Annotated in this window: 54 protein-coding genes and 1 pseudogene (2 of these 55 running past the window's edge); 27 read left to right on the forward strand and 28 right to left on the reverse strand. The window is 54.4% G+C overall.

From position 1 onward, the window contains the following. Together LKE53_09635 and LKE53_09640 are read left to right on the forward strand one after the other, a co-directional pair. On the forward strand, positions 1-261 hold the 3' portion of the coding sequence (locus LKE53_09635) for an effector binding domain-containing protein (protein ID MCH3973000.1). Its footprint begins 246 nt before the window's first position; only the last 261 of its 507 coding nucleotides appear in the window; its start codon lies off the left edge, out of view; its stop codon occupies positions 259-261. A gap of 133 nt (positions 262-394) precedes the next feature. Beyond that, entirely contained in the window at positions 395-1,105 is a 711-nt protein-coding gene (locus tag LKE53_09640) for an alpha/beta hydrolase (protein ID MCH3973001.1), read from the forward strand. 67 nt (positions 1,106-1,172) lie between these two features. Here LKE53_09640 and LKE53_09645 read toward each other — a convergent pair whose 3' ends face one another. The 4 genes from LKE53_09645 to LKE53_09660 are packed head-to-tail and all read right to left on the reverse strand — an operon-like array spanning position 1,173 to position 3,737. After that, positions 1,173-1,469, reverse strand: a complete 297-nt coding sequence (locus LKE53_09645) for a hypothetical protein (GenBank protein ID MCH3973002.1) — start codon at positions 1,467-1,469, stop codon at positions 1,173-1,175. 5 nt (positions 1,470-1,474) lie between these two features. Then, complete coding sequence (locus LKE53_09650; GenBank protein ID MCH3973003.1) at positions 1,475-2,239, reverse strand: ABC transporter permease; 765 nt, start codon at positions 2,237-2,239, stop codon at positions 1,475-1,477. An 11-nt stretch (positions 2,240-2,250) separates the two neighbouring features. After that, entirely contained in the window at positions 2,251-2,976 is a 726-nt protein-coding gene (locus LKE53_09655; GenBank protein ID MCH3973004.1) for an ABC transporter permease, read from the reverse strand. Continuing rightward, positions 2,973-3,737 (reverse strand): ABC transporter ATP-binding protein, encoded by a 765-nt coding sequence (locus LKE53_09660; protein MCH3973005.1) that lies wholly within the window; start codon positions 3,735-3,737, stop codon positions 2,973-2,975. Before LKE53_09660 ends, LKE53_09655 begins: the two co-directional genes overlap by 4 nt. Positions 3,738-3,878: 141 nt before the next feature. Here LKE53_09660 and LKE53_09665 point away from each other — a divergent pair, with 141 nt between their 5' ends. Together LKE53_09665 and LKE53_09670 are read left to right on the forward strand one after the other, a co-directional pair. Beyond that, a complete protein-coding gene (locus LKE53_09665; protein MCH3973006.1) occupies positions 3,879-4,580 on the forward strand; it encodes a response regulator transcription factor in 702 nt (233 codons plus the stop codon). Positions 4,581-4,584: 4 nt separating this feature from the next. Then, positions 4,585-5,949: a HAMP domain-containing histidine kinase gene (locus LKE53_09670; protein MCH3973007.1), complete on the forward strand. Its 1,365-nt coding sequence runs from the start codon at positions 4,585-4,587 to the stop codon at positions 5,947-5,949. A gap of 130 nt (positions 5,950-6,079) precedes the next feature. Here the strand turns inward: LKE53_09670 and LKE53_09675 are convergent, their stop codons facing one another. From LKE53_09675 to hemW, 12 genes and pseudogenes are all read right to left on the reverse strand, one after another. Then, a complete protein-coding gene (locus LKE53_09675) occupies positions 6,080-7,060 on the reverse strand; it encodes a WYL domain-containing protein (protein MCH3973008.1) in 981 nt (326 codons plus the stop codon). Positions 7,061-7,125: 65 nt separating this feature from the next. Beyond that, a pseudogene (locus LKE53_09680) lies at positions 7,126-7,392 on the reverse strand (DUF3387 domain-containing protein). Then, complete coding sequence (locus tag LKE53_09685) at positions 7,385-7,945, reverse strand: hypothetical protein (GenBank protein MCH3973009.1); 561 nt, start codon at positions 7,943-7,945, stop codon at positions 7,385-7,387. Before LKE53_09685 ends, LKE53_09680 begins: the two are co-directional and overlap by 8 nt. Before the next feature lie 193 nt (positions 7,946-8,138). Further along, the gene (locus tag LKE53_09690; protein MCH3973010.1) at positions 8,139-9,035 is read right to left on the reverse strand and encodes a ParB/RepB/Spo0J family partition protein; all 897 of its coding nucleotides are present in this window, start codon (positions 9,033-9,035) and stop codon (positions 8,139-8,141) included. Between the two features lie 7 nt (positions 9,036-9,042). Then, entirely contained in the window at positions 9,043-9,870 is an 828-nt protein-coding gene (locus LKE53_09695) for an AAA family ATPase (GenBank protein ID MCH3973011.1), read from the reverse strand. 375 nt (positions 9,871-10,245) lie between these two features. Then, positions 10,246-11,751, reverse strand: a complete 1,506-nt coding sequence (gene lysS, locus LKE53_09700; GenBank protein MCH3973012.1) for a lysine--tRNA ligase — start codon at positions 11,749-11,751, stop codon at positions 10,246-10,248. A gap of 320 nt (positions 11,752-12,071) precedes the next feature. Next, entirely contained in the window at positions 12,072-12,557 is a 486-nt protein-coding gene (greA, locus tag LKE53_09705) for a transcription elongation factor GreA (GenBank protein MCH3973013.1), read from the reverse strand. Positions 12,558-12,707: 150 nt separating this feature from the next. Then, complete coding sequence (dnaJ, locus tag LKE53_09710) at positions 12,708-13,868, reverse strand: molecular chaperone DnaJ (protein ID MCH3973014.1); 1,161 nt, start codon at positions 13,866-13,868, stop codon at positions 12,708-12,710. Positions 13,869-14,010: 142 nt separating this feature from the next. Further along, positions 14,011-15,882 (reverse strand): molecular chaperone DnaK, encoded by a 1,872-nt coding sequence (dnaK, locus tag LKE53_09715; GenBank protein MCH3973015.1) that lies wholly within the window; start codon positions 15,880-15,882, stop codon positions 14,011-14,013. Positions 15,883-15,978: 96 nt separating this feature from the next. Continuing rightward, entirely contained in the window at positions 15,979-16,653 is a 675-nt protein-coding gene (gene grpE, locus LKE53_09720; protein MCH3973016.1) for a nucleotide exchange factor GrpE, read from the reverse strand. Between the two features lie 57 nt (positions 16,654-16,710). Beyond that, a complete protein-coding gene (gene hrcA, locus LKE53_09725) occupies positions 16,711-17,736 on the reverse strand; it encodes a heat-inducible transcriptional repressor HrcA (protein MCH3973017.1) in 1,026 nt (341 codons plus the stop codon). 306 nt (positions 17,737-18,042) lie between these two features. Continuing rightward, positions 18,043-19,161 carry a radical SAM family heme chaperone HemW gene (hemW, locus tag LKE53_09730; GenBank protein ID MCH3973018.1) on the reverse strand — a complete coding sequence of 373 codons (1,119 nt, stop codon included), beginning with the start codon at positions 19,159-19,161 and terminating at the stop codon, positions 18,043-18,045. A gap of 136 nt (positions 19,162-19,297) precedes the next feature. Between hemW and lepA the strand changes: the two genes are divergently transcribed. After that, a complete protein-coding gene (gene lepA / locus LKE53_09735) occupies positions 19,298-21,106 on the forward strand; it encodes a translation elongation factor 4 (GenBank protein MCH3973019.1) in 1,809 nt (602 codons plus the stop codon). Positions 21,107-21,396: 290 nt separating this feature from the next. Here the strand turns inward: lepA and LKE53_09740 are convergent, their stop codons facing one another. Next, on the reverse strand, positions 21,397-22,092 hold the full coding sequence (locus tag LKE53_09740) for a hypothetical protein (GenBank protein ID MCH3973020.1): 696 nt from the start codon (positions 22,090-22,092) through the stop codon (positions 21,397-21,399). Next, a complete protein-coding gene (locus LKE53_09745; protein MCH3973021.1) occupies positions 22,089-22,370 on the reverse strand; it encodes a hypothetical protein in 282 nt (93 codons plus the stop codon). The genes LKE53_09740 and LKE53_09745 overlap by 4 nt, the downstream gene beginning before the upstream one ends. 93 nt (positions 22,371-22,463) lie before the next feature. On the opposite strand from LKE53_09745, the gene LKE53_09750 reads away from it, so the two are divergent. Then, positions 22,464-23,531: a stage II sporulation protein P gene (locus LKE53_09750; protein ID MCH3973022.1), complete on the forward strand. Its 1,068-nt coding sequence runs from the start codon at positions 22,464-22,466 to the stop codon at positions 23,529-23,531. 5 nt (positions 23,532-23,536) lie between these two features. Here the strand turns inward: LKE53_09750 and gpr are convergent, their stop codons facing one another. Then, positions 23,537-24,334, reverse strand: a complete 798-nt coding sequence (gpr, locus tag LKE53_09755) for a GPR endopeptidase (GenBank protein ID MCH3973023.1) — start codon at positions 24,332-24,334, stop codon at positions 23,537-23,539. A 164-nt stretch (positions 24,335-24,498) separates the two neighbouring features. Here gpr and rpsT point away from each other — a divergent pair, with 164 nt between their 5' ends. Both rpsT and LKE53_09765 read left to right on the forward strand, forming a co-directional pair. Then, positions 24,499-24,759 carry a 30S ribosomal protein S20 gene (rpsT, locus tag LKE53_09760; protein MCH3973024.1) on the forward strand — a complete coding sequence of 87 codons (261 nt, stop codon included), beginning with the start codon at positions 24,499-24,501 and terminating at the stop codon, positions 24,757-24,759. Between the two features lie 147 nt (positions 24,760-24,906). Beyond that, positions 24,907-25,059, forward strand: coding sequence for a hypothetical protein (locus tag LKE53_09765; protein ID MCH3973025.1), 153 nt, complete (start codon positions 24,907-24,909; stop codon positions 25,057-25,059). 60 nt (positions 25,060-25,119) lie between these two features. Here LKE53_09765 and spoVAE read toward each other — a convergent pair whose 3' ends face one another. Beyond that, positions 25,120-25,476: a stage V sporulation protein AE gene (gene spoVAE, locus LKE53_09770; GenBank protein MCH3973026.1), complete on the reverse strand. Its 357-nt coding sequence runs from the start codon at positions 25,474-25,476 to the stop codon at positions 25,120-25,122. A 181-nt stretch (positions 25,477-25,657) separates the two neighbouring features. Here spoVAE and LKE53_09775 point away from each other — a divergent pair, with 181 nt between their 5' ends. After that, complete coding sequence (locus LKE53_09775; GenBank protein ID MCH3973027.1) at positions 25,658-27,001, forward strand: MATE family efflux transporter; 1,344 nt, start codon at positions 25,658-25,660, stop codon at positions 26,999-27,001. A gap of 339 nt (positions 27,002-27,340) precedes the next feature. Here LKE53_09775 and argH read toward each other — a convergent pair whose 3' ends face one another. Beyond that, on the reverse strand, positions 27,341-28,723 hold the full coding sequence (gene argH / locus LKE53_09780) for an argininosuccinate lyase (protein ID MCH3973028.1): 1,383 nt from the start codon (positions 28,721-28,723) through the stop codon (positions 27,341-27,343). 205 nt (positions 28,724-28,928) lie between these two features. Here argH and LKE53_09785 point away from each other — a divergent pair, with 205 nt between their 5' ends. Beyond that, positions 28,929-30,929 (forward strand): fructose-specific PTS transporter subunit EIIC, encoded by a 2,001-nt coding sequence (locus tag LKE53_09785; GenBank protein MCH3973029.1) that lies wholly within the window; start codon positions 28,929-28,931, stop codon positions 30,927-30,929. Positions 30,930-31,256: 327 nt separating this feature from the next. On the opposite strand, the gene LKE53_09790 is transcribed toward LKE53_09785, so the two are convergent. The 4 genes from LKE53_09790 to LKE53_09805 are packed head-to-tail and all read right to left on the reverse strand — an operon-like array spanning position 31,257 to position 36,207. Continuing rightward, a complete protein-coding gene (locus LKE53_09790) occupies positions 31,257-32,780 on the reverse strand; it encodes a DUF4340 domain-containing protein (protein MCH3973030.1) in 1,524 nt (507 codons plus the stop codon). After that, positions 32,780-34,399: a GldG family protein gene (locus tag LKE53_09795; protein ID MCH3973031.1), complete on the reverse strand. Its 1,620-nt coding sequence runs from the start codon at positions 34,397-34,399 to the stop codon at positions 32,780-32,782. The genes LKE53_09790 and LKE53_09795 overlap by 1 nt, the downstream gene beginning before the upstream one ends. A 17-nt stretch (positions 34,400-34,416) precedes the next feature. After that, positions 34,417-35,121, reverse strand: a complete 705-nt coding sequence (locus LKE53_09800; GenBank protein MCH3973032.1) for an ABC transporter permease — start codon at positions 35,119-35,121, stop codon at positions 34,417-34,419. After that, the gene (locus tag LKE53_09805; protein ID MCH3973033.1) at positions 35,122-36,207 is read right to left on the reverse strand and encodes an ABC transporter ATP-binding protein; all 1,086 of its coding nucleotides are present in this window, start codon (positions 36,205-36,207) and stop codon (positions 35,122-35,124) included. A gap of 404 nt (positions 36,208-36,611) precedes the next feature. Between LKE53_09805 and LKE53_09810 the strand changes: the two genes are divergently transcribed. The 5 genes from LKE53_09810 (at position 36,612) to LKE53_09830 (ending at position 42,726) form a co-directional block, all read left to right on the forward strand. After that, entirely contained in the window at positions 36,612-37,889 is a 1,278-nt protein-coding gene (locus LKE53_09810) for a DUF1015 domain-containing protein (protein MCH3973034.1), read from the forward strand. 152 nt (positions 37,890-38,041) lie between these two features. After that, positions 38,042-39,706, forward strand: a complete 1,665-nt coding sequence (gene ilvB, locus LKE53_09815) for a biosynthetic-type acetolactate synthase large subunit (GenBank protein ID MCH3973035.1) — start codon at positions 38,042-38,044, stop codon at positions 39,704-39,706. 13 nt (positions 39,707-39,719) lie between these two features. Next, on the forward strand, positions 39,720-40,199 hold the full coding sequence (gene ilvN, locus LKE53_09820; protein ID MCH3973036.1) for an acetolactate synthase small subunit: 480 nt from the start codon (positions 39,720-39,722) through the stop codon (positions 40,197-40,199). A gap of 184 nt (positions 40,200-40,383) precedes the next feature. Continuing rightward, a complete protein-coding gene (gene ilvC / locus LKE53_09825; protein MCH3973037.1) occupies positions 40,384-41,397 on the forward strand; it encodes a ketol-acid reductoisomerase in 1,014 nt (337 codons plus the stop codon). A gap of 147 nt (positions 41,398-41,544) precedes the next feature. Beyond that, positions 41,545-42,726, forward strand: coding sequence for a DUF975 family protein (locus LKE53_09830; GenBank protein ID MCH3973038.1), 1,182 nt, complete (start codon positions 41,545-41,547; stop codon positions 42,724-42,726). 415 nt (positions 42,727-43,141) lie between these two features. Here the strand turns inward: LKE53_09830 and LKE53_09835 are convergent, their stop codons facing one another. Beyond that, positions 43,142-44,461 (reverse strand): oligosaccharide flippase family protein, encoded by a 1,320-nt coding sequence (locus LKE53_09835; protein MCH3973039.1) that lies wholly within the window; start codon positions 44,459-44,461, stop codon positions 43,142-43,144. Between the two features lie 92 nt (positions 44,462-44,553). Beyond that, the gene (locus LKE53_09840) at positions 44,554-45,072 is read right to left on the reverse strand and encodes a TIGR04002 family protein (protein MCH3973040.1); all 519 of its coding nucleotides are present in this window, start codon (positions 45,070-45,072) and stop codon (positions 44,554-44,556) included. Between the two features lie 251 nt (positions 45,073-45,323). Between LKE53_09840 and LKE53_09845 the strand changes: the two genes are divergently transcribed. The 4 genes from LKE53_09845 to LKE53_09860 are packed head-to-tail and all read left to right on the forward strand — an operon-like array spanning position 45,324 to position 50,564. After that, positions 45,324-46,874, forward strand: a complete 1,551-nt coding sequence (locus LKE53_09845) for an O-antigen polysaccharide polymerase Wzy family protein (protein ID MCH3973041.1) — start codon at positions 45,324-45,326, stop codon at positions 46,872-46,874. Next, on the forward strand, positions 46,871-48,103 hold the full coding sequence (locus LKE53_09850) for a glycosyltransferase (protein MCH3973042.1): 1,233 nt from the start codon (positions 46,871-46,873) through the stop codon (positions 48,101-48,103). The genes LKE53_09845 and LKE53_09850 overlap by 4 nt, the downstream gene beginning before the upstream one ends. Further along, the gene (locus LKE53_09855; GenBank protein ID MCH3973043.1) at positions 48,100-49,290 is read left to right on the forward strand and encodes a hypothetical protein; all 1,191 of its coding nucleotides are present in this window, start codon (positions 48,100-48,102) and stop codon (positions 49,288-49,290) included. The genes LKE53_09850 and LKE53_09855 overlap by 4 nt, the downstream gene beginning before the upstream one ends. A gap of 14 nt (positions 49,291-49,304) precedes the next feature. After that, complete coding sequence (locus LKE53_09860; protein ID MCH3973044.1) at positions 49,305-50,564, forward strand: CpsD/CapB family tyrosine-protein kinase; 1,260 nt, start codon at positions 49,305-49,307, stop codon at positions 50,562-50,564. Between the two features lie 161 nt (positions 50,565-50,725). On the opposite strand, the gene LKE53_09865 is transcribed toward LKE53_09860, so the two are convergent. Continuing rightward, positions 50,726-51,118, reverse strand: coding sequence for a thioesterase family protein (locus LKE53_09865; protein MCH3973045.1), 393 nt, complete (start codon positions 51,116-51,118; stop codon positions 50,726-50,728). A 92-nt stretch (positions 51,119-51,210) separates the two neighbouring features. Here LKE53_09865 and LKE53_09870 point away from each other — a divergent pair, with 92 nt between their 5' ends. The 8 genes from LKE53_09870 to ureC all read left to right on the forward strand — a co-directional run. Beyond that, positions 51,211-51,720 (forward strand): GNAT family N-acetyltransferase, encoded by a 510-nt coding sequence (locus LKE53_09870; protein ID MCH3973046.1) that lies wholly within the window; start codon positions 51,211-51,213, stop codon positions 51,718-51,720. Between the two features lie 9 nt (positions 51,721-51,729). After that, on the forward strand, positions 51,730-52,449 hold the full coding sequence (locus LKE53_09875; protein ID MCH3973047.1) for an HAD family hydrolase: 720 nt from the start codon (positions 51,730-51,732) through the stop codon (positions 52,447-52,449). A gap of 38 nt (positions 52,450-52,487) precedes the next feature. Next, positions 52,488-53,225, forward strand: coding sequence for an NINE protein (locus tag LKE53_09880; GenBank protein MCH3973048.1), 738 nt, complete (start codon positions 52,488-52,490; stop codon positions 53,223-53,225). Positions 53,226-53,415: 190 nt separating this feature from the next. Next, entirely contained in the window at positions 53,416-54,510 is a 1,095-nt protein-coding gene (gene ychF / locus LKE53_09885; GenBank protein ID MCH3973049.1) for a redox-regulated ATPase YchF, read from the forward strand. Between the two features lie 95 nt (positions 54,511-54,605). After that, the gene (locus LKE53_09890) at positions 54,606-55,148 is read left to right on the forward strand and encodes a rubrerythrin family protein (GenBank protein MCH3973050.1); all 543 of its coding nucleotides are present in this window, start codon (positions 54,606-54,608) and stop codon (positions 55,146-55,148) included. Between the two features lie 316 nt (positions 55,149-55,464). Continuing rightward, complete coding sequence (gene ureA / locus LKE53_09895; GenBank protein ID MCH3973051.1) at positions 55,465-55,767, forward strand: urease subunit gamma; 303 nt, start codon at positions 55,465-55,467, stop codon at positions 55,765-55,767. A 13-nt stretch (positions 55,768-55,780) separates the two neighbouring features. Beyond that, complete coding sequence (locus tag LKE53_09900) at positions 55,781-56,155, forward strand: urease subunit beta (GenBank protein ID MCH3973052.1); 375 nt, start codon at positions 55,781-55,783, stop codon at positions 56,153-56,155. Continuing rightward, a protein-coding gene (ureC, locus tag LKE53_09905; GenBank protein ID MCH3973053.1) for an urease subunit alpha crosses the window boundary here: on the forward strand, positions 56,152-57,671 show its 5' portion. It continues 187 nt past the right edge of the window; 1,520 of the gene's 1,707 nt are visible here — the first part of the coding sequence; the start codon lies at positions 56,152-56,154; its stop codon lies off the right edge, out of view. Before LKE53_09900 ends, ureC begins: the two co-directional genes overlap by 4 nt.

Genomic DNA, 57,671 nt, shown 5'->3' on the forward strand with positions numbered 1-57,671 from the left:
GCTTTATCTACTACGTATGAGGATATGGAGTCCTTTGAGGTCCCGGCAGCTAAATGGGCTGTTTTTTCAAATGTTTCCAACAATGACAATTTAGCTGAGGCATTAATAAAAGCAGAAATGTATTGCCATATGGAATGGCTAAAAAAATCCGGATATATTCATGCAATGGCACCAGAAATGGAGATATATCCACTTAATGATGGAACACTTGTTGAATATTGGCTTCCAATTGTAGATGCTCAGAGCTCCCGCCAATCCTGATTGAAGTAAGATTTAGATTGAATTATACAGATGAAAAGATGTACATTCTATGTATACAGCTGGAAATTATAAGGAAAACAGGGAGTATATGTAGTGTTCTCTGACTTACATTAATTACACGCGGAGGTGTTACATGAAAACAGGATTTTATCAGATCGGCTCTATTCCGGCGGTTCTCTATGGAGAGCCGAGTGAACAAGGCTATTTGTTTCTTCATGGTCAGGGCGGCAACAAGGAAGAAGCCGCCGCTTTTTCGGAGATCGCCGTTCCTGCCGGATATCAGGTTTTAGGTATCGACTTACCGCAGCACGGCGCGCGCAAGGCGGAGGCAGGCGGCTTTGACCCGTGGACGGTGGTGCCGGAGCTGCAAGCGGTTCTGGCCGAGTGGAAACCGCACTGGAGTAAGATCTCTCTGCGTGCAAACAGCATCGGAGCCTATTTTTCCATGCTTGCCTTTCAGCATGAGCCTATCGGCAAAGCACTTTTTGTATCGCCCATTGTTAATATGGAACGGCTGATTCTCGACATGATGGGTTGGGCTGGCGTCACCGAAGAAGAACTCCATGCGCAGGGAGAAATCCCGACAAACTTCGGTCAGACACTTTCCTGGCCGTATCTTTGCTGGGTGCGGCAGCACCCCATTACCGGATGGAAAACGCCGACCTCCATTCTTTACGCAGGGCACGATAGCCTGACCTCGCGCCAAACCGTCACGGCCTTTTCCGAGAAGCACAATGCGAACCTCACGGTCTATGAAGAAGGCGAGCATTGGTTCCATACGCCTGCCCAGTGTGACCGCCTTCGGGAATGGGAGCGGCAAAGCCTTTCATCATTTCTGAAATGATGAGTTCTGTAAATGCCAAGTGGCGGCTCTGAAAAAAACAGAGTCGCCGCTTTTGGTATGTACCCGGTCAATGCAGCATGTTCAGCAGCAATGCCATTGCGAGAATTCCCGCAATCAGCAGTACCCAGAAAGCACTGATTACCGTGGATATAACATTTGCCTCGCTCCGGCTTTCACTGCTTTTTACGCAGACAATCGAGAGAATCAACCCAAGTAAGACACAGACCATATTTTCGCCGCTCCAAACTGTGCGCACGCTGTCTGAAAGCGTCATCTTGAGCAGAACAGGAATGAATGTCGCAAGAGGCAAAATGCTGAATACCAGCGCGGTGAAGCTCAAAGCTTTGTATTTTTTGCTTTCCATAATGATTACCTCATTTCTTTCTTTCCGAATTGTGTGACTGCCACCGTGATGGCCAGCGCAAAGGCCAGAACGGCGCAGGGTAAAAACGGTATCATCTCAAATGTGATCTCCGATGCCGCAGACGAGAACTGATGCAGCGAGCAGGACACCAGATAGCCGCTGTAACAATAGGGGTATAGAATCCATGCCGGTGTGTTCGCAACCAGGATGCCGCCAATGACAAGCAGCAGGTTTAAGCCAACGGAAAACAGCGTTTTTTCAAACAGCACAGTAATAGCCCACATGGTCGCAAGGCATGGCAGCATGGTCAAAAAGAGGCCGCCGCACCATTTGAGCAGGTAAAGAAACGGCAGGGTTTCAGTAACGCCCATTGTGTTGGTGGCAACAAGTCCGGCCACGATAAACACCACAAGGAATACCACCATTTCCATCAGAAGATAAATCATCAGAACGCAAAACTTCGCTAGGGATAATTCCCTGCGACTTACCGGCAATGCCAGCATTTTCAGAATGCCGTTGTTCTGCGTCTCACGCCCTGCAATCATCACGCAGACGACGATCATGGAAAGCGGCAGCAGATAATAAGCATAGAGCAATTCACTTTGAATGAACATGGCAGGCCATGCACCTTTGTATTCTGCCGTGAAATAGGTGCTCAGATTTGCAATGCCGGAGACGACGACCAGTATGGGAGCAATAAAAATCAGGGGAACAATTTTGGAACGCTTCACTTTTGTGAACTCGATCCCAAGCAACTGGACAAATGACATACAATCCCTCCTTATTCATAACGCAGGCTTTTCGCCATCCAGAGTCCGCCCAGCAGGAAGATGACGGTTTCTGCGATGGCAGCAATCGAAATCACCTGATTCGGGGCCACGCTCATGGCAACGGCCGGACGCAGCATCAAAACGACGGGGTGGATCAGCAAAAGATTTGTAGGGTAGTTTACAAGAGACATACCGCTCAAGAAACCCGCCACACCGATACCAAGCGGAATCCACATATTTTCACAGCGTGAGGAAACGAGCAGCATGAACGATACCGTTGGCATAGAGGTCAAGAAGGAATATCCGGCAAATCGCACCAACATATCCGGCTGAAAGGTACCCTGCGGCAGATTTGCGATTCCGATGAATGCCAGCGTAAGGTTTTCAATCAAAACTGCGGCGAAAAGCAGCACGGTCAATATCAAAAACTTGCACAGATACATTTCCACCACGCTGACCGGCAGCATATACATCTTCTTGACCGCATTTCCTTTGAATTCCATGTTGTAGATCATGCAGGACGCAACCACGATACCGAGCAAATTCAGAAGCACGAGCATCCCGTAGAGCTGCGTCAGCAGCACATCCATGGGAGCCATCGGCAGGCTGAGCAGAGAATCCCTGCGGACAATGAAGTTTAGAAAAGCGTATGCGGCGCCCAAAACGCCAACAGCAAGCATCACCGGAATAATGCCTGTTCGCTTTTCTTTTTGCAGCTCAATCGCAAGCGCCCTCATAACTGTCCCCTCTGCTTTCTGGCCGCATTATCCTTGTCAACCATAGAGAGAAACATATCCTCCAGATTCTCGGCGGCAAAGCCGGATTGCAGCGCGTTTTGCCGGAGAGAGTCCATGCTCCCTTCAAAAAGCAACCGTCCGTTATTCAGGATGCCGATGTCGTCTGCCATCAGTTCGATTTCTGAAAGCAGATGGGACGAGATCAGAACGGTACAGTCGTAGAGCTTCGGGAGTGATTTCACCAAATTGCGGATTTCATGAATGCCGGACGGGTCAAGGCCGTTGGTCGGTTCGTCAAGAATCAAGATGGGAGGTCTGCCGAGCAAAGCACCTGCAAGCCCCAGACGCTGTTTCATACCCAGTGAATATTTCTTTGCCAGCCGGTCGCCAAATTCGTCCAGTCCAACCATTTCCAAGGTTTCGTCTACGGCACTTTTCGGCAAGTCCAGAATCCGCCGTATCACGTCCAGGTTTTCACGTCCTGTCAGGTTTGCATAGAACGAAGGGGCTTCAATAAAGGAGCCAATTTCCTTCAGAATCGCAACCCGATCTTGCGGAAAGTGCTTCCCATCGATGGTAAAGGCTCCCGACGTGGGTGCGGTCAAGCCGAGCAGCATTTTCATAGTTGTGGATTTTCCCGCACCGTTGGGACCGAGAAACCCATAAATGCTTCCCTTGCGAATATGAAGGGAAACATTGTTGACAGACGTGAAGTTCTTATACTTCTTTGTCAGAGCCTCAGTAGTAATGATGTGATCCATAATGACATCTCCTTTCGATGTCTCTATGGTACACGCCCAAGCTGACAGGCAGATTCCCGCGTCCTTACTTTTACCTTACTTTTGTGCAAAGCAGGCGAAATATAGCCTGTCTCTCGTTATAATGATCATGGAGGTGCTCACATGGAACATCATTATTTACATGAAAAAGTCATCCTGCTTGTGGATGACGAACCGGAACTATTAACAATGGTATCCGACATTCTAAAGGATGACGGATTTTCAAATATTCTGACAGCATCCACAGTGAAGGACGCCGCCAATATAGGTAAAGAAAAACAGCCTGATTTGCTCATTCTGGACGTTATGCTTCCGGATGGAGACGGGTTTTCGTTGCTTCGGCAGATCCGAGCCTTTACCGATATTCCCGCCATGTTTCTGACAGCCAAAGACGAAGCCATCGACAGGCTTTCCGGGCTTGGCCTCGGCGCAGATGATTACATTGTAAAACCGTTTCTGCCGCAGGAGCTGCTATTGCGTGTCTATGCGGTACTGCGCCGCTGTTACAAGGAAGAAAGCGACCGGATCGAATTGGACGCCTGCACAGTCGATTTCAGCCGGGCGGAAGTGATTCGAGACGGTGAAGTAATTCCCTTAACCGCAAAGGAACACGCGCTGCTTGAGGTCTTGGCGCGGAGCGAGGGGCGGATTATCACGGTCGATTCGCTTTGCGAAGCATTATGGGGCGATAATCCTTTCGGGTATGAAAACAGTCTGAATGCCCATGTGCACCGTGTTCGGGAAAAAATCGAACAAAACCCGTCCAAGCCGGTTTCCCTGATTACAATCAAAGGGCTTGGTTACAAGCTGAACATAAGGAAATGACATGATGAAATCGCTTGCCAAATATATTTCAAAGTACTTGCTGTCCTTTTCCGCCTGTATCATCTTTCTGTTGGTTTTGAATGTTGTATGCTTCATCGCAACATTTCACAGCACGATCATGAAGGACTACGGTTACACTTCCCCGCAAAATATGCTGGAAGTCGTTTCGGAAGCCTCCTCAGAAAGCGGAACAACAGCCGCGGTGCAATCTCTGCTTCATGAACATCAGATCTGGGCAATTTACTTAACCCAGGACGGCGAAACCGCGTGGTCGTATGAAGCCCCTGCGGAGCTGCCTGAGCATTACACGATACAGGACATTGCTTTGTTCTCAAAAGGGTATCTCAAAGATTACCCTGTCTTTGTCTGGGATGACGAGGATGGGCTGTTGGTCTTGGGCTACCCAAAGGGCAGCTACACAAAATTCACAACGAATTATTTTTCCGCCAAAGCGATCCAAAAAATGCCGGTATTCTTGACTTTCCTACTGTTTTTTGATCTTGCGCTCCTGTTTGCCGCCTATTTCCTGTCCAAACATAAAATCATAAAAAACACTGAGCCGATCATTGCTTCCATACAGACGCTGGCTGAGGGAAAGCCCGCTGCCTTAGCCGCCAATGGGGAACTGTCCGAATTGGCTTCCAGCGTAAATAAGGCGTCGCAAATTTTAAGCCGTCAAAATGAGGCAAGAGAAAACTGGATCAGCGGCGTATCTCATGATATCCGCACGCCGTTATCCATGATTATGGGATATGCACAGCGCATTGCGCAGGATGAAGCGGCAAGCACTTCCATTCGTGAGGAAGCGCAAATCGTTCAGAGGCAGAGTGCAAAAATCAAAGAGCTTGTGCTGGATTTGAATTTGGTGTCCAAGCTTGAATACGATATGCAGCCTCTCCACAAAGAGCCGGTCCGGTTGGCAAAGCTGCTTCGTTCCTATGTGGCGGAGGTTTTGAATGCCGGAATTCCTGAAAACTGTTCTCTCGAAATATCTGTAGATGAAGCCGCCGAAACAAAACAATTTGACTGCGATTCAAGATTGATGAAAAGAGCAGTCAACAATCTGGTACAGAATAGCTTCGGGCATAATCCGCAGGGCTGTCATATTCTCATATTGCTTACCTGTACGGAGGAAACGATCACGATTTCCGTAAAGGATGACGGTGTTGGTTTTTCCGCCGACAAACTAAAAGAGCTTGAGGAAAAGCCGCATTACATGGACAGCACAGATGAACGCCTTGACCTGCGCCATGGATTAGGTTTGCTGCTGGTACGCAGAATCACGCAGGCACATAACGGCATAATGACAATAAAAAGCAAGCCGAACGCCGGGTGTGAAACGATTTTGTCTTTTTCGACACAGGAGTAATAAGTATAAAATAAAGCCGCATCGTGAGATGCGGCTTTACTATTGGTGAGGGTAATTATAGAAAGGGTTTTCTCTTGGGCACATTTCTATGTATTGAGCACATTTCCCATTATATGGGTTTTATCAAGTATTACTTCAAAGACTCGGCTGCGGCCTTAATCATCCCCGCATAAGCTTCTTTTACGTCTTCCGGTCCTTTGATCTTAACTCTTCCGCTGAACCCGAATATCCAGTTGAAGAACACCGGCCCGACGGCAACTTCTGTGATCACTCTGAAATTATGCTGATCACATGCATACACCGGAGCGTCCGTACCGACCTTATCAATGACAGCATCCATCACACTGTTGTCGCAGACCAGCTCCACCTCTTTTCGTGGAGCATTGTACATTCTGAACATGGTATTGATGAATTTGTTGATGTCAAAGCCAACCGGTGCTGGAACCGCTGCTTCATCCAGGATCTCCGGCATTTCCGCGATTCGGTCTACGCGGTGGCTCCCAATGGTCCGATATTTATCCGAGTAGCCGATAACATAGTAAAAATCTCCGTCCCACACCAACGAATAAGGGCTGAACATATATTTCTCACCGTCGTGGTGGAGTACACGTTCTTTCTTCACATTGTATTCGGCTTTCTGAAAACGAATCTTTTTCTTCTGATTGATGGCGTCATTGATGGCATCAACAATGTAATAGATATGTTCGTTTTCCGCTTTATAACGACCGTCCACGGCAAGGTTTCTCTTCATTTCACGGGCTTTGTGAATTCCGGCCAAAGCACTTATCTTTGAAACGAGCTGATCACTTTTCGTTTTGGTTATAAACTTTGAGGATTCCACGGCGTCAATCAGGAGTTTAAGCTCGGCGTCATCAAATTCTCTCTCGATATAATTATACAGGTTCTGCGTGGAGCGAGTTGCCTGAATGCCGATTCCGGCCTGCTGGAGCATTTCAATATCACTCTTGATCGTCGTTCGGTGCGTTTCCATGCCATGCTCATCAAAGAGAATTTTGCATAGCTGAGCAGTGGACAGATAATTGTCTTCATCTGTCCGTTCTTTTAGTATTTGCATTAAATATATCGGGCGTAATTTGGCGTCATTATCCATTACATTCACCTCGCTCAACCGATTCTCTTGTGGTTAATCAAGATCTACCTTTACAGCCTATTCAATCAGACATCCATAACATGGTCCGTCCAAAGTTCACACTGTGTAATAACGGTTTGCACTGCGTTCTCCATACCCTCCGGCGGATACTTGTGCTTTTTCAAAAGTCTGCGCACAATCATCCGCATGTGCGCACGTGCAGGCTCACGTTTTTGCCAGTCAATCGTTTGGTTCTTTTGCAGCGCTTCTGTAAGCTCCTTGGTAATCGCAATCAGCTCGCTGTTTTGATAAAAGTCCTTGATTGCCGAAGGCTTAGTTAGGGCATCATAGAATGGGCGTGTCCCAGCAGCCGGTAGCGAAGCTGTCCAGAGCAAGTCCGATTCCTGAACCGTAGCTCTTTGCGTAGCCGACATACCGGCTGACATCAAAGGCAGGTGCAGTAGGCTGCGGTTCCGGCGTTGGTTCGGGTGACGGTGTGACTGGCGGTGCGCTGGGTGTCGGTACGGGTTCGGTACTGAGCGGCGGTGAAATCGGTGTTTCCGGCTTGGTTTCCAGCGCAGAGGGCCTCGCCGTTTCTGCACTCTCCGGCACCGTTGTCTGCGATACCACAGTTATTTGCTCACTTTGAGCTTCCGTTTCTGACGGCTCTGTGGGTTTATTCACAACAATTTCGGTTTCGGAGGGCTCTTTTACCTGCCCAGAAGAAGATGTTTGAAGCTCTGTGCTGCCTGACGCATCTTCTGCGCTTCTGCTTTCCTCGATTGAGGCTGTCGAAGCCGCTGCTTCAGAACCCGTGCTATCAACCGTGGAAGCAGGATTATCAGTACAGGCTGAAAGAGAAACAGCCATTATGATCGTAAACAGGAATAGCGCCTTTCTTTTCATACGGATTACCTCCATGTGTGGTTTACGCTTCCAGTATACGAATAACAGCTTCCTTCGGCAAGGGTACGGACTTTCCGGCATCAGAGCTATTCTTCTTTTGAGCTGGTACAGTAGGTTTTTTAGGGGGAGAGTGTGAGAGGGGGAAGTAGAAAACTGCTCCGAATAATAGGCATACTTCTCCCTTGGCAGTAGGTTATCTTTCCTGACTTCTCTCTTTCTGCCGTTCCTGATACCGGTGATAATACTCCAGCGCTTTGAGTACATAGTCCTCGGTTTTATCAAAGGGAATGGTGGAAGGAATGAACTGGCGAAGGCGCTCTGCCTTGAATGTGAACTTCTCCTTTTGGTTCGGCTTTTCCTCGCTCATGATGGATTCAATGACATCCGCGCTGAGTTTGCCGTTCTTGGAAAACTCTTTCATCTTGATTGCCTGCGCCAGAGAAGGCGTCGCATCCGCATAGGACATAGATTCAAGCAGCGATTCCTGTTCCGATTTCAGCAGGTAGGACAGCTCAACCGCAGGACGGAAAGCTATTCGTCCTTCATCTATCATTTCCATAAGCTCAGGGATAAGCTCTGTGAGGCGAATATACCTGAATATCTGGTTCTTGCTTTCGCCAATTTCTGCCGCCATAACCTCAGATGATTTTTGACCTGCCAACTTGTTCCCCACTGGGGAATAAGTTAAATCTGTGCGTTGTCCCTGCCGATTCATGGCGTCAAGGCGCATTTTGTAGCTGAACGCCTTTTCGCTTGGAAGGATAGAGGAACGCTGAAAGTTCGATTTCACCATAAGGATAATGGCTTCATCACGGGTAAGCTCCTTGACCTCCGCTTTCACGGTTTCCAGTCCGGCGAGCTCACACGCCTTTTTTCTGCGGTGTCCGGACACAATCTCATACCGCCCGTCTTCTTTCTTGCGAACGGTGATGGGAGTGATGATTCTGCGCTCCTTGATGCTCTGAACAAGGGTGTCCATGTCCTCGTCCATTCTCACCTGAAACGGGTGGTCAGGGAAATCGTCAACCTCCGTCAAAGGAAGGTCGTAGATTTTGGGCAGCCTGTTTTCTGCGCGCCCAGCATCATTCATGAAAAGCTCATCGTACCCGGTCAGCCCTAAGTCGATCTTTTTCACGCTGCTCAATCTGCATCACCTCCTTCGTCAAATTCTCATACGCCGCCGCAACCTTTCCGTTCCTGTCGTGGGCGAAGATGCTCACGCCCTCCACGCTGCACTCTGCCGCTCGCACCGAATGGGGTATCTCCGTATCAAAGACGCGGATATTCTCGCCCACGGTGGAGCGCAGAGCCGCGATGATGGCCTTTGCGTTGTTCGTCCTGTTGTCCACCATCGTCAGAAGTATGCCGTCGATACGCAGCTTCGGATTGATCTGTTTCTTAACCCGCGAGATAGAGCGCATAAGCAGGTTCATGCCTTTGGTGGACAGAAAATTCGGCTGTGAAGGGATGAGTACGCTGTCCGCAGCGACAAGTGCGTTGATCGTCATCATACCCAGCGAGGGCATACAGTCGATGAGGATATAGTCGTAGTTCTTCTTTACATCCTCCAGCGTGCTCCGCAGAACATACTCACGGCTCATTGTGTTGAACAGGCTGACTTCAAGGCTCGACAGCTCGATGTTCGCAGGAAGCAGGTCAACGCCCTCGTTGTGATGGATGATGCCACAGTCCTGCGGAAGCGGTTTGTCCTCAATGACGGCCTGCATAACCGTGGACAGCGATACCTGAAGCTCGTCCGGCTGTTTGATGCCGAGGCTGACGGTCAGGCTGGCCTGCGGGTCGGCGTCCACAAGAAGCACTCGCTTTCCTTTCTGTGCAAGACCGACGCCGAGGTTGACTGTCGATGTTGTTTTTGCTACGCCGCCTTTCTGGTTTGTGATGGCGATCACTTTACAGTTTTCCATTTGCGGTTCCTCCTTTCTCAGAAATAGAAATAGCCGCCGCATCACAGGGCTCCCGAAAAGTCGAAAGACTTTTTGGGAAAAGGAGCCACAGCATAGTAAATGAGCTTTCATGTTCACATGGAAGCGAATGCTGCGACGCTTGCGGCGACGCGACGGCTATGTAAGCGGCAATCATCATTTGTGCCGCAAATAAGAAAAGCCCGCTGATTTCTCAGCGGGCTCGTAGGACTTCGTACTCTATCGTAGAGCATTGTAGATTCGCAGATTTTGTTCGTAGGGTTTGGTGTAGTTTTGGTGTAAATTGGTGTAAATCGTGGTGTAAGCCCCCTACAAGGGTCTACAAATAACTACTTATAACTACCCTTAACGACTTATTCAGTCAATGGGTTTCATCGTCGGGAAGAGAATCACGTCGCGGATAGCGTCGGCGCCGGTCAGCGTCATAATCAGGCGGTCTACGCCGATGCCAAGACCGCCGGTAGGCGGCATGCCGTACTCCAAAGCGGTCAAAAAGTCCTCGTCGATATCGCAGGCCTCGTCGTCGCCGGCGGCCTTGGCGGCAGCCTGTGCCTCAAAGCGCTGGCGCTGGTCGATGGGGTCGTTCAGCTCAGAAAAGGCGTTGGCGTGCTCAATGCCCGCGATGAAAAGCTCAAAGCGCTCGGTGTAGCGCGGGTCCTCTGGGCTCTTTTTTGCCAAGGGGGAAATGTCGGTCGGATGGTAGGTCAAAAAGGTCGGCTGTACCAGCTTGTCTTCACAGTATTCGTCAAAGAACAGGTTCATAATGTCGCCGATCTTGTGGCGTTCCTCGACCTGCAGGTGGTGCTCCTTTGCCAGCGCGCGCGCCTGCTCTAAGGTCTCGACCTGGTCAAAGTCAACGCCGGCGTACTTTTTCACGGCGTCTTTCATGCTGATGCGCGCAAAGGGCTGCGCAAAGTCGACCTCCACACCGCCGCGGGCAACCACTTTGGTAGTGCCCAGCACGTTAGTGGCGACCGTGCGGATAAGGTCCTCGGTCAAGTCCATCATGCCGTGAAAATCCGTGTACGCCTGGTACAGTTCCAGCATGGTAAATTCCGGGTTGTGGCGGGCATCCATGCCCTCGTTGCGGAACACGCGGCCGATCTCGTACACGCGGTCAAAGCCGCCGACAATCAGGCGCTTCAGGTACAGCTCCAGTGCAATGCGCAGATACAAATCCATATCCAGCGAATTGTGGTGGGTAATAAAGGGACGCGCGGCTGCACCGCCGGCAATGGTGTGCAGGACCGGGGTTTCGACCTCTAAAAAGCGGTTGTTGTCCAGGTACTTGCGGATTTCCGTAATAATCTGGCTGCGTTTAATGAAAGTATCCTTTACTTCCGGGTTTACAATCAGGTCCAGGTAGCGCTGGCGGTAACGGGTGTCGGTGTTGGTCAAGCCGTGGAATTTTTCCGGCAGCGGCAGCAGGCTTTTGCTCAGCAGGGTGACGCCGGTGGCGCGCACGCTGATTTCGCCGCGTTTTGTGCGAAAGACGTTTCCCTTTACGCCGATAATGTCGCCTACATCCCAGTAGGCTTTCATATCCTTATAAGGTTCCTCGCCCACCTCATCGATACGCACGTAAATCTGGATTCTGCCGGAGTTGTCGGCAAGGTCGGCAAAAGAGGCTTTGCCCATCACGCGGCGGCTCATCAGGCGGCCGGCGATGCAAACGGGTTTGCCCTCCAGCTGCTCAAAGTTGGCCTTGATGTCGGCGGCGTAGTTGTCGCGCGGCCATGTGGTAATGACAAAGGGGTCCTTGCCGGCGGCGCGCAGGGCATCGAGCTTTTCGCGGCGGATGCGCTGCTGCTCGCCGATGTCCTGTTCCTCTGTCTGCTGGGGCTTGTTCTGCTTGTTGCTCATGAATCTGATTCCTTCCTAACGGCGCCGCAGCCAAAACGCGGTGTCGGATTTTTATATGGTTTCTCTCGTCAGTGTAAGGCAGTGCTCTCTTTTGAATTTTGGTACAGAAGGGGGCCGGCCGCAGGCGCTGCGCGCGGGGGCGGCGCCGTGCAGGATTCCCCTCTCAAATTTACAGAGATTCAACTATCTCCCTAAGCATAGTGGAAAACTTATTTGAAAAGGGGCGCACCTGCGCGGTGCTGCTGTCTTTTTGCCCCCTCGCGCGGGGGCGGCCGCCGCAGCACAAAAGCACAGGCCGCAAAAGCTTTCCGTACACTTCTTTATTTGATGACTTGCAAAATCTGATAAACTTTGCGGCCGGCAGGCACTTCAATTTCCACCTTGTCGCCCTCAACATGACCCAGCAGGCCGGCACCCACGGCGCTTTCGTCGCTGATACGCCCGGAAATCGGGTCAGCCTCGCTGCTGCCGACAACCATCAGTTTGATTTCGCGGCCGTCGCTGCTGCCCGCGTCAGAAACATGCGCACGCACGGTAGAGCCAACATGAATCTGCTCGTCGTTCATTTCGCTTTCGGTCAGCACGCGGGCGTTTTTCAGGGTAACCTCTACGTCGGCGATGCGTGCTTCCAAAATTGCCTGCTCGTTTTTCGCTTCATCATATTCACTGTTTTCGGAAAGGTCGCCGTAGCCCAAAGCCACTTTGATTTTTTCCGCAACTTCTTTACGTTTTACGCCTTTGAGTTCTTCCAGCTCTTTTTCGAGCTTTTCGTAGCCTTCTTTGGTCAAAACGGTTTGTTTCTGCATGGTAAAACCACCTTTTCAGGGAGCACGCTCCCGCATTGAGATATACTTATTTATTATAATGAATCGTTGTGCGGCTGTCAATGCCGCCGGGTGCGCAAAAAAGGCCGCCGGGCCGCCCTTTCTGGGGCAGGGTCCGCGGTCTTTTCTGTTTTATTCGCCGAACTTCTGCTTTAATTTATCAAAAAAGCCTTTGCGCCGCTGATAGTTGCGCTCGCCGGTGCTGTCCTCAAACTTGCGCAGCAGCTCTTTTTGCTTTGCTGTCAAGTTTTTGGGCACTTCCAGCACCATGCGCACATACTGGTCGCCGCGCCCGCGGCCGGAAAGCTTCTGTACGCCCTTGCCTTTCAGCTTAAAGACATCGCCGGGCTGGGTGCCCTCGCGCACCTGGTAACTGACCTTGCCGTCTAAAGTAGGCACGATCACTTCGTCACCCAAAGCCGCCTGCGCAAACGTAATGGGCATATCGCACCAGATATCGTTGCCGCGCCGCTCAAACAGCAGATGCGGCCGCACGCTGATAACCAGGTGCAGGTCGCCGTCGGGGCCGCCGTTGGCGCCGGCGTTGCCCTGGCCGGGCACATTTAAGACCTGCTGGTTGTCTATGCCGGCGGGCACGTTGACCTCTACGGTCTTGCGCGTGCGCACATGGCCCGAGCCGTGGCAGCTGGGGCAGGGCGTATCAATCACTTTGCCCGAGCCGCCGCAGCGGTCGCAGGCACGGGTGGTCTGCACGACCCCCATAAAGGTCTTTTGTGTAACGCGCACCTGACCAGAGCCGCCGCAGGCCGGGCAGGTAGAGGCGCTGGTACCGGCTTTTGCGCCGGTGCCGTGGCAGGCCGGGCAGGCCTCCACCTTATCATAGGTGACGGTCTTGCGGCAGCCTTTGGCCGCTTCTTCAAACTCAATGATCAGCCGCGTCTCAATATCCGTGCCGCGGCGCGGTGCATTCGGGGAAGAGCGGCGCCCGCCGCTGCCGCCAAAGCCGCCAAAAGGACTGGCCCCGCCGAAAAACGTATCGAAAATATCGCCAAAATCCACGTCGCCCGCAAAGGGGCTGCCGCCGCCTGCGCCGCCAAAGTTGGGGTCGACGCCCGCGTGGCCAAACTGGTCATAGCGCGCGCGCTTGTCTTTATTAGACAGCACCTCGTACGCTTCATTCAGTTCCTTAAACTTTGCCTCGGCTTCTTTGTCGCCGGGGTGCAGGTCCGGGTGATATTTTTTTGCCAGCTTATGGTATGCCTTTTTAATCTCTTCCTCAGAGGCATTCTTCGGCACGCCCATTACTTCATAGTAATCCTTTTTTTCAGCCACAAAAATCCCTCCTCACAGGAAAAACATCCGCTTGGGTAAAAAACCGCTGTGCTGCCGGCAGGGCAACAGGGGCTTCTTTTTCGGAAGCCCCTGCCGCCTGCTGTCTGTAACAATCTTTTGTATCTTAAAAAACGTACAGGAATTATTTCTTTTTCTTGTCGTCGTCTACATCTTTGTACTCTGCATTGTACACGGTGTTGCCGTTGGCATCGGTTGTTGGGCCAGCCTGCGGGCCGCCCTGTGCACCAGCCTGCGGGCCGCCCTGTGCGCCTGCCTGCGGGCCGGCTGCTTTGTACAGCTTCTCGCTGACAGCAAACATAGCCTTCTGCAGTTCGTCGGACTTTGCCTTGATGTCGGCGGCGTCGGTGCCCTTGTTGGCTTCTTTCAGGGCGCTAATTTTGGTCTCGAGCTCGCTCTTGTCGGCGGCGTCGATCTTGCTGCCGCTGTCAGAGATAAGTTTTTCGGCGGTGTACACCATCTGCTCTGCGCTGTTCTTGGTGTCAACTTCCTCGCGGTGCTTCTTGTCCTCTGTAGCATACTTTTCGGCGTCTTTCACAGCCTTGTCGATGTCGTCCTTGCTCATGTTAGAGGAAGAAGAAATGGTGATGTGCTGCTCTTTGCCGGTGCCCATATCCTTTGCGGAGACGTTGACAATGCCGTTGGCATCAATATCAAACGTGACCTCGATCTGTGGAATGCCGCGCGGTGCCGGGGCAATGCCGTCCAGCTTAAAGATACCCAGCTGCTTGTTGTCGCGGGCAAACTCACGCTCGCCCTGCAGCACGTTGATTTCGACCTGTGTCTGGCCGTCTGCAGCGGTAGAGAAGACCTGGCTCTTTTTGGTCGGGATCGTGGTGTTGCGGTCGATGACCTTGGTCATGACACCGCCCATCGTCTCAACGCCCAAAGACAGCGGGGTGACATCCAGCAGCAGCAGGCCCTCGACCTCGCCGCCAAGCACGCCGGCCTGCAGCGCGGCGCCAATGGCAACGCATTCATCCGGGTTAATGCCCTTAAACGGCTCTTTGCCGGTAATCTTTTTGACAGCTTCCTGTACAGCCGGCATACGGGAAGAGCCGCCCACCAGCAGCACCTTGTTGATATCGCTGAAGGAAAGGCTTGCGTCCTTCATAGCCTGGCTTACCGGGCCCATGGTCTTTTCGACCAGGTCAGCGGTCAGCTCGTCAAACTTTGCACGGGTCAGGGTCATATCCAAATGTTTCGGGCCGGTTGCGTCGGCGGTGATAAACGGCAGGTTAATCTGGGTGCTGGTCATGCCGGAAAGCTCGATCTTCGCCTTTTCGGCAGCCTCTTTCAGGCGCTGTACAGCCATTTTATCCTTAGAAAGGTCAATGCCGTTTTCTTTCTTAAATTCGCTTACCATCCAGTCCATTACGCGCTTATCAAAGTCGTCGCCGCCCAGGCGGTTGTTGCCTGCGGTAGCCAAAACCTCCTGTACGCCGTCGCCCATTTCAATAATAGAAACATCAAAGGTGCCGCCGCCCAGGTCGTACACCATAATCTTCTGCTCGCCGCCCTTGTCTATGCCATAGGAAAGGGCTGCGGCGGTCGGCTCGTTGATGATACGTTTGACATCCAGGCCAGCGATCTTGCCGGCATCCTTGGTTGCCTGGCGCTGAGAGTCGGTGAAGTATGCCGGCACGGTAATGACCGCGCTGGTAACCGGCTCGCCCAGGTAAGCTTCTGCGTCGCCCTTGAGCTTCTGCAGAATCATGGCGCTGATTTCCTGCGGGGTATACTGTTTGTCGTCGATTTTCACTTTATAGTCAGAGCCCATCTCGCGCTTAATCGAGCTGACTGTGCGGTCCGGGTTAGCAATGGCCTGGCGCTTTGCGGCCTGGCCGACAATGCGCTCGCCGTCTTTCTTAAATGCAACAACAGAAGGGGTTGTGCGGGCGCCCTCGGCGTTGGCGATGACGACCGGCTCGCCGCCCTCAATGACTGCGACGCAGGAATTCGTTGTACCCAAATCAATACCAATGGTTTTACTCATAACGCTTACCTCCAAGTTTTATTCCCAAATACGGGTCAAGTACTTATTTTCGTAAAGAATTTATTTGAAACGCGCTTTTGCCGCGCGTTGTACAGGCTAATTTGCGACTTTCACCATGGCGTGGCGCACCACTTTGTCGCCCAGGCGGTACCCTTTCTGGTAAACCTCTGCAATGACATTTTCGCCCAGGTCCCCGTCCTCTACATGAGAGACGGCGTTGTGCAGCTGTGCATCAAACGGCTCGCCGGCCGCGCCCATCGACTCGACCCCCAGCTTTTCCAGTGCGCTTGTCATCTGTTTCTGCACCATCTCGACGCCCTTGCGCAGGTCCTCTGCAGAGCAGGTCTCCTGCTCCAGTGCGCGCTCTAGGTTATCCGCAACAGAAAGGAACTCTTTCACGGTGTCGGCGGTGGCGTCGGCGTACAGCGCGGTTTTTTCGCGCTCGGTGCGCTTGCGGTAGTTGTCGTACTCTGCCACGGTGCGCAGCAGCCGGTCTTTTTCCTGTTCCTGCTCGGTCTTGGCGGCGGCCAGCTCGTCCTGCAGCTTTGCCACCTCTTCTTTCAGTTTTCTGCTTTCCTTTTTGTCTGTTTTCGCGGCCTGTTTATCGGTCTTTTCAGCCTTTTCGGGCTGTGCAGGGCTTTCTGTTTCCTCGGTCTTTTCGTTCTGCGGGGCCGTGGCCGGTTTTGGCTGCTGTGCCCGGGGCTGCTCTGTTTCCGGTGCCGGCGCGGTCTGCTCGGCGCTTTGCGTTTCTTTTTTATCTTCGTTATTCAAAGTTTCATCTACCCCCTTGCTGTATTTGCATCCATCTGTAGGAATTTTTTGTTTTTGTTACTGCAGGTCCATCAGCTCGGTCAGCATGCGCCCGACGCTGCGGGAAAGGTAATCGACACTGCCCAAAAGCTTTGGGTAGTCCATGCGCATCGGGCCCAAGACTGCTATAGAGCCGGCGTCCTGTGCACGTACTGCGTAGTGGGCCACAATCATGCCGGTGCCGCGCAGAGCGGGGACGCCGCTCTCGCTACCCAAATAGACCCGCGAACCCGCCCCCCGCAGCAGCTGGTAAACCTGCTGCGGCTGTGAAAGCCACCGCATCATGCGGCGCAGGTCCTGCGCGCCAAGCTCTGGAAAAAAGAGCAGGTTGGTCTGGCCGTCCATACGCACGTCGCTGCCCATGGCCTCGCGGGCCACGTCCTGCAGCGCCATCAGCGCGCTGCTCATCAGCAGCGCAGCCTCGCCCATCGCGGCACCCATGGTCTGGATGTACGCGGGGGTAATGCTTCTGACCGGCCGCCCGGCAAGGTCTTCATTAAATACACGGAAAAAGACCCGCAGGATTTCCGGCGAAAGCTCAAAGTCGCAGTGAAACACGCGGCTGTGCATGGTGCCCGAGGTCGTCATCAAAATCAGCATTGCGGTGCGGCGGCTGGTCTGTACAAACTGCACGCCTGCTACAGAAGCGGCGCTGCCGCTGGGTGTGGTGGTAATCGCCGCCATATGGCTGACCCCCGCCAAAATACGCGCGACGCCGTCTAAAAGCTTTTCTGGGTCGTAGGCGCTGGGCAGAAGCAGGGCGTCGATAAAGTGGCGCTCTTCCGGGGTGACGGCGGCGGGCTGCATCAGCTCATCGAGGTACACGCGGTAGCCCTTTTCGCTGGGCACCCGCCCGGCAGAGGTGTGCGGCTGGTCTAAAAGGCCCATCGCCGCAAGGTCGCTCATTTCGTTTCGTACGGTCGCGCTGGATACGGAAAAATCCAGGCTGTCGCACAAGACCTTGCTGCCCACCGGCTCACCGGAAACCGTGTACAGCTCGATAATTGCCGACAGGATTTTCTGTTTGCGCGGTGTCAGTTCCATATCCCTCACCTCTTTTGCTCATTAGCACTCTATGCTTATGAGTGCTAACTACAGTACTAAATGTATCATTACTTTGCCCCCGTGTCAATAGGTTAATTGTAAATACATTATGAATTTGTAAGTTTTCATAAAAAAACCGCCCTCAGGGGGCGGCGTTTTTCAGTGTTTTGGTGCTGTGGGTTTTTTCAGGGGAGCTTTGCTTTCTCTAAAAATCAATCAAGTGTTCTCGGCAGACATGCCGAATGGATGTTTTCTTTGCTTTCCGCCCGCTTTCTCAGGAAGCGGGCGGCAGCGGTCTGGCGCCGCTCAGCTTTCCAGCAGCTCTTCCAGCAGGGGAGTGGAAACCAGAAAGCCCCGCCGCGTCAGCCGCAAACGCTGCGGCGAAAGCTCTGCCAGACCGGCGGGCACGTACCGGCGTGCAGTTTCACGCATCTTTGCCGGAATGCCGTGCCCAAACAGGCGCCGGCAGGCTGTTTCGCTCAGGCCGGCGGTCAGCCGCAGGCGCAGCATCGCGTACTCGGCAAACGAGCCGGCCGAAATCTGCGCGTCCTCTTCGGGAAGCGGCGGGCTTCCCGCCAAAAAACCCCGCAGCGAGCGCGGCCAGTAAAAGCGCCGGCCAAACAGATAGGAATGCGCCGCTGGGCCAAGACCTAAGTATGGCTCTAAATTCCAGTACTTCAAATTGTGCCGGCTCTCGTACCCCAGGCGGGCAAAGTTGCTGATTTCGTACTGCGCAAGCCCGCCCTGCTCTGCCAAGGCGCAGGCCGCAAGGTACAGCTCGGCTGCGCGGTCGTCATCTGGCAGAGCAAGCTCCTGCCGGCGCTGCCAAAAGGCGGTGTGCTCTTCGACCCGCAGCAGGTACATGGAAAGATGCGTGACGCCGCAGCTTTCACAAAAGCGCACGCTCTTTTGCAGTGTCTGCTCGGTCTGCCCCGGCACCGCCAGCATCAGGTCCAGCGAAACATTGTCAATGCCGGCACGGTGTGCGTCCTCGGCCGCGCGGGCGGCGTCTGCCGCGGTGTGCTGCCGCCCCAAAAGCGCAAGCTCCTGTGCATCGGCGCTCTGCAGCCCCAGCGAAACGCGGTTGACCCCCACGGCGTGCACCGCTTTAAAAAGCGGGTACAGCGCTTTGCCGGGGTTCGCCTCCAGCGTAATTTCCGCGTCCTCCAGCCCAAAATCCCGCCGGGCCTCCTCTATTATGCGGCACAGGCGCGCTTCCCCCAAAAGACTTGGCGTGCCGCCGCCAAAGTAAAGCGTGTCTGCCCGCAGATTTTGGTATTCCATTCTGTACTTTTTTAAATGCGAAATAATACAATTTGTATAAGAATCCATACTGCTGCCGCTGCCGCGTAGCGAAAAGAAATCGCAGTATGGGCATTTTCCGTCACAAAACGGCACATGGATATACAGACCGATCGGCCGCAAAAGACCGCCTCCCCTTTTGCAAAGCATTCCTTTATGTTATAATAGTGCTATCTGTTTTACCTGTAAGATAGTACTATCTATTTTACCCGAATTTTAAAAAACCGCAACCGAACTTTCCGGGGAAGGGGCAGTCGCTTTGAAGATTCCACGCGAACGTATCCGCAATTTCAGCATTATTGCACACATCGACCACGGCAAGTCAACCCTGGCCGACCGCATTTTAGAGCAGACCAAGTCCGTGCCGCTGCGCGAAATGGAAAACCAGATTCTGGACGACATGGATTTGGAGCGGGAGCACGGCATTACCATAAAAGCCCGCGCCGTCACGCTGGTGTACACCGCAAAAGATGGGCTGGACTATGTCTTTAACTTAATCGACACCCCCGGCCACGTGGACTTTAACTATGAAGTCAGCCGCTCTCTTGCCGCGTGCGAGGGTGCCGTGCTGGTAGTGGACGCTACCCAGGGTATCGAGGCTCAGACTTTGGCCAACACCTACCTTGCTGTGGACGCCGGGCTGGAGATTGTGCCCGTTATCAACAAAATCGACCTGCCCAGTGCCGACCCCGACCGCGTCAAGAAAGAAATTGAGGACGTTATCGGCATTCCCGCGCAGGACGCCCCCTGCATCAGCGCAAAAACCGGCCAGAACGTGCCCGACGTGATGGAACAGATTGTGGCGCTGGTGCCCCCGCCGCAAGGCGATGCTTCCGCGCCGCTGCAGGCGCTGATTTTCGATTCGTATTACGATGCTTACCGCGGGGTCGTGGCACACGTGCGGCTGAAAAACGGCACGGTCAAAACCGGCGACGTAATTCACATGATGGCCACCGGCTGCGACTTTACAGTTGTAGAGTGCGGCTACATGCGGGCCACTTCATTTGAGCCCTCTGGTGTACTGGAGGCGGGCGAGGTCGGGTACATTACGGCCTCTATTAAAGAAGTAAAGGAAGCCCGCGTGGGCGACACCATTACCTTGCGCGACCGCCCCGCCAAAGAGGCCCTGCCCGGCTACCGCGCGGCCCAGCCGATGGTTTTCTGCGGCATTTATCCAGCGGACGGCGCAAAGTACCCCGACCTGCGCGATGCGCTTGAGAAGCTGCAGCTCAACGATGCGGCACTTTCGTTTGAGCCAGAGACCAGCGTGGCGCTTGGCTTTGGTTTTCGCTGCGGCTTTTTGGGGCTTCTGCACATGGAGATTGTACAGGAGCGCCTGGAGCGCGAGTATCATCTGGACTTAATCACCACCGCGCCCAGCGTGGTGTACGAGCTGACCCTGACGGACGGCACGGTAAAACGAATTGACAACCCGACCAACTACCCCGACCCCTCTACCATTGCCGAGGCGCGCGAGCCGATTGCCGACGCGCATATTTACGCGCCCAGCCAGTACGTTGGCAACATCATGGAGCTCTGCCAAGAGCGCCGCGGCGAGTTTTTGGATATGCAGTATATCGACACCGACCGAGTCGATATTCATTATCATCTGCCGCTCAACGAAATTGTGTATGACTTTTTTGATGCACTCAAGAGCCGCACCCGCGGCTACGCAAGCTTTGACTACGAGCTGATGGGCTACCAGAAAAGCGACCTTGTAAAGCTTGATATTTTGATTAACGGCGAAACCGTGGACGCGTTAAGCTTTATTATCCACGCGGACAAAGCCTACGCCCGCGCCCGCAAAATGGCCGAAAAACTGAAAGAGAAAATCCCGCGCCAGCTGTTTGAGGTGCCGATTCAGGCCTGTGTGGGCGGGCGGATTATTGCGCGCGAAACTGTAAAGGCCCTGCGCAAAGATGTGCTTGCCAAGTGCTACGGCGGCGATATCACCCGCAAAAAGAAGCTGCTGGAAAAACAGAAAGAAGGCAAAAAGCGCATGCGGAAAGTCGGCTCGGTCGAGCTGCCGCAGGACGCTTTCCTCGCTGTCCTGAAGCTGGACGAATGACTTTCTTTTTCGTTCTCTCGCACGTTGGACGGTGCTAGGCCGCTACCGCCCGCAGGGCGAATAAGCGGGCTGAGGGCGGCTTTCAGCGCAAAAAACCTGCGGTCTTTCTTTAAGGGCCGGCCGGGCAGCCCTTGCCAGTCTTTGCCTCCTTTCTGCTGGACAGAAAAAGGTCTTGGGGCGACGGAAAGTACCGCCTGCAAACAAAATCCGTGGTTTTTCTTTGCTTTCTTTTTTCCCCAAAAAGGAAGAGCCGCGGACCCTTTTTTACGGGGCCCGCGGCTCTTTTCTGCTTATTTTAAATGGCTGAAATCATTTTTATAGTATTTGTCGTCCAGCAAATGCTTCTTTTTCCCGACCCGGTTGGGGTTATGCTGATGAAACGCAACAACATCGGCCTTGCTCCGCCTGCGGTTGCGCCGCAGCACCAGCACCACGGCAACGACCGCCGCAGCCACCAGCGCCCACAGCGCAATGCCGGTGCCGTCTATGGCGGTGTCGCGGCCAGTGGTCTGCACCGGGTTCGCAAACGGATTTTCCTCCGACACGCTGTTGATACTCGGCAGCGAAATACCACCCACCGCCTTTGAGGAAGAGGACACCTTTTTTGAGGAAGCAGAAGAAGAGCTGGCTCTTTTTGACGATGATACAGCAGCCGCTGTGTGGGAAACCGTCCTTTGCGACGACACGGCCGCACTGGACGTATCATATGTATACGCCTTTGTTGATGCCCGCGAAGACCGCTTTTTGCTAGAGCTGCTGCGGGAAGAGCTGCTTTTCCTGCTGCTCGAGGGGGTAAACTTCTTTGAGGAAGTCACCTTTGAAAGAGCGCTTGAGGGTTGTTTAGAGCTTATTGTCTGCGAGCTCTGGACCGACGAGGTGCCCGCCGCCCACACCGGCAGCAAAGACGTGCAGCACACCGCCGCCGCGCACAGCAGCACAGCGGCACAAAAAAGAAACCGGTTTCGTTTTTCTTTACAACACTTCACAGGCAGTCCTCCAGCGCTTCAGGGCAAATCATTTTTACAAATTGATTATACCATACATCTGTTATTTTACAAATCGGTTTCTCACATACAAGCGCCGGGCGCAGGCTGCTCTCATAAAGCGTTTCGCCATCTTTAAAGGCGGTATGCCTGCAAATCACATCTGCCGCGCCCAGCCCCGCCAGCAGGGAAAAAGCCGCCAAGCCACTGACAAAAGCTGTCCAAAACACGCGCTTCTGTCCGCCGGTCAGGCGTTTTTTTACGCCGCACTGCAGTTTCATCTTTGTGCCCCCTCATATCCGGCAGAATTTTTCCATAAGATTTATTATACTGAATTTCTGTACGGGATTTTAAAAGAATCGGGGGAACCGCTGATGAACGAAAAAGGAAAAGCAGCGTGTGCTGTCCTGCTGATGGCGGCGGCGTGCTTCTGCGCAGTGCTGCGCCTGCCGGCATTTTCTGCCCAGCAGAGCGCCCTGGCTGCCGCGAAGTTCATCCTGCCCACCGGCGCCATGCAGACACAGCAGAGCAGCACGGCCAGCTCCGCGGTTTCTTCCGCGGCGGCTCCCCCCTCCGCCGCGGCCTCCCGCGCTGCCTCTTCACAGGCCTCTTCTGCAGCTCAAAGCACCATTTCCCTGCCTTCCGGCAGGCTGACAACCCAAAAGCTGCCCGGCAAAGAACTGGGCGGCGGCATTTATGAAACCGATCTTTCCGACAGCGGCGAAAGTGCCTGCGGCATTCACTACAAAAACGCCAACCAAAACCACAAGCTCGACGTTGCCTCGGTCCTGAAAGAGCGCCCGCCCCTGAAAATCAAAACAGACGGCACCCCCATGGTGCTGATTTACCACACCCATACAACAGAAGCCTATGCCGGCGTCACCCGCACCCGCGACGCCAGCAAAAGCGTAGTCGCCGTGGGCGAGGCACTTGCCAAAAGCCTGCGCGCCGCCGGCATTGGCGCGGTGCACGACACCACCATTCACGACGACCCTGCCTTTAACGGCAGCTACACCCGCAGCGCCGAAACCATGCGGAAAAATCTTTCCAAATATCCAAGTATCCAGGTCACCATCGACGTGCACCGCGACACCATGACCAGCCAAAGCGGCACCCGCTACAAACCGACGGTCCTGGTAAACGGCAGGCGTGCCTGCCAAATCATGATTATTTCCGGCTGCGACGACAACGGCACGCTTGATTTCCCCGGCTGGGAGCAGAACCTGCGTCTGGCGGTGCGCCTGCAGAAAAGTGCCGCCGACCTGTGCCCCCACCTGATGCGCCCGCTGTCTTTCGGCCCGACCCGCTACAACGAGCAGATCACCCCCGGCTCTCTGCTTGCAGAATTCGGTACCGAAGTCAACTCCTTAGACGAGGCGACCTATTCCGGCGCGCTTTTTGGCAAAGTGCTTGCACAGCAGCTGAAAACCCTCGCGGGATAGGCGCTTTATGCGCCGGTCAGCTGCTCATAGGTTTCCGGCTCCAGCGCTGGGTTGAGCGCGCAGTTGACCGCAAGCGACAGCAGATGCGCCGCCCGCGCCACCAAGCTGTCGATTCCGCGCGGTGTCACCATCATCTGCGCTGCGCCCGGCACCGACTGCGCACACAAATCGCTGCACAGCGTCGCAGCGTCCACCACCGTGGGCACGCCCACCCCTATCACTGGCACCCCCAGCGTCTTTTCGCACAGAGAGGGCCGGTCGTTGCCAATGCCAGAGCCCGGCGAAATGCCGCCGTCGCTCAGCTGCACGGTTTTGCCCAGCCGGTACAGCCGCCCGGCTGCTAAGGCATCCACCGCCACCAAAGCCGCGGGGTGCAGCCCTTTTATCAGCGTATGCAGCAGCTCGGCAGTCTCAATTCCGGTTGTCCCCAGCACGCCCGGTTTTACCACCGACACACTGCGCAGACCCGAAAGCCCCGCTTCGGCGCCGATATGCCCGCGCACGTGCCGCGTGGCCAGCACACGGTCGGCGCAAAGCGGCCCTAGTGCGTCCGGCGTGACCTGCGGATTGCCAAGACCCGCCACCAGCACCTCGCCTTCTTTGGGCAAAAGGGCCGCCAGTTCCTGTGAAAGCAGGCTGCGCAGCTTACCGTCGCCGTCTGCTGTGCCGGTAATCTGGGGGGCCTCTACAGTAATATAATGAATTCCGTTTTCTTCCATACGGCTCACCTGCAGGCCGTTTACAGTCTCTTTTGCGGACTTTGTTTCGGCGCGCTCCAGCGCAAGGTCAGTGCGGTAACCCAAGGGCGGTCTCTCCTTTATTTCTGGTTTCCTTTTCAGTATCCCCCGCAAAAGCGCAAAAAAACGTGCCGCGGCCGGCCGATTTATTTTGCAAAAAAGCTTGCTTTTACACGCAAAAAATGCTAGTATGATTAGTACGTGACGACTATTGAAAAGGAGGTGTGACCATGCCAAATATTAAATCCGCCAAAAAGCGCGTAAAGGTCATTGCTACCAAAGCCGCACACAACAAAGCAATCAACACCGGCCTGAAAACCGATATTAAAAGAGCTTCCGCTGCTGTCGGGGCAAATGCCGACAATAAAGCAGAGGCAGTGCGCGTTGCCGTAAAGGCAATCGACCATGCTGCTGCAAAGGGCATCATCAAAAAGAATGCTGCCGCCAGAAAGAAGAGTTCTTTGGCCCGCCAGCTCAACGCTGCCGGCTAAGTTCCCTTTCCGGTTTTGTGCAAGGCAGGGCAGAAATGGCCCTGCTTTTTTTATTCCCTGCGCCCCGCCGCAGCTTGACATTTTGGCACGATTCGGGTATGATAGATTATAGTATTCTATCGGAATTTTACAGATGGAGGTGCTCGCATGAAAAATAAAAGCAGCTTTACGGTGTTTTTGTCCATTGTCTCCGCTTTAGCGGCTATTGCCGCGGCAATTATTGCGGCCACCCTTTACTTTGAAAAAAAGCGCAAGGATGAAGAAGAACTGGAGCACTATCTGGACTGCTCTATTCAGTAAACACCGTATCAAAAAGACAAACGCGGGCGGGCCTTTTTTAAGGCCCGCCCGTTTTCTGTGCTAACTTTTGTCGCCCGGCCGCGCTAAAAGCGCCGCCAGGTACCCAAAGGCCACCGCCGCCGCAACGCCGCCCGCCGCCGCGGCCAGCCCGCCGGTAAAAATGCCCAGTGCACCCAGGTTCTTTACCGCTTCTTTTGTCCCCTTTGCCAAAAGATAGCCAAAGCCGGTCAAGGGCACCGTGGCGCCCGCGCCGGCCCACTCGACCAGCGGCCCGTAAAGGCCCACCGCGCCCAGCACCACGCCGGCCGTGACAAAGCTCACCAAAATGCGCGCCGGGGTCAGCTTGGTCAGGTCCATCAGCAGCTGCCCCACCACGCAGATGACACCGCCCACCAAAAATGCCCGCAGGATATCCAATTCTGTCACCTCATTTTTACTTTCACAGGCTTAGCCTTGCCCGCGGCATAAAAAATATACGAAATATTGAAAAAGCCCTTGACAGACCCCTCCCCCTTTGTATTAGTATAGAACCACTGTTTTTATTCTTTTGCCCTGCTTTCTGCAGGGCCTATTTTTATGAGGAAAGGAAACCACCACCTTGACCAAAGATTTAACACACGGCAGCCCTGCCAAATTGATTTTCTTTTTCACCATTCCGCTGCTTATTGGCAACCTGTTTCAGCAGTTTTACAACATGGCTGATACGCTGATTGTGGGGCGTACGCTTGGCGTTGATGCGCTCGCAGGCGTTGGCTGCACCGGCGGCATCTCGTTTCTGATCCTCGGTTTTGCAGAGGGCATCACGGCCGGCCTTTCCATTTTAACGGCGCAGCGCTTTGGTGCAGGCGACAACGACGGCGTGCGCCGCTGTTTTGCCGCCGGCCTACTGATTTCCGCGGGCACAACGCTTCTATTGACGCTGCTCGGCGTATGTTTTGCACGCCAAATGCTGCTTTGGATGAATACGCCGGCCAAAATTCTTCCGTATGCCTACAGCTACATCATCATTATTATGGGCGGCATTGTGGCCTCTATGCTGTTCAACCTGCTCTCTAACACCCTGCGCGCGCTGGGCGACAGCCGCACCCCGCTCTTGTTTCTGGTCATCGCGTGCGTGGTCAATATTGTGCTGGATCTGGTGTTTATCTGCGTCTTTCACTGGGGCGTGGCGGGCGCGGCAGCGGCCACGGTCACTTCGCAGCTGATCTCCTGTGTATGCTGCCTTGTTTTCATCGTAAAAAAGTTCCCTGTTCTGCGCCTGCACCGGCAGGATTTTCACCTTTCCGGGTGGGAATTTGCCGCGCACATGCGTCTGGCGTTCCCCATGGGGTTTCAGAGCAGCATTATCGCCCTGGGTACCCTGTTCCTGCAGACCGCGCTCAACGGCCTGGGCGCTACCGCCGTGGCCAGCTACACGGCCGCCTGCCGAGTGGACCAGTTCTCGGTGCAGCCCATGATGTCTTTCGGCATGACCATGGCTACATACTCCGCTCAAAACTACGGCGCGGGCAAATTTGACCGTATCCGCACCGGGGTGCGGCAGTGCCTTTTGATTTCGGTCTCTTTCAGTATTGCCATGGCGTTTGTCAACATTCTTTTCGGCAAATCCCTGGTGCGCCTGTTTGTCGGCAGCGCCGAAAATGTCGTAAACTTAGCGCATGTTTATCTGGTTATCAACAGTGCCTGCTACTTTATTCTGGCTATCCTGTTTATCATCCGCTACACCCTGCAGGGCCTCGGAAAAAGCTTTGTGCCAACTTTCGCGGGTGTTATGGAGCTGGTCATGCGCACCATTGCGGCGCTGGCGCTGGTCGGGCCGTTTGGCTTTGCGGGGGCATCGGCCTCTAACCCGCTGGCGTGGATTGGCAGCTGCGTGCCGCTGTGCATCGCTTATGTCTTGATTATGCGTCGCCTGCCAAAGGGGCAGGACGCAGCAGACTAGACATAAACCTCTTTTTCATAAGGAATGTATAAAGAAAAGCTGTGGAATTTTTGTTTTCCACAGCTTTTTGCTATTTTTACGAAAAGAGTTATATTATTCTTTTGTAAATAAGACAGAGCTTCCGGTATGGGAAACTTATTTCGCAAAGAAAATCATCAAGAAAGCTTTGTCTGCTGGGAATATTCTACCGGAATGTTCCCGACTCGCACCAGAAACAGACTCCCCACTTGGGCTTGCATCCCAAACCTGCTTTGCAGAAAAAGGTCTTGGGGCGCCGCCTGCAAACAAAATCCGTGGTTTTTCTTTGCCTTCTTTCTTTTTTCCTAAAAAGGAAGAAGGTCAGTCTGCCGCTTTCAAATATGCTTCTGCCTCTGCGATTTCATCTGCCATAGCCTGCGTGCCAGGGGCACCGGTGGTGTTGCGCTTTTCGACACAGGTTGTCAGGCTGATTGCCTCATAGATATCCGGGCCAAAGACCGGGCTTTCTTTCTGGAATTCCTCCAGCGTAAAGTCATCCAGCGCTTTTTGGTGCTGAATACCGTAAAGCACCAGCCGCCCCACAATGCCGTGTGCGTCACGAAACGGCACCCCGTGCTTCACCAGGTAATCGGCCGCATCGGTCGCGTTGGTAAAGCCGTGGCGGGCACTGTCGGCCATGCGGTCTTTGCGGAAGCGCATGGTGCGCAGCATGTCGGCAAACAGCCGCACGCAGCCCTTGACCGTATCAATCGCGTCAAACGAAAGCTCTTTATCCTCCTGCATATCTTTGTCATACGCAAGCGGAATACCCTTCATGGTCGTCATCAGCGACGCCAGCGCCCCATAGACCCGGCCGGTCTTGCCACGCACCAGTTCGGCAATATCCGGATTCTTTTTCTGCGGCATAATGCTGCTGCCGGTGCTGTAGCGGTCGTCGATTTCGACAAATTGGTATTCATTAGAGTTCCACAGAATGACTTCTTCGCAAAAGCGGCTTAAATGCATCATGATTACAGACAATGCAGAAAGGAATTCCAGCAGATAGTCGCGGTCAGAGACCGAGTCCATGCTGTTGCGGGTCGGCCCGTCAAAGCCAAGCAGAGAGGCCACACAGGCGCGGTCGAGCGGATAGGTCGTGCCGGCCAGGGCGCCTGCCCCCAGCGGGCACAGGTTCAGCCGCTTTTTGGTGTCTGCCAGGCGGCCGCGGTCGCGCCGGAACATCTCAAAGTAGGCGCCCAGGTGATGCGCCAGCGTGGTTGGCTGTGCTTTCTGCAGGTGGGTAAAGCCCGGCATAAACGTTTCTGTATTTTCTTTCATCAGCTTTAAAATCGTTTCCAGCAGTTCTTTGAGCTCGGTGTCGATATTGCCGATTTCATCGCGCACATACAGCTTCATATCCAGCGCAACCTGGTCGTTGCGGCTGCGGCCGGTGTGCAGCTTTTTGCCGGTGTCGCCAATGCGGTCAATCAGGTTTGCCTCGACAAAGCTGTGCACGTCCTCGTACTCGTCGGTCATCTGCAGCCGGCCGCTCTGTGCATCCGCCAAAATGCCCTGCAGACCGGCTAAAATATCGTCACACTCTTTTTGTGTCAAAATGCCCTGTTTTGCCAGCATTTTCACGTGCGCGCAGCTGCCCGCTATGTCCTGCGGCAGCAGGCGGCGGTCAAAGGAAAAGGATGCGTTGAACTGATAGGCGAGCTTGTCTGTTTCGCGGGTAAATCTGCCGCCCCATAACTGTGCCATTGCTGTACCTGCTTTCCTGTCAGAAAGGATTGGCGCCCAAAGGGCTTCCTTTCTGTATTTTTTGTGCATTTTGATATATATAAAGATGACAAAATTGTACCACGAATTTCGTGAAAATGCAATTTGCGGATTGATTGACCTTTGGTTCTTTTCATGCTATCCTCAATGTATAAAACCTGCTATATTTAGAAAGGAGCAAGCCCCCATGCACATACAGGACCTGCTGAGTCCGGCGGCGTGCAGTCTTTTTGCATCTGTCAACAGCAAACAGGCCGCAATGGAGCAGCTGATCTGCCTGATGGCGCGCACCGGCTGCATAAACGACATCGCCGCGTTCCGTAAAAATGTACTGGAGCGCGAGGCTTCGGTTTCTACCGGCTGCGACGGTCTAGCCATTCCGCACGGCCGCTGTGCGGCGGTCACGCGCCCGGCGCTGGCGGTCATGCGCGTTGCTGCGGGCTGCCCTTTTAATGCGCTGGACCACAAGCCGGTCTATCTTTTCTTTATGATTGCCGCACCAAATGCAAGCACCCACATGCAGCTGTTAAGCCGCCTGGCCGAGCTGCTTCTGGACAAATCCCTTATACAAAAACTGATGACCGCACCGGATTTTTCCGCTTTCTGCAGCGCCCTGACTCAAGCAGAAGAAGAAACCGAGGCCGACCGGGGCGCCCCTGCACCAAAAGCGGGCGGCCGCTACACCGCGGTTGCCGTGACCGCCTGCCCCCTGGGCATTGCGCACACCTACACGGCAAAGCGCAGCCTGTACCAGGCCGCGGAAGAAATGGGCATTACGCTGAAAGTAGAAACCCACGGTGCCAGCGGCGTACAAGACCAGCTTACGGAAGCGGAAATTGCCGGCTGCAGCGGGGTCATTGTGGCAGCGGACCGTGCACTGGATCTTTCGCGCTTTGCGGGAAAGCCGCTGCTGCGGGTCCCCGTGTCGGACGGCATCAGCCGCCCGCGTCAGCTGCTGGAGTGTGCCGCCGCGGGCAAAGCGCCTGTCTACCGCCCCGAAAAAGCCCTTTCGTCTTCTCTTCCTTCTTACAAAAATATTGGGCACTGGCTTTACAGCGTCCTGATGAGCGGTGTTTCCCACATGCTGCCCTTTGTCACCTGCGGCGGCGTGCTGACCGCTCTGGCTTTTTTACTCGACAGCTTTCTGGCGCCCGGCGCCGGACAGATTGGCACCAACACGGCCGCCGGCAGCTTTTGCCGCCTGCTGGGGCAGGCCGCGCTGAATTTAATGTTTCCGGTACTTGCCGCGTACATCTCCATTGCCATTGCGGACAGGCCCGGGTTGGTGCCGGGCCTTATCAGCGGGTGGCTCGCCTCGTACGGCTACTGTTTTCAGGGCGGCCGGCTGGTCAGCACCCAGACCGCGGGGCAAATTGTCTCAAGCTCCGGCTTTATCGGGGTAATTGCCGCCGGTTTTGCCAGCGGACTGGTCGTCTTGGGGATTAAAAGAATCAGCTGCCACCTGCCCGCCATTGTCGACAGCCTGCGGCCTATGCTGCTCTACCCGCTTCTCGGCACGGCCGGGGCGGGGGCAGTCTGTCTATTTCTGATGAATCCGCTGTTTTCTCAGCTGAACCACTGGGCAAATTTCCTGCTTTCGCTGCTGAATGCGGGCATTCACCCCGCAATCGATATCTGGATTGGGGCACTGCTCGCATGTATGATGGCCGTCGACCTCGGCGGCCCTATCAACAAGGCCGCCTACCTTTTTGGCACGGCCGCCCTGATTGTCAACGGCAGCGTGGTACCCAGCAGCATTATGGCTGCCGTAATGGCGGGCGGCATGGTGCCGCCTTTGGTACTGGCCTTTTCCACTACTTTTTTCCCGAAACTGTTTTCTCCAAAAGAGCGCCAGCTGCGCCTTTCCTCGTATCTCACTGGCGTCTGTTTCCTGACCGAGGGCGCCATTCCCTTTGCTGCGGCAGACCCGGTGCGGGTGCTGCCCTCCTGCATTGCGGGGTCGGCCTGTGCTGGTGCGCTGACTATGCTGTTTCGCTGCCGTCTTTCCGCACCCTACGGCGGCATTTTCGTGGTGCCGCTCATGCAAAACGGCCTGTTGTTTTTGGCTGCCGTGGCGGTGGGCAGCTTTGCCGGCATGTTTCTGCTGGTTTTTCTCAAGCACCGCCGCATTCCCGGTTTCTTGCCGTCTGTGCTTTCTGCTGTAAAACCTATGCAAAACCTAAAGTAAAGAAAATCATCAAGAAAGCTTTGTCTGCTGGGGCCATTCCACTGGAATGGTCCCGACCTGCGTTAGGGACAGACTCCCTACTTGGGCTTGCAGCCCAAACCTGCTTTACAGAAAAAGGTCTTGGGGCGCCGCCCCAAACCCCGCCCGCTTTCTGAGAAAGCGGTAGAAAGCAGGGTAAGACAGCCAGACGGGCGGGGCAAGCACCGCCTGCAAACAAAATCTATGGTTTTTCTTTGCCTTTTTTTCTCCAAAAAGAAAGAACCGCGAACCCTTTTTACGGGGCACGCGGCTCTTTTTTGTCTTGCTTTTCTTCTGTTGTTTCCTTGATTATTGAATTGCTTTTGCAGCCGTCGCCAGTGCATCCACATCACTGCTGCTCACAAGGCCCAGCGTCGTGCCGTCTGCTGTAACCAGATAGCGCCGGTCGCCGGAAGTGTAGAACTGGTAGGTATGGTGCACTTTCGAGTCAAAACCGGTCAGCGTCAATGTCCATGCGGGCGTGCCTGTCGGCTTTGCGGTGCTGTCTTCCAGCACTTTGAGCGCGGCAGCTTTGGTAAAGAATGTAGAATACGCGGTTTCACCGGAAATCTTTTTGCCGTTAGCCTGAACGGTGTAAGTATAGGCGGTGTTGTCCTCTGTCGAGGAGCTCGCATTCTTTGCGCGCGTGATGACCAGATTGTAGCTTGCGCTGCTGCTCTTGAGCGTAACGCCGGCTATTTCAGTCTGTGTATTTTCCAGGATTGTCGTCCGCTGCAGGTCAAAGGCCTTTTGTGTCAGCCAGGAAAGGCTGCTGCTCTCTACCAGGTAAGCGACACGGCCGCCTTTCATCATCACATAGTAGCCGCCGCTGCTCTCCTGCCCGCCGATCAGCAGCGTGCCGCTGCCGGAAGTGGAGGTATAGGAAAGTGTACAGGCCGGATTTGTCAGCCCGTAGGTTTTCAGCTGCGCCGCGGTCGGGTCCAGTGCCACTGCACTGGAGGCGCTGACCGCCGAGGCCGCACTGGCAAGGATCTCTACCTTGTCGCCATCGGCGGGGCGGTTATTTACGCTCCAGCTGCTGCCGGAACGAACCAGCGAAAAACTTCCATTCTGATTTTTTACATCAATTTTACTGAAAGCCATGGCCACCGCTGAGGATTCCGACGAAGTGGAAGAATCGGAAGACGTGGAGGAAGAAGCCGGCGCCGAGATACTGGTCACCTGTGTGGAAAGGTAAGCTGGCAGACCCTTTAAGAGGGTATCGGAAATGCTCGCGGCGTAGACGCTGTCGCTGTCTTTCAGTTTCACGTACCGCGCGGAAGTATCCAGCGGGGTTTCATTGCCGACCAACAGCGTTATGGTTTTTCCGCTTTTAAAGGTGCTGGTAATGGTTATGGTCGGGTTTTCCAGCCCATACGCCGCAAGGGAACTCGCCGCTGTACCGATATTTTTAATTGCAGAAAGGCTGTAGCCGTCCTGCACCGCGGTGCTGACGGTATCGGCTGAGGTCGACACCCCGGAAAGCTCCTGAATCTTAAAAACAGTTTTCGCCGATGCACTGGAGGCCGCGCTGCTTGCCGCAGAAGACCCCGCCGAGGCAGCCGCCGCTTTTGCAGAGGCGGCCGACTCACTGGCAGCCTTTGCCGTAGCCGCCGCGTCCGGCACAAAAGTATAGGTGCCGGTGCTGTTTTTTACGGTCATGCTGGCAAGGTCGCTGTCTTTATAGCTGTAAAGGGAAACGGTGCTTTCCGACGAACTGGAAGAGGAAGAGCTCGTACTGCTGGAGGGGGAAAAGTGCAGCCACGCCAGCGCGCCCGCCAGGCCCGCTACACAGACCAGCAGCACGATCAGCGTCCGTTTCGGGTGCTTCATTACAGCTTCCTCCTTTTACGGTAAACCACAATGCCCGCAATAAACAGGCACAGCGGAATGATCACGGTAAATACGCCAAAGCCAAGCACCATGGCCGCCGCACTGGAAAGCTTTATATCAGAAGCATTGGTCTGTATCGGCGTCACTGTCACCGAGCCGGTGCCGCCGGTGCCGGTGATATAGCGGGCAAGGTCGGCGCTCCAGGTGCCATTTGCGTAAGTATTCGCGTTGACAATGCCGTCGGTAAAGAAGACCGCGCTGCCGCATACAGCTACGCTTGCGGTCATCTTTTTGCTGCCAGAGGTCAGGGACTTCTGCCCAATCGCCGCCACGACAGAGGCCTGCTTTGTCTTGCCGGAAGACGAGGTATCGCTGCCAGTGGTGCCCACATTATAAGAAGTGCTGCCAGACTTCATCAGCGCACTGGTCGTAACACCGGTGACCTCAGAAAGGGTCATGGTCTGGGCAATCGGCATCAGCAGGTTGCTGTAAGAAGTAGTGGATTTGTTCAGCGTGATATCGGTCTGTGCATCCGCCAAAATATAGGCCGGCTGCTCCATCACATATTTGCTTGCGTCCGACTCCATCGCCACGCTGTTCTGCAGGTTAATGCCCCATTCCTTGAGGAACGCCGAAAGCTTCGGGAACTTCGCGGGGTCAATGACATGGGCCGAGAGCAGAATGCCGCGGTCGGCCGTACTGCTGGTGGAGGAAAGGAAGGCGTCCAGTTTTTTAATTTCGCTGTCGGTGTAGTCGGTCTTTGGTGCACCGATAAACACCATCTGGGCGTTGGCCGGAATCTTGTCAGTCAAAAGGTTGACATCTTTGGTCTGGAAGTTGTTGCTGGTGCACAGTTTCTTCATAGCGCTTGCGTCCAGCTGCTCTTGGTGGCCGGTCTCAAAGGCAATGACCGGCAGGTTGTCCGAGTTGGCGTTATTTAAGCCCGCGGCCAGTGCATCGCCCACCTGGGTGTAAACCGACTGGCTGCCCGTGGTGCTGTCGCTCTGCACATCAAACAAATCTGTAGATTTGACGACATAAGACCGCTTTGCGGTTTTTACCACCACGTCGCCGGTTGTCAGGCTGTCGCTGGAGTACTGGGTCGCAAAGGTCGGGTCTTTATCCAAATCCTTATATACAACCGAAATTTTGCGGTTGCGCTCGGCCATTTTGCCGGCAAGCACACCCACCTGGCTGTACTTTACACTGTAAGAAGAGAGAATCTCGTTGTTCTTGACCTGCTCTTCTGTACCCATAATAATCAGTTGGGTGTCCTGCTTTACATTGTCCACCACTTTTTTGACACTGTCGCTCAGGGAGTTGAGGCTGCCTGCGGAAAGGTCAATATTCATGCTTGGGTAGCGGTCTGACAAAGAAGAAACCAGCACATTCACCAGCACCAGCACAACCAAACCCAGCGCGGTGACCGCGCGGGCAGCTGCACCGTGGCGGAACCGCTGTGAACGCATGCGCTGCCGCAGGGGCGGGCGGCTTTCTTTTCTTTCTTTTTTCGCTTCTTTTTCCTGTTTGCGGCGCTTTTGGGCTGCGTCTTCGGCAGCCTGTTTTTCTTTATCTTTCACGTACTCTGATTTTTGCAGGTCTGTTTTTTTATCTTTCATCTGCTCACTGCCTCCCCTCAGTGCCAGCGGCGGCTCTCAAGCCGCCGGGCGGTTAGGAACAGCAGCGCTACTGTAACAGAAACAAAAAACACCACTGCACTGATATCAAATGTACCGGAAGTAAACTGCTTGTAGCGGCTGGAAAAAGAAATCCACGAAACAATCTTAGAGAAAATTTCGTTGTTTACCGCACTGGAAATATTGTCAATCACCATCAGCAGCACGGCAATGCCCATGCTGCCAATTGCCGCGACAATCGGGTTTTCGGTTAAGGACGAAATAAAAATGCCGATAGCGGTCATGGCTGCGCCAAAGAAAAGCGCGCCCAGGTAGTCGCCGAAAATCATGGACCAGCTGGGCGATGCCGAAAAGGAGAGCACCACTGCGGGAATCAACGACAGGGTCATGCCGATAAAGTAAATACAGAAAGCGCCGACAAATTTGCCGCCCACAATCCCCATGGTGCTGACCGGCGCGGTCAAAAGCGCCTGGTCGGTCTTGCTGCGCTGCTCTTCACTAAAAGTACGCATGGTGAGAATCGGGATAATCAGCATACACCAGATAAACATATTATTGTACACGTAAGAAATATTAGAAGAGCTGCCGGAAAGATAAACCTGTGCATAGGAAAATCCAAACAGCGCCGCCAGCACGCCCAGGCAGACATACGCCACTGGCGAGTGAAAATACTGTTTCAGTTCTTTTTTGGTCACTGCACCCATTTATTTCTCCTCCTTTTTGCTCTCCGCTTGATTGTCGGCCTTTTTCTCTTCTTTGCGCGACAGTTCGTCGTCTGTTTTTGGCACTGTGTAGCCGACCACACTGGCCGCCGCGGCGCGTACGCTGCGGCTTTCTTTTTCGATTTCTTCCGTCTGGGTATTTTCCGTTTCGCCGGAAGTCAGGCGCAGGAAGATTTCCTCCAGCGTATTGCGGCGGGGTGACATCGCCAGCAGGGTCCAGTGTTTGTCACAGCACAGGCTGAAAACTTCGCGGCGGGTGTCGGCGTCTTCGTCGAGGGAATACTTCCACACGCCGGTCTCGCTCTGTCCCTGCAGCTGCACGTTTTTGACATGCGGCAGGGCTTTCAGCGCCTTTTGCGCCTCGCTGTTTGGTGCCTCAATTTCCACCTGCAGGCGCTGCGGCTCTACGGTCTTTGCCAGCTCTTCCTGGGTGCCGTCCGCGACCAGCTTGCCGTTGTTGATGATTAAAATACGCTCGCAGGTTGCCTCTACTTCCTGCAGGATATGGGAAGAAAGAATGACGGTATGCGTTTTGCCAAGGTTCTTTATCAGGTTGCGAATTTCGATAATCTGCTTTGGGTCAAGCCCTACGGTGGGTTCGTCCAAAATCAGGACCGGCGGGTCGCCCAAAAGGGCCTGTGCCAGCCCAACCCGCTGGCGGTAGCCTTTGCTCAGGTTGCCGATCAGGCGCGGATAGACGTGGTCGATCCCTGTTAAGCGGCAAATTTTGCCGATGTGTGCTTTCTTTGATTTCTTTACTTTCTTTAAATCAAAGATAAAGTCCAGGTATTCTTCCACGGTCATATCCATGTAAAGCGGAGGAAGCTCCGGCAGATAGCCGATGCAGCTTTTGGCGGCGTCGGCCTCATCGAGTACATCGTGTCCCTCTACTGTAACCGTTCCGCTGGTGGCCGAAAGATACCCTGTGATGATGTTCATGGTTGTGGATTTGCCGGCGCCGTTTGGCCCTAGAAAACCAACTACGCCGCTGCCTTCCACCGAAAAGCTCACATCCGACAGGGCTGTGTTAAGGCCGTACCGTTTGGTGAGGTGGCTGACTTCGATCATCCGTTTCCAACTCCTTTATGTGTTACTTTCTTGCCCGCCCGCAGGCGGCCGGTTGCGAAAAGTTTCGCAGTCTTTGCAAGTATACTGCCCCTTTCTGAACTTTGTGTGAATTTCGGGTGACTTGATAAAGCCATGTACAAGAAGCGGATCTGCCCCCTGCCCGCTTGCTTTGAAAACAGCAGAAAGCCACGTAAAAGACTGCCTGCAAATTTCCCCTGCGGTTTTTCTTTGCTTTCTTTCGTTTTCCCCAAAAAGGGAGAAAGTTTTACCGCTTTGCTTGACGAAACTGTACCTTTGCGGTTACAATAATACAAACCCGCCAAAGGCCGCTTGGCTTTTGGGGCCTGCCGCGGGGCCGTCAAATTCTGTATGTTTCGATACCGTATTTTGAGGAGGCACCTTTCATGGCCGTTATCAAACCGTTTCGAGCACTGCGCTATACCCAAAAGGCCGGCGATATTGCCAAGCTGACCTGCCCGCCTTATGATATCATCAGCGAAGAGGAACGCAGCGCGTTTCTTGCCGAAAGTCCCTACAATATTATTCGGCTGGAGCTGCCCCGCGGCGAAAATCCCTATGCCCAGGCTGGCTCTGTGCTGAAAAAGTGGGAAGCCGAGGGCATTCTGCAGGAAGACACACAGCCCGGTCTCTATATTTATGAAGAGGAATTTACCGCCAACGGCCAGACAAACCGCATCAAGGGCTTTATCTGCCGCGTCAAGCTGGAGCCGTTTGAAAATGGCGTCATTCTGCCGCATGAAGAGACCCTGAGCCGCGCCAAAAAGGACCGCTTCGACTTAATGCAGGCCACCTACTGCAACTTCAGCCAAATCTATTCTTTATATATGGACCCAAAACAGATTACCAGAAACCGCATTGACGCCCTGAGCACCGGCACGCCCCGCTATGAATTTTCCGACGGCACCGTCACCCACCGGCTGTGGCTTGTCAACGACCCGGTCGCCATTGCCGCTGTCTGTGACGACTTTGCCACCCGCCGCCTCTACATTGCCGACGGCCACCACCGCTACGAGACTGCACTCAATTTTCGCAACTGGTGCCGCGACCAGGGTGTTATCTCCAGCGAACCGGACTACTGCATGATGATGCTGGTCGACATGGAAAACCCGGGCCTGGTCGTGTTCCCGACCCACCGGCTGATCCACGGTCTAAAGGACTTCAGCCGAGAAAAGCTGCTGGACGGCTGCCGCGGCTCCTTTGACATCACCCGCGTCTCCGGCCTTGCCAGCATTCCCGAAAAACTCAGCGCATGCTATGCGGCCGGCCAAAAAGCCTTTGCCTGCTACTGCGGCGGCGAGGACTGGGACCTGTTGGTCCTGCGCGACCTCTCTGTCATGGACAAAGCCCTTCCCGACAAATCCGCCGCCAGCCGCGGTTTGGATGTATCGGTCTTACATACGCTGATTCTCGAAAAGGTACTGGGCATTGACAAGGAAAATATGGCAAAGCAGATAAACCTTTCTTATACCCGCGATTTTGAGGAAGCAGTCGCCAGTGTACAGAAAGGGGAAAGCCAGTGCGCTTTCTTAATGAACCCCACCCGCGTCACCGAAATCCGCGACGTGGCCGCCGCCGGCGAGAAGATGCCGCAGAAATCCACCTACTTTTACCCGAAACTCATCACGGGCCTTGCCATGAACCAGATGGATATTCTGCGCTGAGCCGCCTTTTTTCTTGCTTTTTGCAGTTTATATCCGCCTTTCTTGCAAAATATTTTTGATTTTACGCTATTAAATGCCAAAAGCATATTGACGCGGCCACTTTTTCATAATATAATCAAAGTCAAACATGAATCAGCAGTACTTGTTGATTCATGTTTGTGTACCCAAAAAAGCAGCACAAGGGGGTGTTTGCAGTGGCAACCGGCGCAGAGATCATGGTCAAGTGCCTGGAAAAAGAGAACGTCCGCCGGATCTTCGGTTATCCGGGCGCGGCAATCTGCCCGTTTTACGACTGCCTGTCTGCCTCTGCAATCAAGCACATCCTTGTACGGGAAGAACAAAACGCCGCCCACATGGCCAGCGGCTACGCGCGCTCCTGCGGAAAAGTGGGCGTGTGCGTTGTCACCTCGGGCCCCGGGGCGACCAACCTCATCACCGGCATCGCCACCGCGTACATGGACTCCATTCCGCTTGTGGTAATCACCGGGCAGGTGAACTCGTGGCTTTTGGGACGCGACGTTTTTCAGGAGGCCGACATCACCGGCGCCTGCGAAAGCTTTACCAAACACAGTTACCTCGTAAAAGATGCCGCTGACTTGCCGCGGATCTTTAAAGAGGCTTTTCATATCGCCTCTACCGGCCGCCCCGGCCCGGTGCTGATTGATGTACCTACCGATGTACAGAATCAGCCGGTTGCCACGTGGCAGTACCCGGAAAAGGCTAATATCCGCGGCTACAAGCCCCGCACACAGGGCCACGCCCTGCAGGTGAAAAAAGCGCTTGCCGCCATTGCAGAGGCCGAGCGGCCGATTATCTGCTGCGGCGGCGGCGTGGTGCTGGCAAATGCCCGCGACGAAATGACTGCTTTCGCCAAAAAAAGCGGCATTCCGGTATGCGCCACGATGATGGGCATTGGCGTCATACCCATGGACAGCGATCTGTACCTGGGCATGATTGGCATGCACGGGCGCGAAAGCGCCAACCTGACCATGCAGCAGGCCGACCTTGTGCTGCTGTGCGGTGCACGCGTGGGCGACCGCGCGGTTTCTGCCCCGCAGCAGATCGCCGAAAAGGCCCGCATTATCCACATTGATGTAGACCCCGCCGAAATCGGCAAAAACATGCCGGTTGATATTCCCATTGTCGGCGACGTGCGGCAGGTGCTCAAGAGCCTGACCGAGGGCGTGACCGACACCGTGCCCGAGGCGTGGAAACAGAAGGTGCTGGACTACAAAAACCAGTTTCCGCCGCGTGGCGAGCCGCGGGAAGATTTCGTAGAACCGCGTGTGTTTATCCGTGACCTTTCCGCCATGATGGAGGACAACGCCATTTTGGTTGCGGATGTCGGCCAAAACCAGATTTGGGCCGCGCGCAACTTCAATGTCAAGGAAGGCCGCTTTTTAACCAGCGGCGGCCTTGGCACCATGGGGTACGCGATTCCCGCCGCGGTGGGCGCAAAAATGGCAAAGCCGCACCGCCAGGTTGTTGCCGTATGCGGCGACGGGTCTTTCCAAATGGCCATGTGTGAGCTTGGCACCTTGGTGCAGACCGGCACCGACATTAAAATTATCATTATGCAGAACGGCACTCTGGGCATGGTAAAAGAATTTCAAGACAAGCTTTACAAAGGCCGCTACATCGGCACAATCTTAAAGGGCGGCGAGCCCGATTTCGTAAAGCTTGCCGAAAGTTACGGCATTCGCGCCTCTTTTGCCAAAAACAATGCCGCCGCCAAAGAGCAGGCTGCCCAAATGCTTCAGCAAGACGGCCCGTACATTCTGGTGTGCCGGGTAGACCCCGCCACACCCAGCATATAAGGGGGCGCCGGAAATGAAACATACGCTTTCCGTTCTGGTAGAAAACCAGCCGGGCATTCTTTCCAAAGTAGCGGGGCTTTTTTCCCGCCGCGGCTTTAACATTGATTCTTTAGCTGTTGGCGTGACAGAGGACCCCACGGTTTCGCGCATGACGATTGTCGTCGATGGCGACGAGCACATGGTCGAGCAAGTGGAAAAGCAGCTCAACAAGCTGATACAGGTAATCAAGGTGCGTGTACTGGAGCCCGGCCGCTTTATTTCGCGCGAGCTGTCGCTGGTAAAGGTGAGCTGCCGCACAGGGGACCGCGGCGACGTAATGAAAATTGCCGAGCTGATGCAGGCCCGCATTGTCGATGTCACCACCAGTACGCTGACCCTGCAGTTTTGTGACACAGACGAGCGCACCGAAACCCTTTTGGACCTGCTGCGGCCGTACGGCTTTAAAGAAGTTGTGCGGGCGGGCGCCATTGCAGTAGAAAAAGGCTGCCACTAAGGCGCATTCCTGTATTTGTTATTTTGATTTCTATTTTTATTTTGTCAACCCAACTCTTTCCAGAGCTTCTTACGCAATGAGGAGCGCCCGGCGCTTGTGGGGGCGAGTCTTGGTTTAAGTGCTCCAAGAGTTCCGTTATATACTTAATTCTCTTACTAACAGTAAGACAAGGAGGAACAGAACAATGCCAAAGATCTATTATGACGCGGACTGTGACATCAATGTACTCAAAGGAAAGACTGTTGCCGTTATTGGTTTCGGTAGCCAGGGCCATGCCCATGCGCTAAACCTGCGCGACAGCGGTGTCAACGTCATTGTCGGCCTGTACAAAGGCAGCAAGCGCTGGGAACATGCGGAAAAAGACATGGGCTTTAAGGTTCTAACCACTGCAGAGGCCACAAAGGCCGCTGATATTATCATGGTGCTGGCACCTGATGAGAAGCAGGCACAGATTTACAAGGACGACATTGCGCCTAACCTGACTGCTGGCAAGGCACTTGCTTTTGCTCATGGTTTCAATATCCATTACGGCCAGATTGTCCCGCCGAAGGATATCGATGTCTTCATGATTGCACCAAAGGCACCGGGCCACACTGTGCGCAGTGAGTTTGTCGAGGGCAAAGGCACCCCGGCACTGGTCGCTGTATATCAGGATGCTTCCGGTCACTGCCTTGAGACCGCGCTGGCTTATGGCGCAGGCCTGGGCGCAGCACGTGCAGCACTGATGGAAACCACCTTTAAGATTGAAACAGAAACCGACCTGTTCGGCGAGCAGGCTGTCCTTTGCGGCGGCGTAACTGCCCTGATGCGTGCCGGTTTTGAAACATTGGTCGAGGCTGGCTACCCGCCGGAGAACGCTTACTTCGAGTGCATTCATGAGATGAAGCTGATCGTTGACCTGATCTACACCGGCGGCTTCAGCTTCATGCGTTACTCTATCTCTGACACCGCCGAGTACGGCGATTACGAGACTGGCAAGCGCGTCGTCACCCCGGCTGTCAAGGCTTCTATGAAGCAGGTCCTTGACGAAATCCAGGACGGCACCTTTGCTTCCAAGTGGATTGCAGAGAACAAGAACGGCCGCTGCCACTTCAATGCATGCCGCAAGATGAATGCAGACTTGCAGCTTGAAAAAGTTGGTGCAGAGCTGCGCAAAATGTACTCTTGGAACAAGGACAACACAAAGTACGCTGACTAATTGTTCCTTTAGCATACAGAACCCCTGTAAGAAAAGCCGCATAGGGAAACCTTTTCCCCGTGCGGCTTTTTCTTGCTTTTCAGCAGGCTCCATGATAAACTTTGAATATATCTTTTGTCTTTTCATTCTTTATGTGAGGTGATTTTTATGAAATGGCAGCGATCCATTATAAAGAGCAACGCCAAAGTTTCCCTGCAGGGACACTATTGGGTCAGCTTTGCCGCCTGCCTGGTTACGCTTTTGCTTTCCGGCGGTATTTTTTCCACAGTCTGTATAGCGCAGCGCTGGCCTGAGCTAATAACCCGAATGGGCCATTGGGGTAAATTCTATTCCGGTACTTATTACAATGACTATGGCGTCTTTTCTTACCGATACCGCGTACCTCTAATGCCTTTCAGCACGATTTCCCCGATTATGTGGCTGGTGACTGTACTGGTCTCTATCTTTATCGGCATTGCCCTCTCGGTCGGCCTGTGCCGTTTCTTTTTGCACAAACGCTTTGGCGATACCCGCTTTTCCACTATTTTCAGCGGTTTTAAACAGAACTGGGGCAACACCGTTGGCGCGGTATTCCTGACAAAACTCTTTATCACGCTGTGGAGTCTTTTGTTTTTCATTCCTGGTATTGTAAAATCTTATCAGTACTACTATGTGGAATACCTGCTGGCCGACAACCCCAACCTTTCTGGGGAACGCGCCCGTCAGCTCAGCCGTATGCTCTCTGACGGCGAAAAAGGCAGACTGTTTGTCTTTGACCTCTCTTTCTTTTGGTGGTATGTCCTAGTGGGCCTCACTTCGGTAATCACGCTGGGCATGAGCGCCTCTTTCCTGGCCCCCTATCTGGACAGTGCCCGCGCAGAGCTGTACATTTTCGTGCGCGACCGCGCCATTCAGATGGGCCAACTGAACCCCGCTGAGCTCTGCCTTGCCCCGCAGCAGTCACCGTATCAACCGCACCCATTTGGCGGCTCTTATACGGCAAATGCGCAGAACGCGCCTTACGGCAATCCGCAGAACGCGCCTTACGGCAATCCGCAGAACGCACCTTACGGCAATCCGCAGAACGCACCTTACGGCAATCCGCAGAACGCACCTTACGGCAATCCGCAGAACGCACCTTACGGCAATCCGCAGAACGCACCTTACGGCAATCCGCAGAACGCACCTTACGGCAATCCGCAGAACACCGGCCCGGCGGACGATACACAGAACGCTCCTGCAGACAATGCGCAGAGCACCAGCCCGGCGGACGATACACAGAACGCTCCTGCAGACAATGCGCAGAGCACCAACCCGGCCGAAAGCACAGATTCTGATGAAAAGCAATAAATTTCCCTTTGCCAAAGGCCCGCGGCAGCAGCGCTGTCCGCGGGCCTTTCTATGCTTTGTGCGTCCGCTTTTCCGGTGGAATGCTCCCTATTGCCTGCCGGCTGTTTCGTTTTCGCTCCATTTAGACAGATATATGCTTTCGGCGGTATGCGAGATAAATCGCCGCTTTTCCGGTGGAATGCTCCCTATTGCCTGCCGGCTGTTTCGTTTTCGCTCCATTTAGACAGATATATGCTTTCGGCGGTATACGGGATGAATCGCCGCTTTTTCGGTGGAATGCTCCCTATTGCCTGCCGGCTGTTTCGTTTTCGCTCCATGCAAGCATAAAAAATGCCCTGTCGGTTTTCTCCCGGCAGAGCATTCTTTTTCAGCATCTCAGGGGGCCTAAAATCCGGGCAGGCCTCACCGCTTTGCTTTATTTTTTAAAGACATTCTTTACCGAGCGCAGTTCTTCACGGGTAGGCACAAACAGCCGGTAAAGCGGCGTGTGTGAATAGGCACAGAAAATTGCCACACTGGAAAGGCCCTGCACTGTCAGAGAAATAGAGGTGGAAAGCGCCACGCCGTTAATCCCCATCAGCGGAATCACAAGCAGGCAGGAAATACAGTTTGACACAACCCCCAGCACCGTGGGGATAATGTTGAGCTCTGGCCGGCCATAGGCGGAAATGGAGTTGCCCAGCACCTTTGCGTAGGAAATGAAAATAGAACCGACAATCAAATACGCCAAAGGCGCCAAAGCACCCTTGTACATGGGGAACAGCCACGGCACAAAGATATTGGCAAGCCACAAAATGAGCAGGGCCGCCACAGCTGTGACGTACGTGACCACCTTTGTCGAAATCAGCGTCAGGTGCAGCTTGTCTTTCTGCTCGCTCATGGCGGCAATGCGGCTCATAATGACCTGGCTGACCGCGTCCGGCAAAATCCAGACCTGCTGCATAATGGTAAATGCCGTAGAGTAAACGCCCAGATTCTTAATTCCGTATCTGCCCTGTACAATATAAGTCCCTAAAAAAGTATTGATATACGTCAAAACGTTGCTGACATGTGCTTTCAGGCTGTACTTCAGCATGGCGCCCTGCGGCACCGGGTAGTCGTCATCCGGTATCGGCTTGGGCCGCGGGCCGTTCCAGCGGCGGATGCACACCAGGGCAAACACAATCATGCCGGCAGAAATGGCGACCGTGCCCCAGATCCAGTAAGAGGCCGAGGGCCGAAACGCAATATAGAGTGCCAGCAGCGTGGCCAAAATCCGCTGTGTCAGGTTAATCATATTAAAGGATTTAAACTTATTTTCGCCCCGCAGGACCCCGGTGCACAGGTTTAGCACCAGCGAGCACAGCGCGTAAACGACAATGGCCGCCAAAAAAGGCGATGGCGTCTTGCTGAAAAAAGAGCTGTTTCGCAGCAGCACCATAACCGCTGTGCCCACAACAGCAATCAGCGCAAAGACCGCCGCGCCCAGTTTTAAAATCGACTTTTTTGTATTTTCAATCTTAAATCGCGCTACAAAATAGATAATAGAGGCCGCAATGCTCAACCCAACCAGGGTGTAAAAACCGCCGCCCCAGGTCTGCACCGCATTGTAGTAGCCCTTTACCGTTGGGTCTACGCGGCGCAACACCACAATGGACGAAACAAGGCCCAGCACTGCACCAAATGCATTGGTGCCAAAGGTATTTAGGGAATCCCGGACAACGTCACTGTGTATCCTTTTTTCTTTTTTCTTCATGTTGTTTGTATGCTCCATAAATTTACAGGCTAAAAATAAATATGGAGTCTATTATACCATGCTTCCCACCAGATAACAACGGCAGATGCGCCTTAATGCACAAAAGCCGCGACGCGGTCTTTCATGCGGATACGGTCGAGGGCACGCGCAAGCAGCAGGTAAATCGCCGCGCTGGCGCCGGCCTGCACCAGGTTTGGCACAATCTCAACAAGCGGCGACGCAAAGCTATGCAGCAAAGCGGCCTCGGTCAGGTAGTAGCCCCCCACGCAGACAGCGCCGGCCACAAAGGTCGCGGCCACGTTTCTCTTTGTCAAAAGCTTGGCCCCGGCCGTGGAAAAGCACAGCGCCATCAGGGACTTTATCAGCAGCGTGGGCAGCGCATACACCAGGCTGCCGGTCAGCGCATCTGACAGCGCCTCGCCGATGCCGGCCGCCGCAACCGCGTACGGCGCGGGCAGCATGCTGGCCGCCAAATACACAAAAGCGTCGCCCAGGTGGATGTAGCCCCCGGTGGCCGGGGTCGGAATGTGCAGAATATAGGCTGTAACGACGAAAATCAGCGCGCCAAACAGCGCGGCTGTCACCCCTAAATGTAAAGACTTTTTATTCATAAATCCTGTCACCCATCCTTTTTCCCGGGGGTCGTTTTTGCCCTCGGCTGTATTACTGGAAATTATCCCTATCATACCGAAAAACTGGAATGATTGAAATAGACAGTTTGTAAAAATTTTAAAGGTACAGTTCTTTCTGGCGGGCTTTGGGCGCTGCCGCAGCGCGCGCTGCCTTTCCCGAAAAAAATTTGGCAGTGCACAAATTTCATGGTATAATAGTAGGACTTTTAAATTACTTTGGAGGTGGACCCATGACGGCAGACCGGCTGAGGGCACGCAGCACCCTGCGCAACACACTGTTTTTCGGTGTCGGCGGTGTTCTTCTCATAGCGGCAAATTTAATGCCGATTTTCAACAGTTTCTTTTACGCAGGCGCGGTGTATGTGCTTCTTTGGGCCAACTTTATTCTGAATATCGGCATCCTCTGCGACCTGTGCAGCCATTTTCGGCGCGACTTCCCCATGCTGGTCTTTACCCTTTCCTTTGACCTGCTGCTGCTGGGGCGCGTCTACATTGCTTTTTGGGCGAAAGACCAGGCTGATCTGCTGTATAACCTAGAGGCCAGCTCTTACGAAAATTTATTTTCAGCGCTGCAGATTGTCACCTTTGCGCTGCTGTTTGCCTATGCGGGGTACAAGCTTTGTGCGCCGCTGTTTTTGCGCCGGGAAAAGGCCCTTGCCAAGCGGGACCCGGCCGTCTTTCACAACGACCAGCTGACCCCGCTGATTCGCCAAATCAGCAAAATTGTGCTGCTGATAAGCTCCCTGGCTTTCTTCTTTATGCTGGTGCGCAGCATCTCGGTGGTGCTGCGCTACGGGTACCTGGGGTCGTACACCAAGCAGATTGAAAATGAAGTGCCAAGCGTCATCAGCCGGCTCTCCATGTTTTTTGTGCCCTCTTTCGCGGTGTTTCTGGCAACTCTGCCAGACCGGCGTCAGCTGCGGCTGCCGCTTCTCGTCTACGGTGTCTACATGCTCTCTTCCCTTTTGACCGGCCGGCGCAACACCTTTGTCTGTGAGGCGCTTATGCTGCTCATCTATTTTGTGCTGCGCGACCGTCTACTGCCCAAAGAGCAGCGCTTGGTGCAAAAAAAGCGCATTGTGCCGATTCTCATTTTGGCCGTAGTGCTGGTGTACCTGCTGCAGGTAGTGGCGGTGCGGCGCTCGGGCAGCGGCTCTGGGCACAACCTGCTCAACATGATTTCAAACTTTATTTACTCGCAGGGGGCCACCTACCGCGTGGTACAGCAGACCGTAAACTGCTGGGACCGCTTTGACCACCAGACCGCCTGGCAGTTTATTTTCTATCCGTGTACTGAATTTGTACACAACAATCCGCTTACCCAAACGATTTTCGGGCTTTCGCCGATTGTCAGCACCCAAAGCACACAGTATGTACTGACAAACTATAATCTGGCCCACGTGCTGACCTACATGGTCGACCCGGCGCGCTACCTTTCCGGCGGCGGCTTTGGCACCACCTATGTCGCCGAGGCCTACCTTGGCTTTGGCATGGCGGGTGTTGCGGTTGTCAGCGGCTTTTTTGGGGTTGCTTTCCGCTTTTTCTCATCGATGCTCACGCGCTCTTGGCCGGTGCTGGCCCTTTCCCTGCTCGCTGTCAAAGAGCTGGTGTACGTGCCGCGCAACTTTGCGCTTTCTTGGGTATTCAATACCTTTTCAATTACCTATCTGCTCTACTTTATCGGCATTTACCTGCTGGCGCTGCTCATTGCACGCTTGGGCGCGCATCTGCGCCGCACAAACGGCAGTATCTGCCCCGCACGGGAGGTGCCATCTGATTGAAGCTGCTAATTCTTTTGACCACATCGTTCCCCCTGGGCAGCGGCGAGGATTTTCTTTCCGCAGAGCTTTTGCAGGCGACCGGGTTTGACCGTATTCTGGTGTGTCCCTGCAGCCCGCAGCCCGGCGCGCAGCAGACAAAGCCCCTTCCCGAAAGCTGCACGCTTGTGCACCTGCAGCGCAGCCCCCTTGGTAAAAGCACCTATGCGCGCCTGCTTTTCTGCCCCGCCGCACGGCAGGACCTTTCTGCTCTGCACAAAGCCGGTCAATATACCCTCGCGCGCGCCCACGACCTTGTGTATTTTTTAAAACATACAGAAGAAATCTACACTGCGCTGAAGCAGGCCGTGTCGGCAGAGCCCGGCGATTCTGTGGTCCTTTACAGCTACTGGCTGTATGAAGCGGCCGCGGCCGCGGTCCGCTTTGCCAAAGACCTGCGCCAAAAAGGCGTTTCGGTACGCCTGATTTCCCGCGCGCACGGCTTCGATATTCATAAAGAGCGCCGCCAAAGCGGTTACCTGCCCCTGCGGCCGTATCTTTTCGCTCATCTCGACCATATTTTCCCCTGTTCGCAGGACGGCGCGGCGGTGCTGCAGAAAGAAGCTGGGCCGGCCCTTGCCAAAAAGATAACCTGCGCCTATCTTGGCACAAACGACTGCGGCCTGGGGCAGCCGCGGCAGACACCGCTGCACTTGGTTTCGTGCTCATACATGGTGCCGGTCAAGCGGCTGCACCTGATTCTTTCCGCGCTGGAGCAGGCGGACTTTCCCGTCACGTGGACCCACTTGGGCGGCGGACCGCTGGAAGCGGAACTGCGCGAAAAGGCAAAAAGCCTGCCGCCAAACGTCACAGCCGAATTTTTAGGGCAGATGAAAAATACAGAAGTGCTGGAATACTACAAAAGCCACCCGGTCACCGCCTTTGTCAATGTCAGTGAAAGCGAGGGCGTACCTGTCACCGTGATGGAAGCCGCTTCCTTCGGCATTCCGGCGATTGCCACCAATGTGGGCGGCACCCACGAGCTGGTACAGGACGGCACAAATGGCTTTCTGCTGCCCAAAGCGTTTGCCCCGCAGGAACTTTTAGCGGCGGTCAAGCGCCTGCGCGACCTGCCCACGGCAGACTACACGGCGCTGTGCGAAAACGCGCGCGGCCTCTGGGCCGAAAAATTCAACGCAGAAAAAAATTACCAGAATTTTTATCATGACCTGAGTTGTGGGAGCCTATCATGAATTTTCTATATATCAGCAATGTCAGCAAAACCAAACAGTACGCCGGCATCTTAAAAAAGGTAGCCGGGCAGACCGAGGGCGCCGCCCGCCTGGGCTGGCAGGCGCACTACACCTGCGTGCAAGGGGAGCGTGTCCTGCTCTGCAGCGCCGCCGGCAGTGAACTGCAGCACACAGATCTTGCCCCCGGCCTGCGCTGGCGCGACCGGCAGGCCGCCATTACCGCGGCAATCTGCGGCTTTTTAAGCAGCGGACAGTACAATGCCGTGTACATTAAGGGGTTTTTGTCTAACCCCTATGCTCTGAAAGCTGCCGCGGCCGCTAAAGCGGCAGATCCCGCCTGCCGGGTCATTTTTGAGATAGCGACCTACCCCTATTGGGGTGAGTACAAACGCTTTCTGCGGGTAGACCGCCAAAAAAAGGATATGCGCGCCCTAGCCGGCCATCTGCTGGAAATCTGGCAGCATGCCATAACCGCACCGCGCATGAAGCGCTGTGTCGATGCACTTGCGGTCTTTGGTGCACCGGTCACACGGCTGTGGGGCATTCCGGCTGTCACCATCGACAACGGCGTTGCTGTCGACAAAATCGCCCTGAAACAGCCTAACAGCACCGACCCGGTTATCCGCCTTTTGGGCGTGGCAGGCACGTCGGTCGCGCACGGCTATTTCCGCGTACTTGAGGGCCTTGCGCAGTACCAAAAGACAAAATCCCCGCAGGACCCGGAGGTCTGCTTTGAGATTGTAGGTGCCAACCAAACCATCGAGGATATGAAAGCCCGGGCGTCGTCCCTTTCGCTGGGCAGCGCCGCTGTCTTTCTCGGCTACAAAAATGCAGAGGAGCTTTCTGTCCTTTACAGTCAGTGCGATGCGGCGGTTTCCTCCCTTGGGGTATATCAAATTCACCTGACTTGGCTCTCGCCCTTAAAGTCGCGCGAATACTGCGCGGCGGGCATTCCGTTTTTGTACGCTTATGAAGATACGCTGCCGGTCGATGCGCCTTTTGCTATGAAACTTGCAAATGACCCGTCGCCGGTTGATATAGCCGCTGTGGTCCGCTTTGCGCAGCGCTGCCGCCGGCACCCGGAAATTTCCCGGCAGGAGCGGCAGTATGCAGCTGACCATTTCGATTGGAAGATCATTATGGAAAAGGTGCTCCGTTTTGCGGGTGCCGATAACGCCAAAAAATAAGGAGGGCCCCAAATATGGAGCTGTATGTAAGTTTTTCAGACGTCATGCACTTTTTTAGGCGCAAATGGATCAAATTTCTGCTGGTTGTCGTGCTGTTCGGCGTAGTATGCAGTCTGCTGCCGCTACAAACTGCCAGCTATACCTACACCGCCAACACCACCGTGATGCTCAACTGCCAGGTGCCGGAAAACGCGGATGCCGACTACCGCCAGCAGTACACCAATATTTTAAACTACCGTGTACAGGCTGCTGTCGCAGAGGCAAGCTCCAACGACCTGCTGGAAAGCACCGCCGACAAACTGGGTATTAAAAAGGAAGTTATCAAAAAGATTACCGGCGAGCAGGTAAAGAGTGCCCCTGCTGTAAAGCTGACAATCCAGACCAGCAACGCCAGCCTGGCCGCCAAGATTTCCGACACGGCCGCACAGATTCTGTCAGATGACATGGTGCAGCAGTTCCCCTCGCCAAAGCTTTCCGTTTTCATCAGTGAAAAAGCACTGGACACTGCTTCTCACTCTCAAAATACCGCCATGCTCAAAGGCGGGATTCTGGGGGCGGCGCTCGGTTTCTTAATCTTTGTATGCTATGGGCTTATCCGCGTGCTGACAAACCACGCGGTAAACAGCGGCAAAGGCGCAGCCGAGCTGCTGGAACTCAAGTTTCTGGGTAATGTCCCGCATACCGGCGATAAAGACAAGCAGGCCGACGCTTTCCGCAGAATGCGCACCGCTGTTTTAAATCAGCCGAAAGCCGCCAAGAGCCTGCTGGTTGAAAGCACCGGAAAAGACAGCGGCACGCCGCAGACAGCCGCCGGCCTTGCTATTTCCCTTGCACAGGCTGGACGCACCGTTTTGGCAGTTGATGCCGATCTGCGTGACCCGCAGCTGGCCTCTCTGCTGGGCGTAAAACCCGAAAAGAACCTGCGCGATGTGTTGGACGGCCGCAGCACTGTTACCGAAGCCGCTGTGGAAGTGCCCGCCCATAAAAACCTTTCCCTGCTGGCAGGTGCCGCGGGCAGCGAAAACCCGGCCGACCTTTTGACCAAGAGCTTCTCTGAAATTTTGGAAGAAGCCGAAAGCGAATATGACAGCGTAATTATCTGCGCGCCGTCTCAGCCGGACTACCCCGATGCAGACAGCATTGCCTCCTGCCCCAACGCGGTGCTTCTAACCGCAAAGTATGGCACAACTTCCTACAATGTCATGCGCGGCGCCATCAGCGCCACCAAAGAAGCCGGCGGCAATCTTTCCGGCTTTGTCGTGACCGACGCCTAATTGATCTTTTTGTAAATACTGAAAGCCGCGGGGAAATTTCCCGCGGTTTTTTTGCGGCTTTTCGGCAAGCTTCGCCTGCAGAGATTCTCGTATTCGTATAGAATATAAAGTGTAAAAAAGCGCCTGCCACACGGCAGACGCCCATTTTGTATGCTCTGTTTTTACGCCTGTGTTACCGGATTCTTTTTGTCATCCGCTTTCTGCTGAAAGCGCCGGCTGCCCACGGCCACGCGGATGTGCTCACCGGTCGCGCAGACACCGGTCTCGTCCTCGGCGGTCAGGTGAAAATGAAACGTGCGGCCCTCCTGCTCGACCAGCTCGGCAGTCACGGTAACGGTCATACCAATTGGTGTAGGCGCTGTGTGCTCAATGGAAAGTGAGCAGCCCACGCTGGTCTTGTCGGGGGTCAGGTAGCGCTGCGCCAGCTGCGCGGAAGCATTCTCAAACAGGGCACAGATTGTGGGTGTTGCCAACACACGCAGACTGCCGCTGCCGACATTGACCGCCAGCATATCTTCTGTTACTTCTTTTTTCAAAACTGCTCTTTCTGCCATTTGAAATTCCTCCATAAACATGCTATGATTATTTCGTTTTATACTTCTTTATTTTACCAGAATCCTGCAAAAAGACAAGGGGGAAACATTTCATGGCAGCCATTTCCTTTGTTCCGGCGGCACCGACCGAGCTGCCGCGCCTGGCCGCACTGGCAAAGCCGATTTGGGAAGACTGCTTTACCCCAATCATCGGCAAAGAGCAGGTGGCCTATATGGTCAGGCTCTTTCAGTCGCTGCCCGCGCTGCGCCGGCAGACGCAGCAGGAAAATTACCAATACTACTTTATACAGCTTGGCGGCAAAGACCTGGGCTACACCGGCGTACAACCGGACCCCCGCGGCGGCTTGTTTTTAAGCAAGCTTTACCTCAAAGCAGAGGCCCGCGGGCGCGGGTACGCGCGGCAGGCTTTCTGCTTTTTATGCGGCCTTGCAAAAGAACAGGGCCTGTGCCGCATCTGGCTGACTGTCAATAAACACAACGCACAGGCCATTGCCGTGTACGAGCACCTCGGTTTTGTGCGCACTGACGCAGTCGTCACCGACATCGGCGGCGGCTTTGTGATGGATGACTACATCTATTCGTTTTCCATTTCTCATTCTTAGGAGGTTTTCATGCAGTACCCGAAAGCAGTTCTATTTGATTATGGCATGACTTTGTGTACCGAACCCGCTCCGCGTATCGAAAAAGGCTACGCCGCCCTGCTGCAGCACGCCGTGGCAAATCCGCGCGGCATTACTGCCCCGCAGCTGATGGCCTTTGCCCAAAAAGCGAAAGCTGACCTTGGCTGGAACCTGCCGGAAGACACCCAGCCGCTGGAAACCTGGTATCTTTCGCTGCAGCGCTACTACCTAGAGTCCCTGGACATCACGCTGGACCTTTCCCCCCTGCAGGCAGAGGAACTTTATTGGGACATCTGCTCCCCGGCAACACCCGCACCCTACATTCAGCAGGTACTGAAAGCGCTGCAGCTGCGCGACATTCCCCTTGGCGTAGTCAGCAACCTGTGCTTTACCGGCGCAACCCTGGAGCGCCGCCTGCACGCCTGCTTCCCCAGCGACCCATTCCGCTTTATCCTGGCAAGCAGCGAGTATGCTTTCCGCAAACCGCAGCGCCGCTTTTTTGAGCTGGCCCTGCACAAAATGGGCACCACAGCCGACGAAACCTGGTTCTGCGGCGACAATCCCATCTGCGATATCGATGGATCCGCCGGCGCAGGCATGCGCTCTTTCTGGTACCGCTGCGGCGATGATTTCGACATCTGCCCAAGACAACCCAAAAATCCCTGCACCCACCTTTCCGACTGGCGGCAGTTTGCCGCGCTTTTTGCGTAAAACCGACCACGACACCCGAAACCGAAAAGGAGCCTACGATGGAAGATTCGAAAATTTGTCCTGCCTGCAGCGCAAAAAATCCTGCGGCTGCCAACTTCTGTGAGCAGTGCGGCACCGCCTTTTCACCCGCCGGACAACCGGCCGGCGCACCGCAATCTGCCGGACAGCCGGCCGGCGCACCGCAATCTGCCGGACAGCCGACTGACGCACCGCAATCTGCCGGACAGCCGACCGGCGCACCGCAAACTGCCGGACAGCCGACTGACGCACCGCAATCTGCCGGACAGCCGGCCGGCGCACCGCAATCTGCCGGACAGCCGACTGACGCACCGCAAACTGCCGGACAGCCGGCCGGCGCACCGCAGCAGCCTTATTATCAGCAGCCCTGCCAACAGCCGGGCTACACCTATGGCCGGCAGCCACGTTCCTATTTCTACGGCCGGCAGCCACGCCGCCGGGTTTCTCAGTATCCTTTAGGGCAGGTTGGGCGTCCTTTCGGCCTGTTTGACGGTACCTTTACCCCCGGCAGCATCACCCCTGTCCGCAACCGCATTGCCGCGGCAGTCCTGTGCCTGCTGGTCGGTCCCTTTGGCATTCACAAATTTTACACCGGCCAGTGGGGCAGCGGCGCCGTATCTCTGTTTTTGCTGCTTACCCTCGCCTGGACCGGCTGGATCTGGGGCATTCTGTACGCCGTTTCTTTAGCGGAAGCGATCTTGCTCTTTACCATGTCGGACCGGGACTTTGAAAACAAGTATCACGTGCGGGCACAGTAAGCCCGCCTGCAGAAGGCGTCTGCCCGAATCGGTGCAGGCGCTTCTTTTCCCCGCAGAGCGCGCCCCGTGTGCCTTGCGTTTCTTTCTGAATAATGGTATACTTTGAATGCTTTTATGAAGCAGAAATAAGAATTTTCGGCGGGTCTGCTGCAGCTGCCAGCGCCTGCCCCCAAAAGAAGGACATGGCTGTATGAAACTAGGCATTGTGGGGCTGCCGAATGTCGGCAAAAGCACCCTTTTCAACGCAATCACCAACGCGGGCGCACAAAGCGCCAACTATCCTTTTTGTACCATCGAGCCAAATGTCGGCATCGTTGCGGTGCCCGACAAGCGCCTGGACAAATTGGCCGAAATGTACCACCCGAAAAAATACACCCCGGCGTCAGTTGAGTTTGTCGACATTGCCGGCCTGGTCAAGGGCGCCAGCAAAGGCGAGGGCCTTGGCAACAAATTCCTTGCAAATATCCGCGAAGTAGACGCCATTATCCACGTTGTGCGCTGCTTTGAAAACGACGACATTGTGCATGTGGACGGCAGCATCGACCCTGCCCGCGATATTGAAACTATCCAGGTGGAGCTGATTCTTTCCGACCTTGAGGTCTTGGAGCGCCGCATCGACAAAACCAAAAAACAGCTGAAAGCCGACAAAAAGTATCAGGTCGAACTGGACTTTTTTGAGCGCGTGAAAAATGTGCTCGACAACGGCCAGCCCGCGCGCAGCGTTTCCTGCACAGAGGACGAGGCCGCGCTGCTCTCTACTGTCAATCTTCTGACCAACAAGCCGGTCCTTTACGCCGCCAACATGAGCGAAGACGACTTTAAAAACGGCATTGAAGCCAACAAATACTACCAGACCGTAAAGGAGATTGCCACCAAAGAGCACGCCGGCGTGCTGCCTATCTGCGCCGAAACCGAAGCCGAAATTTCCGGCATGGAGCCGGACGAAAAGGAGCTCTTCCTTTCCGACATGGGGCTGGCAGAAAGCGGCCTCGACCGCTTTATTCGTGCATCGTACTCCCTTTTGGGGCTCATCAGCTTTCTCACTGCCGGCGAGCCAGAGGTGCGCGCGTGGACCATTAAAAAAGGCACCAAGGCGCCGCAGGCCGCCGGTAAGATTCACTCTGACTTTGAGCGCGGCTTTATCCGCGCCGAGGTCGTGCCCTACACCGAGTTGGTCGCCTGCGGCGGCATGGCCGCCGCCCGCGAAAAAGGCTTAGTGCGCAGCGAAGGCAAAGACTACGTTATGCAGGACGGCGATGTTGTGCTGTTCCGCTTTAATGTTTAAATCTTTCCTGCTCTGCACAGGCTAGTATGATCTGCCATTTATGCGGAAATTTCCGCAATCTATTATAAATGGGATCTTTAAAGGAGGAGATCGTCATGGAATTCAAAGGAAGCAAAACAGAAGCAAATCTTGCCGCCGCATTTGCCGGCGAAAGTCAGGCCCGTAACAAATACACCTACTACGCCAGCAAGGCGAAAAAAGAAGGATACGAGCAGATTGCCGCTATCTTTGAAGAGACCGCAAACAACGAAAAAGAACATGCAAAGCTTTGGTTTAAGCTGCTGCACAACGACGACATTCCCTCTACCGAGGCAAACCTGGCGGACGCTGCCGCAGGCGAAAACTACGAGTGGACCGAAATGTACAAAGAATTTGCAGACACAGCCGACGCCGAGGGCTTTAAAGCCATTGCCGCAACCATGCGCCGCATTGCCAGCATCGAAAAGACGCATGAAGAGCGCTATCGCAAGCTGCTCGCCAACCTGAAAGAGGACATCGTCTTTAAGACGGACGACGAAAACACCGTATGGGTCTGCCGCAACTGCGGTTACATCTATGTCGGCAAAGAAGCACCAAAGGTATGCCCTGCATGTAAACACCCGCAGGCTTACTTTGAGCGCCGCGCAGTCAACTACTGATTTGGCTTTTCCGTTTTCACCGGAAAGGAAACACAAAAGCTCTTTGGCTTTTCAAAAAGCCGGGGAGCTTTTTCCCATTCTGTACAAAATTTTGTTTTCATGCGGCAAATCAAAGAAAACCAGCCCTTTTGGCAAAAGGATTTTAAGATTTACCTTGAAAAACAAAGAAAAACTCTTTATAATGGCAATACGGGCAAAGACGCTTGGAGAAAATTCCATGCGTCTTTTTTTTATGAAAATTTTGGTGCACATGGCTGATTCTGCTCTGCCGCACAGCCGGCTGCCTGTGCCAAAACCTATGGAGGGTGACGAATCCATGCATCTTACGCCGAAAGAAACCGATAAACTAATGCTCCACTTTGCCGGTAACCTGGCAAAAGAACGAATGGGCCGGGGCCTAAAATTAAACTACCCCGAGTCCATTGCACTCATCAGCTCTGAGCTGATGGAGCGCGCAAGAGACGGGGAAAGCGTTGCGCAAATCATGCAGGACGGCCTGCATATCCTCACCCGCGCCGATGTGATGGAGGGCGTGCCGGAAATGATCCGCGAGGTGCAGATTGAAGCAACTTTTCCCGACGGCACCAAACTTGTGACGGTGCACAACCCAATTCGTTAGGAGGGCAAAACAGATGATACCAGGAGAAATGATAACCTGCAGCGGCAGCATTACGCTGAATGCCGGGCGCCCAACCGCGCAGCTGACCGTGGTCAACACCGGCGACCGGCCCGTGCAGGTGGGCTCCCATTTCCACTTTTTTGAGGTCAATCGCGCGCTGCGCTTCGACCGAAAGGCAGCGTACGGTATGCGGCTGGACATTCCGTCCGGCACAGCAGTGCGGTTTGAGCCGGGCGAAGAAAAGACCGTCAGCCTGACTGCCATTGGCGGCAGCAGGCGGGTGTATGGACTCAACAGCCTGACCTGCGGCGCTCTTGACGACAACGACGTGCGCAAAGCTGCACAGGAGCGCGCAGCCAAATTCGGTTTTCAGGGGGCCACAAAATGAGCTGTGAAATTACACGAAAAGCATACGCGGATATGTACGGCCCGACTGTTGGCGACAAGGTGCGCCTTGCCGACACCAACCTTTTTGCCAAAGTGGAAAAAGACGCGGCCGTTTACGGCGATGAAGCAAAATTTGGCGGCGGCAAGTCCCTGCGTGACGGCATGGGGCAGTCCTGCCCGGCACTTTCTGTACCGGACCTAGTTATTACCAATGCACTGATTATCGACTACACCGGCATTTACAAAGCCGATATCGGAATAAAAGATGGCTGCATCTGCGGCATTGGCAAGGCCGGCAACCCGGACGTGATGGACGGGGTCTCCCCTTCCCTGGTGGTGGGCGCCCAAACCGAGGCCCTCGCCGGCGAAGGCCTGATTGTCACGGCCGGCGGAATCGACACACACATTCATTTTATCAGCCCGCAGCAGATCGAAACCGCACTGGACAGCGGCATCACCACCATGATCGGCGGCGGCACCGGCCCTGCAGACGGCACCAACGCAACCACGTGCACCCCCGGCAAGTGGAACCTGTGGAGAATGCTGGAGGCAGCAGAGGCTTTCCCGATGAATTTGGGCTTTCTGGGAAAAGGAAATTCTGCCAATCCCAAAACACTTGCCGCTCAGGTCGAGGCAGGTGCACTGGGCTTAAAGCTGCATGAAGACTGGGGCTGCACGCCGGCGGCCATTGATGCCAGCCTGCAGGTGGCAGATAAATACGATGTACAGGTTGCCATTCATACCGACACCCTAAATGAAGCCGGCTTTGTCGAAGACACAGTCAACGCAATCGGCGGCAGGACCATTCACACGTACCACACCGAGGGCGCGGGCGGCGGGCATGCGCCGGACATTATTCGTATGGCGTCTTTTCCCAACGTTCTGCCCTCTTCGACAAACCCCACGATGCCGTTTACCAAAAATACGCTGGACGAGCACATGGACATGCTGATGGTCTGCCACCACCTAGACCGCAGTGTACCCGCGGATATCGCCTTTGCCGATTCCCGTATTCGGCCTGAAACGATTGCCGCCGAGGACGTTTTGCACGACATGGGCATTTTCAGCATGATGAGTTCCGACTCACAGGCCATGGGCCGGGTCGGGGAAGTCATTCTGCGCACGTGGCAGACAGCGGACAAAATGAAAAAGCAGTTTGGTGCGCTGGAGGGCGACACAGACTGCGACAACAACCGCATCAAGCGCTATATCGCGAAGTACACCATCAACCCGGCCATTACCCACGGCATTTCAGACTCTGTCGGCTCTGTCGAAGTGGGCAAATTTGCCGACCTGGTCCTTTGGCGGCCCGAGCTTTTCGGCGTAAAACCAGAGATGATTATTAAAGGCGGCTTTATTGCGCAAGCGCGCATGGGCGACGCCAACGCCTCTATTCCCACCCCTCAGCCGGTGCGCTACCGCCCGATGTTCGGCGCTTTCGGGCAGGCACGGGCAAAGACCTGCATCACCTTTTTGTCGCAGGCCGGCATCGACAACGGCGTGCCCGGCGAGCTTGG

This window comes from Oscillospiraceae bacterium (genome assembly GCA_022483045.1).
In the GTDB taxonomy this organism is placed as follows: Bacteria; Bacillota; Clostridia; order Oscillospirales; family Acutalibacteraceae; genus Caproicibacterium.

Coding starts and splice junctions, on each gene's coding strand:
- LKE53_09795 (MCH3973031.1), bottom strand. CDS start 34,399: ATGAAAGATAAAAAAACAGACCTGCAAAAATCAGAGTACGTGAAAGAT.
- LKE53_09870 (MCH3973046.1), top strand. CDS start 51,211: ATGGCAGCCATTTCCTTTGTTCCGGCGGCACCGACCGAGCTGCCGCGC.
- ychF (MCH3973049.1), top strand. CDS start 53,416: ATGAAACTAGGCATTGTGGGGCTGCCGAATGTCGGCAAAAGCACCCTT.
- LKE53_09650 (MCH3973003.1), bottom strand. CDS start 2,239: ATGTCATTTGTCCAGTTGCTTGGGATCGAGTTCACAAAAGTGAAGCGT.
- LKE53_09785 (MCH3973029.1), top strand. CDS start 28,929: ATGCACATACAGGACCTGCTGAGTCCGGCGGCGTGCAGTCTTTTTGCA.
- LKE53_09765 (MCH3973025.1), top strand. CDS start 24,907: ATGAAAAATAAAAGCAGCTTTACGGTGTTTTTGTCCATTGTCTCCGCT.
- LKE53_09790 (MCH3973030.1), bottom strand. CDS start 32,780: ATGAAGCACCCGAAACGGACGCTGATCGTGCTGCTGGTCTGTGTAGCG.
- LKE53_09880 (MCH3973048.1), top strand. CDS start 52,488: ATGGAAGATTCGAAAATTTGTCCTGCCTGCAGCGCAAAAAATCCTGCG.
- ilvN (MCH3973036.1), top strand. CDS start 39,720: ATGAAACATACGCTTTCCGTTCTGGTAGAAAACCAGCCGGGCATTCTT.
- LKE53_09690 (MCH3973010.1), bottom strand. CDS start 9,035: ATGAATGATGCTGGGCGCGCAGAAAACAGGCTGCCCAAAATCTACGAC.
- LKE53_09900 (MCH3973052.1), top strand. CDS start 55,781: ATGATACCAGGAGAAATGATAACCTGCAGCGGCAGCATTACGCTGAAT.
- LKE53_09645 (MCH3973002.1), bottom strand. CDS start 1,469: ATGGAAAGCAAAAAATACAAAGCTTTGAGCTTCACCGCGCTGGTATTC.
- LKE53_09810 (MCH3973034.1), top strand. CDS start 36,612: ATGGCCGTTATCAAACCGTTTCGAGCACTGCGCTATACCCAAAAGGCC.
- LKE53_09890 (MCH3973050.1), top strand. CDS start 54,606: ATGGAATTCAAAGGAAGCAAAACAGAAGCAAATCTTGCCGCCGCATTT.
- lysS (MCH3973012.1), bottom strand. CDS start 11,751: ATGAGCAACAAGCAGAACAAGCCCCAGCAGACAGAGGAACAGGACATC.
- LKE53_09665 (MCH3973006.1), top strand. CDS start 3,879: ATGGAACATCATTATTTACATGAAAAAGTCATCCTGCTTGTGGATGAC.
- LKE53_09845 (MCH3973041.1), top strand. CDS start 45,324: ATGACGGCAGACCGGCTGAGGGCACGCAGCACCCTGCGCAACACACTG.
- ilvC (MCH3973037.1), top strand. CDS start 40,384: ATGCCAAAGATCTATTATGACGCGGACTGTGACATCAATGTACTCAAA.
- LKE53_09655 (MCH3973004.1), bottom strand. CDS start 2,976: ATGAGGGCGCTTGCGATTGAGCTGCAAAAAGAAAAGCGAACAGGCATT.
- LKE53_09875 (MCH3973047.1), top strand. CDS start 51,730: ATGCAGTACCCGAAAGCAGTTCTATTTGATTATGGCATGACTTTGTGT.
- LKE53_09685 (MCH3973009.1), bottom strand. CDS start 7,945: ATGAAAAGAAAGGCGCTATTCCTGTTTACGATCATAATGGCTGTTTCT.
- LKE53_09800 (MCH3973032.1), bottom strand. CDS start 35,121: ATGGGTGCAGTGACCAAAAAAGAACTGAAACAGTATTTTCACTCGCCA.
- LKE53_09745 (MCH3973021.1), bottom strand. CDS start 22,370: ATGAAACTGCAGTGCGGCGTAAAAAAACGCCTGACCGGCGGACAGAAG.
- LKE53_09835 (MCH3973039.1), bottom strand. CDS start 44,461: ATGAAGAAAAAAGAAAAAAGGATACACAGTGACGTTGTCCGGGATTCC.
- ureA (MCH3973051.1), top strand. CDS start 55,465: ATGCATCTTACGCCGAAAGAAACCGATAAACTAATGCTCCACTTTGCC.
- LKE53_09865 (MCH3973045.1), bottom strand. CDS start 51,118: ATGGCAGAAAGAGCAGTTTTGAAAAAAGAAGTAACAGAAGATATGCTG.
- argH (MCH3973028.1), bottom strand. CDS start 28,723: ATGGCACAGTTATGGGGCGGCAGATTTACCCGCGAAACAGACAAGCTC.
- rpsT (MCH3973024.1), top strand. CDS start 24,499: ATGCCAAATATTAAATCCGCCAAAAAGCGCGTAAAGGTCATTGCTACC.
- LKE53_09840 (MCH3973040.1), bottom strand. CDS start 45,072: ATGAATAAAAAGTCTTTACATTTAGGGGTGACAGCCGCGCTGTTTGGC.
- LKE53_09750 (MCH3973022.1), top strand. CDS start 22,464: ATGAACGAAAAAGGAAAAGCAGCGTGTGCTGTCCTGCTGATGGCGGCG.
- LKE53_09860 (MCH3973044.1), top strand. CDS start 49,305: ATGGAGCTGTATGTAAGTTTTTCAGACGTCATGCACTTTTTTAGGCGC.
- LKE53_09670 (MCH3973007.1), top strand. CDS start 4,585: ATGAAATCGCTTGCCAAATATATTTCAAAGTACTTGCTGTCCTTTTCC.
- LKE53_09805 (MCH3973033.1), bottom strand. CDS start 36,207: ATGATCGAAGTCAGCCACCTCACCAAACGGTACGGCCTTAACACAGCC.
- LKE53_09830 (MCH3973038.1), top strand. CDS start 41,545: ATGAAATGGCAGCGATCCATTATAAAGAGCAACGCCAAAGTTTCCCTG.
- LKE53_09855 (MCH3973043.1), top strand. CDS start 48,100: ATGAATTTTCTATATATCAGCAATGTCAGCAAAACCAAACAGTACGCC.
- LKE53_09640 (MCH3973001.1), top strand. CDS start 395: ATGAAAACAGGATTTTATCAGATCGGCTCTATTCCGGCGGTTCTCTAT.
- hrcA (MCH3973017.1), bottom strand. CDS start 17,736: ATGGAACTGACACCGCGCAAACAGAAAATCCTGTCGGCAATTATCGAG.
- dnaK (MCH3973015.1), bottom strand. CDS start 15,882: ATGAGTAAAACCATTGGTATTGATTTGGGTACAACGAATTCCTGCGTC.
- ilvB (MCH3973035.1), top strand. CDS start 38,042: ATGTTTGTGTACCCAAAAAAGCAGCACAAGGGGGTGTTTGCAGTGGCA.
- LKE53_09675 (MCH3973008.1), bottom strand. CDS start 7,060: ATGGATAATGACGCCAAATTACGCCCGATATATTTAATGCAAATACTA.
- LKE53_09695 (MCH3973011.1), bottom strand. CDS start 9,870: ATGGAAAACTGTAAAGTGATCGCCATCACAAACCAGAAAGGCGGCGTA.
- LKE53_09660 (MCH3973005.1), bottom strand. CDS start 3,737: ATGGATCACATCATTACTACTGAGGCTCTGACAAAGAAGTATAAGAAC.
- greA (MCH3973013.1), bottom strand. CDS start 12,557: ATGCAGAAACAAACCGTTTTGACCAAAGAAGGCTACGAAAAGCTCGAA.